The 57,671-nt window shown below is 59.7% G+C and carries 47 protein-coding genes, 3 tRNA genes and 1 pseudogene (2 of these 51 cut by a window edge); 21 read left to right on the forward strand and 30 right to left on the reverse strand.

What is annotated here, in order from left to right; all coding sequences use genetic code 11:
- From G9C89_RS06745 to G9C89_RS25120, 5 genes and pseudogenes are all read left to right on the forward strand, one after another.
- Window positions 1-4,961 carry the 3' portion of a hypothetical protein gene (locus tag G9C89_RS06745; RefSeq protein ID WP_178115480.1) on the forward strand. It extends 289 nt beyond the left edge of the window, so only the last 4,961 of its 5,250 coding nucleotides appear in the window; its start codon lies off the left edge, out of view; it ends in the stop codon at window positions 4,959-4,961.
- A gap of 2 nt (window positions 4,962-4,963) precedes the next feature.
- Window positions 4,964-6,901, forward strand: coding sequence for a DUF262 domain-containing protein (locus G9C89_RS06750; protein ID WP_172146573.1), 1,938 nt, complete (start codon window positions 4,964-4,966; stop codon window positions 6,899-6,901).
- Window positions 6,902-6,995: 94 nt separating this feature from the next.
- On the forward strand, window positions 6,996-13,631 hold the full coding sequence (locus tag G9C89_RS06755) for a DEAD/DEAH box helicase (protein WP_172146575.1): 6,636 nt from the start codon (window positions 6,996-6,998) through the stop codon (window positions 13,629-13,631).
- 2 nt (window positions 13,632-13,633) lie between these two features.
- Window positions 13,634-15,691, forward strand: coding sequence for a UvrD-helicase domain-containing protein (locus G9C89_RS06760; protein WP_172146577.1), 2,058 nt, complete (start codon window positions 13,634-13,636; stop codon window positions 15,689-15,691).
- A 34-nt stretch (window positions 15,692-15,725) separates the two neighbouring features.
- Window positions 15,726-15,982 (forward strand): annotated as a pseudogene (locus G9C89_RS25120) (recombinase family protein); the annotation flags it as partial.
- Between the two features lie 162 nt (window positions 15,983-16,144).
- On the opposite strand, the gene G9C89_RS06765 reads toward G9C89_RS25120, so the two are convergent.
- The 13 genes from G9C89_RS06765 to G9C89_RS06825 form a co-directional block, all read right to left on the reverse strand.
- Complete coding sequence (locus G9C89_RS06765; protein ID WP_172146580.1) at window positions 16,145-16,663, reverse strand: hypothetical protein; 519 nt, start codon at window positions 16,661-16,663, stop codon at window positions 16,145-16,147.
- Window positions 16,660-16,956 carry a hypothetical protein gene (locus G9C89_RS06770; protein WP_172146583.1) on the reverse strand — a complete coding sequence of 99 codons (297 nt, stop codon included), beginning with the start codon at window positions 16,954-16,956 and terminating at the stop codon, window positions 16,660-16,662. Before G9C89_RS06770 ends, G9C89_RS06765 begins: the two co-directional genes overlap by 4 nt.
- Complete coding sequence (locus G9C89_RS06775) at window positions 16,953-17,885, reverse strand: integrase domain-containing protein (protein WP_172146586.1); 933 nt, start codon at window positions 17,883-17,885, stop codon at window positions 16,953-16,955. Before G9C89_RS06775 ends, G9C89_RS06770 begins: the two co-directional genes overlap by 4 nt.
- Window positions 17,886-19,253: 1,368 nt before the next feature.
- Entirely contained in the window at window positions 19,254-20,168 is a 915-nt protein-coding gene (gene trfA / locus G9C89_RS06785) for a plasmid replication initiator TrfA (protein ID WP_172146589.1), read from the reverse strand.
- Window positions 20,165-20,392, reverse strand: coding sequence for a helix-turn-helix transcriptional regulator (locus G9C89_RS06790; protein WP_172146592.1), 228 nt, complete (start codon window positions 20,390-20,392; stop codon window positions 20,165-20,167). Before G9C89_RS06790 ends, trfA begins: the two co-directional genes overlap by 4 nt.
- A 520-nt stretch (window positions 20,393-20,912) precedes the next feature.
- Window positions 20,913-21,587, reverse strand: a complete 675-nt coding sequence (gene msrA / locus G9C89_RS06795) for a peptide-methionine (S)-S-oxide reductase MsrA (protein ID WP_172146595.1) — start codon at window positions 21,585-21,587, stop codon at window positions 20,913-20,915.
- Between the two features lie 2 nt (window positions 21,588-21,589).
- Complete coding sequence (gene msrB / locus G9C89_RS06800) at window positions 21,590-22,096, reverse strand: peptide-methionine (R)-S-oxide reductase MsrB (RefSeq protein WP_172146597.1); 507 nt, start codon at window positions 22,094-22,096, stop codon at window positions 21,590-21,592.
- 209 nt (window positions 22,097-22,305) lie between these two features.
- Window positions 22,306-23,349 carry a GGDEF domain-containing protein gene (locus tag G9C89_RS06805; RefSeq protein ID WP_172146599.1) on the reverse strand — a complete coding sequence of 348 codons (1,044 nt, stop codon included), beginning with the start codon at window positions 23,347-23,349 and terminating at the stop codon, window positions 22,306-22,308.
- Between the two features lie 144 nt (window positions 23,350-23,493).
- Window positions 23,494-23,898, reverse strand: coding sequence for a GNAT family N-acetyltransferase (locus G9C89_RS06810; RefSeq protein WP_172146601.1), 405 nt, complete (start codon window positions 23,896-23,898; stop codon window positions 23,494-23,496).
- Window positions 23,899-23,981: 83 nt separating this feature from the next.
- Window positions 23,982-24,113, reverse strand: coding sequence for a hypothetical protein (locus G9C89_RS25125; RefSeq protein ID WP_256674133.1), 132 nt, complete (start codon window positions 24,111-24,113; stop codon window positions 23,982-23,984).
- A gap of 208 nt (window positions 24,114-24,321) precedes the next feature.
- A complete protein-coding gene (locus G9C89_RS06815) occupies window positions 24,322-24,648 on the reverse strand; it encodes a DUF2025 family protein (protein ID WP_172146603.1) in 327 nt (108 codons plus the stop codon).
- A gap of 155 nt (window positions 24,649-24,803) precedes the next feature.
- A complete protein-coding gene (locus G9C89_RS06820; protein WP_172146605.1) occupies window positions 24,804-25,424 on the reverse strand; it encodes a hypothetical protein in 621 nt (206 codons plus the stop codon).
- A gap of 259 nt (window positions 25,425-25,683) precedes the next feature.
- Window positions 25,684-26,412, reverse strand: a complete 729-nt coding sequence (locus tag G9C89_RS06825; RefSeq protein WP_172146607.1) for an MBL fold metallo-hydrolase — start codon at window positions 26,410-26,412, stop codon at window positions 25,684-25,686.
- A 615-nt stretch (window positions 26,413-27,027) separates the two neighbouring features.
- Between G9C89_RS06825 and nirK the strand changes: the two genes are divergently transcribed.
- From nirK to G9C89_RS06845, 4 genes are all read left to right on the forward strand, one after another.
- On the forward strand, window positions 27,028-28,452 hold the full coding sequence (gene nirK, locus G9C89_RS06830) for a copper-containing nitrite reductase (RefSeq protein WP_172146609.1): 1,425 nt from the start codon (window positions 27,028-27,030) through the stop codon (window positions 28,450-28,452).
- Window positions 28,453-28,460: 8 nt separating this feature from the next.
- Window positions 28,461-29,264: a formylglycine-generating enzyme family protein gene (locus tag G9C89_RS06835; RefSeq protein ID WP_218575915.1), complete on the forward strand. Its 804-nt coding sequence runs from the start codon at window positions 28,461-28,463 to the stop codon at window positions 29,262-29,264.
- Window positions 29,257-29,877 (forward strand): SCO family protein, encoded by a 621-nt coding sequence (locus tag G9C89_RS06840; protein ID WP_172146611.1) that lies wholly within the window; start codon window positions 29,257-29,259, stop codon window positions 29,875-29,877. Before G9C89_RS06835 ends, G9C89_RS06840 begins: the two co-directional genes overlap by 8 nt.
- Window positions 29,878-30,118: 241 nt before the next feature.
- Window positions 30,119-32,350, forward strand: a complete 2,232-nt coding sequence (locus G9C89_RS06845; RefSeq protein WP_172146613.1) for a glycosyltransferase — start codon at window positions 30,119-30,121, stop codon at window positions 32,348-32,350.
- Window positions 32,351-32,377: 27 nt separating this feature from the next.
- Here G9C89_RS06845 and G9C89_RS06850 read toward each other — a convergent pair whose 3' ends face one another.
- From G9C89_RS06850 to G9C89_RS06875, 6 genes are all read right to left on the reverse strand, one after another.
- Complete coding sequence (locus G9C89_RS06850; RefSeq protein ID WP_172146615.1) at window positions 32,378-32,737, reverse strand: thiol-disulfide oxidoreductase DCC family protein; 360 nt, start codon at window positions 32,735-32,737, stop codon at window positions 32,378-32,380.
- Window positions 32,738-32,870: 133 nt separating this feature from the next.
- Window positions 32,871-34,193, reverse strand: a complete 1,323-nt coding sequence (gene rimO / locus G9C89_RS06855; RefSeq protein ID WP_172146617.1) for a 30S ribosomal protein S12 methylthiotransferase RimO — start codon at window positions 34,191-34,193, stop codon at window positions 32,871-32,873.
- Between the two features lie 301 nt (window positions 34,194-34,494).
- Window positions 34,495-35,043 (reverse strand): cytochrome b, encoded by a 549-nt coding sequence (locus G9C89_RS06860; protein WP_172146619.1) that lies wholly within the window; start codon window positions 35,041-35,043, stop codon window positions 34,495-34,497.
- Between the two features lie 151 nt (window positions 35,044-35,194).
- Window positions 35,195-35,271: transfer RNA gene (locus tag G9C89_RS06865), tRNA-Met, on the reverse strand.
- Window positions 35,272-35,395: 124 nt separating this feature from the next.
- A tRNA-Met gene (locus G9C89_RS06870) sits at window positions 35,396-35,472 on the reverse strand.
- Between the two features lie 123 nt (window positions 35,473-35,595).
- A tRNA-Met gene (locus G9C89_RS06875) sits at window positions 35,596-35,672 on the reverse strand.
- Between the two features lie 263 nt (window positions 35,673-35,935).
- On the opposite strand from G9C89_RS06875, the gene G9C89_RS06880 reads away from it, so the two are divergent.
- Both G9C89_RS06880 and dinB read left to right on the forward strand, forming a co-directional pair.
- Window positions 35,936-36,163, forward strand: a complete 228-nt coding sequence (locus G9C89_RS06880; RefSeq protein ID WP_172146621.1) for a zinc ribbon domain-containing protein — start codon at window positions 35,936-35,938, stop codon at window positions 36,161-36,163.
- Between the two features lie 16 nt (window positions 36,164-36,179).
- On the forward strand, window positions 36,180-37,241 hold the full coding sequence (dinB, locus tag G9C89_RS06885; RefSeq protein WP_172146641.1) for a DNA polymerase IV: 1,062 nt from the start codon (window positions 36,180-36,182) through the stop codon (window positions 37,239-37,241).
- Between the two features lie 3 nt (window positions 37,242-37,244).
- Here dinB and G9C89_RS06890 read toward each other — a convergent pair whose 3' ends face one another.
- The 3 genes from G9C89_RS06890 to G9C89_RS06900 form a co-directional block, all read right to left on the reverse strand.
- Window positions 37,245-37,649, reverse strand: a complete 405-nt coding sequence (locus G9C89_RS06890; RefSeq protein WP_172146643.1) for an META domain-containing protein — start codon at window positions 37,647-37,649, stop codon at window positions 37,245-37,247.
- On the reverse strand, window positions 37,646-38,083 hold the full coding sequence (locus tag G9C89_RS06895; protein WP_172146645.1) for a hypothetical protein: 438 nt from the start codon (window positions 38,081-38,083) through the stop codon (window positions 37,646-37,648). The genes G9C89_RS06890 and G9C89_RS06895 overlap by 4 nt, the downstream gene beginning before the upstream one ends.
- Window positions 38,084-38,155: 72 nt before the next feature.
- On the reverse strand, window positions 38,156-40,909 hold the full coding sequence (locus G9C89_RS06900; RefSeq protein WP_172146647.1) for a response regulator: 2,754 nt from the start codon (window positions 40,907-40,909) through the stop codon (window positions 38,156-38,158).
- A 185-nt stretch (window positions 40,910-41,094) separates the two neighbouring features.
- Here G9C89_RS06900 and cysM point away from each other — a divergent pair, with 185 nt between their 5' ends.
- From cysM to G9C89_RS06925, 5 genes are all read left to right on the forward strand, one after another.
- Window positions 41,095-42,000 carry a cysteine synthase CysM gene (cysM, locus tag G9C89_RS06905; protein ID WP_172146649.1) on the forward strand — a complete coding sequence of 302 codons (906 nt, stop codon included), beginning with the start codon at window positions 41,095-41,097 and terminating at the stop codon, window positions 41,998-42,000.
- On the forward strand, window positions 42,000-43,352 hold the full coding sequence (gene rlmD, locus G9C89_RS06910) for a 23S rRNA (uracil(1939)-C(5))-methyltransferase RlmD (protein WP_172146666.1): 1,353 nt from the start codon (window positions 42,000-42,002) through the stop codon (window positions 43,350-43,352). Before cysM ends, rlmD begins: the two co-directional genes overlap by 1 nt.
- A 183-nt stretch (window positions 43,353-43,535) precedes the next feature.
- Window positions 43,536-45,779 (forward strand): GTP diphosphokinase, encoded by a 2,244-nt coding sequence (relA, locus tag G9C89_RS06915; protein WP_172146669.1) that lies wholly within the window; start codon window positions 43,536-43,538, stop codon window positions 45,777-45,779.
- A gap of 183 nt (window positions 45,780-45,962) precedes the next feature.
- Window positions 45,963-46,796: a nucleoside triphosphate pyrophosphohydrolase gene (mazG, locus tag G9C89_RS06920; RefSeq protein ID WP_172146672.1), complete on the forward strand. Its 834-nt coding sequence runs from the start codon at window positions 45,963-45,965 to the stop codon at window positions 46,794-46,796.
- 49 nt (window positions 46,797-46,845) lie between these two features.
- Complete coding sequence (locus G9C89_RS06925) at window positions 46,846-47,385, forward strand: DUF2058 domain-containing protein (protein ID WP_172146675.1); 540 nt, start codon at window positions 46,846-46,848, stop codon at window positions 47,383-47,385.
- A 317-nt stretch (window positions 47,386-47,702) separates the two neighbouring features.
- On the opposite strand, the gene G9C89_RS06930 is transcribed toward G9C89_RS06925, so the two are convergent.
- The 3 genes from G9C89_RS06930 to purM are packed head-to-tail and all read right to left on the reverse strand — an operon-like array spanning window position 47,703 to window position 50,136.
- Window positions 47,703-48,419 (reverse strand): DUF3108 domain-containing protein, encoded by a 717-nt coding sequence (locus tag G9C89_RS06930; protein WP_172146678.1) that lies wholly within the window; start codon window positions 48,417-48,419, stop codon window positions 47,703-47,705.
- Window positions 48,420-48,427: 8 nt separating this feature from the next.
- Complete coding sequence (gene purN / locus G9C89_RS06935; RefSeq protein ID WP_172146681.1) at window positions 48,428-49,078, reverse strand: phosphoribosylglycinamide formyltransferase; 651 nt, start codon at window positions 49,076-49,078, stop codon at window positions 48,428-48,430.
- On the reverse strand, window positions 49,078-50,136 hold the full coding sequence (purM, locus tag G9C89_RS06940) for a phosphoribosylformylglycinamidine cyclo-ligase (RefSeq protein ID WP_172146684.1): 1,059 nt from the start codon (window positions 50,134-50,136) through the stop codon (window positions 49,078-49,080). The genes purN and purM overlap by 1 nt, the downstream gene beginning before the upstream one ends.
- 199 nt (window positions 50,137-50,335) lie before the next feature.
- Between purM and G9C89_RS06945 the strand changes: the two genes are divergently transcribed.
- From G9C89_RS06945 to hda, 3 genes are all read left to right on the forward strand, one after another.
- The gene (locus G9C89_RS06945; protein WP_172146686.1) at window positions 50,336-51,379 is read left to right on the forward strand and encodes a DUF2066 domain-containing protein; all 1,044 of its coding nucleotides are present in this window, start codon (window positions 50,336-50,338) and stop codon (window positions 51,377-51,379) included.
- Window positions 51,380-51,544: 165 nt separating this feature from the next.
- The gene (locus G9C89_RS06950) at window positions 51,545-52,636 is read left to right on the forward strand and encodes an AI-2E family transporter (protein WP_172146688.1); all 1,092 of its coding nucleotides are present in this window, start codon (window positions 51,545-51,547) and stop codon (window positions 52,634-52,636) included.
- On the forward strand, window positions 52,633-53,337 hold the full coding sequence (gene hda / locus G9C89_RS06955) for a DnaA regulatory inactivator Hda (RefSeq protein ID WP_172146690.1): 705 nt from the start codon (window positions 52,633-52,635) through the stop codon (window positions 53,335-53,337). The genes G9C89_RS06950 and hda overlap by 4 nt, the downstream gene beginning before the upstream one ends.
- A 129-nt stretch (window positions 53,338-53,466) precedes the next feature.
- Here hda and G9C89_RS06960 read toward each other — a convergent pair whose 3' ends face one another.
- The 3 genes from G9C89_RS06960 to arsC are packed head-to-tail and all read right to left on the reverse strand — an operon-like array spanning window position 53,467 to window position 54,825.
- Window positions 53,467-53,877: a DUF2069 domain-containing protein gene (locus G9C89_RS06960; RefSeq protein ID WP_172146692.1), complete on the reverse strand. Its 411-nt coding sequence runs from the start codon at window positions 53,875-53,877 to the stop codon at window positions 53,467-53,469.
- On the reverse strand, window positions 53,870-54,475 hold the full coding sequence (wrbA, locus tag G9C89_RS06965) for an NAD(P)H:quinone oxidoreductase (RefSeq protein WP_172146694.1): 606 nt from the start codon (window positions 54,473-54,475) through the stop codon (window positions 53,870-53,872). Before wrbA ends, G9C89_RS06960 begins: the two co-directional genes overlap by 8 nt.
- Window positions 54,472-54,825, reverse strand: a complete 354-nt coding sequence (arsC, locus tag G9C89_RS06970) for an arsenate reductase (glutaredoxin) (RefSeq protein WP_172146696.1) — start codon at window positions 54,823-54,825, stop codon at window positions 54,472-54,474. Before arsC ends, wrbA begins: the two co-directional genes overlap by 4 nt.
- Before the next feature lie 121 nt (window positions 54,826-54,946).
- Here arsC and G9C89_RS06975 point away from each other — a divergent pair, with 121 nt between their 5' ends.
- Window positions 54,947-56,167: a virulence factor BrkB family protein gene (locus tag G9C89_RS06975; RefSeq protein ID WP_172146698.1), complete on the forward strand. Its 1,221-nt coding sequence runs from the start codon at window positions 54,947-54,949 to the stop codon at window positions 56,165-56,167.
- A 181-nt stretch (window positions 56,168-56,348) separates the two neighbouring features.
- Window positions 56,349-56,564 (forward strand): hypothetical protein, encoded by a 216-nt coding sequence (locus tag G9C89_RS06980; RefSeq protein WP_172146701.1) that lies wholly within the window; start codon window positions 56,349-56,351, stop codon window positions 56,562-56,564.
- A 50-nt stretch (window positions 56,565-56,614) separates the two neighbouring features.
- Here G9C89_RS06980 and G9C89_RS06985 read toward each other — a convergent pair whose 3' ends face one another.
- Window positions 56,615-57,007: a hypothetical protein gene (locus G9C89_RS06985; RefSeq protein ID WP_172146704.1), complete on the reverse strand. Its 393-nt coding sequence runs from the start codon at window positions 57,005-57,007 to the stop codon at window positions 56,615-56,617.
- 127 nt (window positions 57,008-57,134) lie between these two features.
- A protein-coding gene (locus tag G9C89_RS06990) for a PilZ domain-containing protein (protein ID WP_172146707.1) crosses the window boundary here: on the reverse strand, window positions 57,135-57,671 show its 3' portion. It continues 873 nt past the right edge of the window; only the last 537 of its 1,410 coding nucleotides appear in the window; the start codon falls outside the window, past its right edge — the gene reads right to left on this strand; it ends in the stop codon at window positions 57,135-57,137.

The raw sequence follows: 57,671 nt of genomic DNA on the forward strand, positions 1-57,671 counted from the left end.
TTGCTTTGGAGCTGTCCAGCGAGCGGCGTCAGCTGCCGGTATTGCATCGCCTCAACCGGCATAACCGGCCCTGGCTGGTAATCGCCCAGGCGCCGTTCTGCCTCTCAGATGGCGAGAATGATGAAGAGCCGCTGGAGCAGGAGGTGCTGCCCACCAGCAAGCTGGTTGACGGCCTGCCCACCCTGCAAGCCAGCTGGGAAAAAGCCATCGCCCTGCTGCTCAAACAGGAGGACGCCCCGCGCTGGGTGATGCTGCTGGCCGGGAGCCGTATCTATCTGTTGGACAGCCATACCTACGTCCAAGGGCGGTACCTGTGGATCGATATGGATGAGGCCTATGGCCGCAACCAGAAGGATACCTTTGACGCCATCTGCGCCTTGGTCTCATGCGAGGCTCTGGTGCCACAGGGTGAATCCGATGAGGTGCTGCACGAACGTCTGCGCGAAGGCAGCCTTAAAAGCACCCACGGCGTATCGGAACAACTCCAGAGCGCGGTTCGCGAGGCCATCCAGGCCATTGCCAATGGCTGGGTAGATGCCAGACGTCAGGCCAATCTGGGTTACCGCCAGCTCAGTGAGCGTGAATCCGCATTGGCCGACGGAAGCCGCGAGATCACGGCCGATCAGTTGCGCCATGATGCACTCATCTATGTCTACCGCTTGCTGTTCTGCCTGTATGCCGAGGCCCGTGGTGGTGATCTGGGTATTCTGCCGATCACCGACGATGTCTACCGGCTGGGTTACAGCCTGGAAGCCTTGCGCGATTTGGTGGATGCCAACGAGCCGGGGACGACCACGGAGCAGGGCACCTATATAGCCGAACACCTGAACCGCTTGTTCCAGCTTATCTATGAGGGCTTTGATCCGGCACACGACGGTCTGGAAGCGGAAGAGCCCGAATTTGCGGAGTTTGGTCGTCTGCCCAAGCAGGACAGCCTGTTTGGCAATCCTGCCGGTGAGCAATTGTCGCTGGCCGGGAGCAGTTCAGGCGGTCGCAGCCGTTATACACCCGGCAAGGTATTTGCCATCCAGCCCCTGACAGCGTCCCTATTCGATCCCCTGGCCACGCCACTGCTCAGCCGAGTCAAACTGCCTAATCGGGTGCTGCACCGGGTCGTGCGCTGCCTCAGCCTGGGTACCTCACAACAGAGCAAGCGCATTGGTCGCATCAACTACGCCGAACTGGGCATTGTTCAGCTGGGTTCGGTGTATGAAGGTTTGCTCTCATACCGCGGTTTTTTTGCGGATGAAAAGTTGATCCAGGTGTACCAGAAGGCCAAAAACGGCAAGCCCATGCTGGACAATGACATCGACGCCAAGGTGCCGACCTGGTTCGTGCCGGCAACCCGGGAAAGCGAGTTCAAACCAGGCGAAATAGTGTTGGAGCATCGGACCAAACAGACACGGTATTACAATCCGGGTTCATTTATCTTGCACCTGAACGGTGTGGACAGGGTCAGCAGCGCTTCCTATTACACCCCGGAAGTGCTTACCCGCACGCTTGTGGAAGAAGCGCTCAAGGAACGGCTCAAGGATTTTGGTGCGGAGCAGGCGGACGAAATCCTCAGGCTCAAAATCTGTGAGCCGGCTATGGGGTCGGCGGCCTTTCTGGTCGAAGCTACTGACCAGTTGTCGCGTCGATACCTGACTCTCAAGCAGAAGCAGCTTGGTCGCAGTATCGACCCCAGTGAGTATGAGGATGAGCTGCGCCGTACCCGCCATTACATCGCTGTGCACAACGTATACGGTGTGGATCTCAATCCAGTCGCTGTGGAACTGGGTGCGCTCTCATTGTGGTTGTCCACCATTCACCGGATCACTCTGAACCCCGGTGACGCGGACAGTCAGCCGCTTTACCGCCCGGCTGCCACACCCTGGTTTGGCCTGCGTCTGCGTGCCGGTAACAGCCTGATCGGCGCCCGTCGCAGTGTTTGGAGCAAACAGCAGCTGCTGCGCGGTCTGTTCTATGGCAAGAACGCCCAGGCACCACGACAGCTCAAGCCTGGCGAGGCTCGCCAGCCCGGTGAGGTCTATCACTTCCTGGTGTGGGACGAAGATATGGCCCCCGCGGCCAATGACAGCCTGATGAAAAGTCATTGGCCCAAGGAATGCGAACAGATCAAGTTGTGGCGGAATAGCCATGTCAAACAGAAGCATTCGCCGGAAGAGGTTGCCCGGCTAGAACATCTGAGTGAGCGCATAGATGCGCTCTGGGCCGACTACGCTGCCGAACGCCATAAGGCACTAGCCAATACCGCCTGTACCGCTAGTGTATGGCCCATCACCCAGAACGACTTGAAAGCCACCAGCCCCAGTCCCAGTCTCAAACGCCAGGAGCAAATCAAGGCCACGTTGGAAGCGGAATCGGGTGCTTTCCAGCGCCTGCGTCTGTTGATGGACAGCTGGTGCAGCTTCTATTTCTGGCCCCTGGACCGGGCTTCAGACCTGCCTAGCAGGCAGGCCTGGCTGGCCGCTGCTGAAGTGCTGCTTGGTCAGGGCACCGACGATCCTGCCACCCGCGCCATGCTGGATATTCAGCTGGGTGTGGCCATCCGCCTAGAAGACTTGTTCCAGGCCAGTCAGCAGCATCTGCCCGATGCGACCCATCTCAGCGAACTGGTGCCTTGGTTTGGTGTCGGGCGCCATACCAGTGCAGATCAGAACTTCCATCATTGGGAGCTTATTTTTACCGAGATCCTCGGGCCAAAGGTGACTGGTAGGCCAGAGCCTGGGGGCTTTGATCTGATGTTTGGCAACCCGCCTTGGCTTAAAGTGACGTGGAGTGATGCGCCTTTACTAAGCGAGTTTGAGCCGCTTTTGGGGGTGCGTGATGCCAGGTCGGCCACTTACAACCGTGAGCGTTCGAATTTGTTGCAGCACTCAGAGCGACTGCAAATTTACAAACGTGCTTTTGAGCAGGGCGAGGGTATCAACGTCTTCCTAAATGATGCCACCTTCTACCCTGCACTAGCCGGTGTGCAGACTAACCTCTACAAGAATTTTATCGAAAGGAGTTGGGACCTGATCGCTGAGGGCGCGATGGTTGGTTTTTACCACGAATACGCGATTTTTGATGATGCAAAAGGCGGAGATTTCAGAGAGGCGCTATACCCGAGACTGCGTGCCACCTATCAATATCAGAACTGGCTTCCATTGTTTGCGGATGTAGGGTCAGCCAAAGTTTTCTGTATGACTTTAACTTCCACTCCGAAGTCAGAAATATCCTTTAAATCGATCAGTAATATTTTTCATCCTCGCGCAATTTTACAGTGCGAAGACCTGGTGAGCGCGGACTATCAAGTACCGGCATTGAAGGATGAATTTGGTAAATGGGAGATGCGGGGGCATCCAAAAAGACAGCTGTTCATAACAAGTCGGGAGCTGGAGCTTTTTGCAAAACTCTTGGATGAAGAAGGAACGCCCTGTAATCGGGCTCGACTTCCACAGGTGCATAGCCAGCAAGTTTTGAAGGTGCTGGAAAAGTTTGCAAATGCTCCAGTTCGGCTAGGTGATCTTCAGGATGAATATCACGCTACTGTGATGATCGATGAAACTTATGGGCAACGGGATGGAATTATTACCCGAATGGAAAGCCCAAGCTTTCAACCTCAGAGTGCCGATGAGTGGGTGATTTCAGGCCCCCATTTTTATGTTGGTAACCCTTTCACCAAGACGGCGCGCTCAGTTTGCAAGGAAAAAAGTGATTACGATGTTGTCGATCTCGGGAACATCCACAGCGACTACTTGCCCCGTGCTGTTTATCGCCCGGGCGATGAGTATGGCGACCTTTCCGCCTTTTTCAATGCGATCCCCGAATGGCCAAAGCCACAAAAACCTGTCAAAAATGACAATTTTTGGAAGCCCGGTTTTTGGCCGGTTGCCGATGATGAGGTGGCAGCATATGAAACCTTACTCGGCGAGCCACTCATTCGCTATGGAGTAGATTGCATCAACCCTGGGGCAAAAACAGCAAGACGGTTTGGTTTTTTCTGCCATTGGGATGGTGACATCGAAGGTGCCGTGTATTGGCTAAAAAATAATGGACTGGAGTGCAATAGCCGAGAGTTCATGGAGCTGTTTTCGGTTTCAAGGCTTGAGCAGATAAAGCCTAGCGAGGACCAGAAAAAACGGCTGCCCAAACCCTTGACTGCTTACCCTCGCTTTATGGTGAGGGATATGTGTCAGCCATCAAATGAACGAACGTTGATGGGGGCACTAATGCCACCTGGCGCTTCTGCTATTAACACAGCAAGAGTGGTGGCTATGTTTGATCAGTATAAGTTACTTGTGTTTGCAGGGTTTTGTTCGTCGGTTGTTTCGGACTTCTATGTAAAAATGAAAGGCCGTGGACATGTCCATAACTCTGATTTGGCAAGCCTTATTTTACCGAGCAGCAGGAAGCTTTCCGATGCAATCGTGGCAAGAACACTCGCACTACAGTGTGTGTCGAGTCAGTTCGATGTTTTTTACAATGATATAAAACTTGATGTCGATGGCTTTGGACTTCTGACTAGTGCTTTTGATGGTACTGATTTCTCGATAGAAAAGCGCGGAACTCTTCGCAATGATATGCAGCGGCATTTAGCCCAGATTGAAATTGATGTGCTCTGCGCGCTTGATCTCGAACTGGCAGAAGAGGAGCTTATCCAGATCTATTCTGTTCAGTTCCCTGTAATGAAGTCCTATGAGGAGGTTGACGAGTACGACAGCCGTGGCCAGCGCTTGCCTAATACAGCGCGGAAGGACTCTGGGGGCACAGATCTGCGTGCGGCTAGAGCAAACCATGATGGTACCTCTCCGCTGAATGTCAGCTGGGAAATCGACAACGGCAACCAAACTGTTACTCGAACTTTCTATCCGCCCTTCACCAGAGTTGACCGGATAGAGGATTACCGTACTGCCTACCGAGTGTTCTCCGAACGGCTGGGACTGGTAAGCAATACTATCGAGAAGAGCGCCTGACCATGGATGCCAAGGCCCGTAACCTGAACCAGATTTTTGACGGCACCATTTCCTTCCAGATCCCGCTGTTCCAGCGGCCCTATGTCTGGAATGTGGAGCGCAACTGGGCTCCACTCTGGGAAGATATTCAGGAGTTGATGGATTACCAGCTACGCACGACGCGCATCCGCACTCACTTCCTTGGCGCGGTCGTGCTGGAGCAGATGAAGAATGTGGCAGGCTCGATCGAGACCCATCAGGTGATTGATGGTCAGCAGCGATTTACCACCCTGCAGCTCTTCATGATTGCCGCCCGGGATGTGTGCCAGCAGCATGACAGTGAAAAGTTTTACGAGCGTTTCAACGATCTCGTAGCGAACAAAGCCAGCAAAGTGGATTTCGAGCACGAGCGCTACAAGGTTTGGCCGACCAATAATGACCGCGAGGCGTTCAAGCTGGTGCATGCCGCAAAAGGGCCCGAGGGCCTTGAGCGGGAATTGGAAAACTTGCCTGATTGGCAGGATCAGAATCATCAGGTGCTGGGCGGCTACCGCTACTTCTATCGCAAGCTGGATGACTGGCTGCAGGGCAAGCTGAGCCAGGAGGAAGCCTCAGCGCCAGCCATGCCGGTCAAGGATCGGCTGGAAGCGCTATGGCAGGTAATTGGTAACGGGCTGCAGGTAGTGGTGATCAATCTGGATGACGAGGACGAATCCCAAGTCATCTTCGAGACGCTAAATGCCCGGGGCACGCAATTGCTCCCGGCTGACCTCATCAAGAATTACCTATTCCGCCGTGCCCAGTCAGCTGGCAAGGATATTGAACCGCTGTATGAGCGACACTGGAAAGCCTTTGATGACAAATTCTGGCGCAAGGAAGTCAAACAGGGGCGGATCAAACGGCCACGCATAGATCTGTACCTGCAGCATTACTTGACGCTGATGCTGCGTGATGATGTGCGCAGTGCCCATTTGTTCGAGGCATTCAAAGAGTATGTGCTGGCGCTTGAGGAGCAGGCCGCTGAGGATGCTGATACTGCCAGTGGTCGGCAGCAGAGGGTGCAGTTGTCGACGCAACCTCTCAGTATCGAAGAGCATTTGCAGTCCATGTCTCGCTATGCCCGATCATTCCGCACCTTTGCCGTACCGCCGGCAGGGTCGCGTCTGGCCGTTTTTCTCTCACGACTGCAGGCAGTAGATACGGCAACGGTGTTCCCGTTGTTGCTGCTGGCATGTGACCAGCTGTTACCCAAGCAGCAGGCCGAGTTCGATCGCTTGCTGGTTGTACTGGAGTCCTTCCTGATTCGCCGAATGCTCTGCGGCATGACCTCTAAGAACTACAACCGCTTGTTTGTTGATGTGATCAAGGCGCTGGACAAGCGCGGTGAAATCACCGCGATGGCCCTACAGGAGGTGCTGCTGTCCAACACCGGCGACAGCGTGCGCTTTCCCACGGACGAAGAGTTTAGACAGAGTATCTTGCATAAGTCTGCTTACCAGAACCTCGCGCAGTACAAGTTGCGTGCCGTGCTTGAAGCGATTGACCAGGCGCAGGGCGTGAAGAAAAGTGAAGTCTTGCCGCTGCCCCCCAGGCTGACCATTGAACACATCATGCCGGTGAAATGGCAGGAAAACTGGCTCATTCCAGAAGCAGTCAGCAGTGATCCGGAGCAACGGCTCAGCTTTATCCTGCAGCGCAATCAGGCTTTGCATACCCTGGGAAATCTGACACTGATTACCAGCAGCCTTAACCCGTCACTTTCCAATGCTGGCTGGAGCAACAAAAGGCCGGAACTCGCGAAGTTCAGCAAGCTCAACCTGAACCGGTATTTCCATGCTCCCGCTGCTGGTAAGGTTGATTCGCTGACGGACTGGAATGAACAGACCATTCTGCAGCGCTCGGAGGATCTGTTTTCCAGTGCCAGTGAAATCTGGCCATACGCATCAGTAACAGCCGGTTGACGGGGTAGGCGTCTGGGATTGTGTTGCCCAGTGCAGGCAGATTCAGGAAGTCAAATAAGACAGCGTCAGGATAGGCGTTAACAAGGAAAAGACTATGCTACCGGCAACGCTAGCGCTGGAAGTGAGAAAGCAGGTACTGCATTACCTGGGAGCTACCTTCAACCTTCGCCTTGCTTCAACAGAGCGGGCATTGGATGCTTTTTTCAACCATCCGGAGGAGGGCTTGTTCAAGGGCCCCTGGGTGCAGTTGCGCCGGCCTTTCAGACAGGAAAGGGGAGATATTTCCGTCCTGTTTGACCTGCACGTACCCTTTACCCCGTTCAAGCATCAAGCTTTGAGCTGGCGGCGCCTGACCACACGTAATGGGCACTTGCCACAGCATACTCTGGTGACCACTGGCACCGGTTCAGGCAAGACCGAGTGTTTTCTTTACCCCTTGCTGGATCATTGCCTGCGCATGCAGCAGGCCGGCAAGCGGGACGGCATCAAGGCTATTGTGCTGTACCCGATGAATGCCCTGGCGGCAGACCAGGCCGGGCGCTTTGCTGAAGAGATTCTCAAGTCTGACCAGCTCAGCTATGCACTCAATGGTCAGCGCAAGGCCCGTATTCGGGTTGGCCTGTATACCGGGCGCATGCGGCAGAACTCCAGCAGAGACGAAGGTGCAGAGCCTGGCACTTACACCGAAGTCACGGTGATTCAGACCGGCGGAGACGGTAAGCAAGCCTACACCTCCATTACTAACCGGGCTGAGATGCAGAAGAATCCGCCGGATATTCTGCTGACCAACTACAAGATGCTCGATTATCTGCTGCTGCGGCCCAAGGATATGAGTATCTGGCAGCACAACCAGGCGGAACCTGGGCTTTTGCAGTATCTGGTGCTAGATGAGCTGCACACCTATGACGGAGCGCAGGGGGCCGATGTTGCCTGTCTTATTCGTCGTCTCAAGGCCCGGTTTGATATTCCCGAGGGCCAGTTGTGCATGGTAGGCACTAGTGCCACCGTGGCTGGCGGGGATGATGAAACCACCTTGGGCCCGATACAGAAGCTCTGTGACTTTGCCAGCACTCTGTTCGAAGAAAAAATTACGGATGATGCGGTAATCCAGGAAGACCGTTACCGGGTGGATGAGGTTGTGCGTACCCCGGTGCTGGAAGCAGATCTTTTACCCAGTGTGGATGAAGCCGAACCACGTCATCTGGAAGATGCGCTGATGTATGCACGGCGCATGGCCCCCTGCTTTGGTGGACCGACTTTCCCCGTTACTGCTGATGATCCGCGCTGGACTGACTGGACGCCGCACTATGCAGCGCTCAAACCGGCACTCGAGGGTCTCAACCAGAATGACCTCTGGGGCGTGGCCTTGGGTGAGTGGTTGCGCCGGCATTTGCTATTTCACCAGTTGCTCAAGGCAACCCAGGAACATGCGGTGCATTGGCTTGAGCTGCTGCGTCAGTTGTCCCGCGATGATTTTGCCCTGCGTTCAGCGGGTGATTTGCAGGGGCGGGGTGAGATTGTTTTGGCTTTCCTGGCGCTGGTAGCGCAGGCCCGTGAGCTTAGGAGTGGCAAACCCTTCCCGCTGGTACCGACCCAGGTGCAGCTGTGGTTGCGTGAACTGCGTCGTATCGGTTCGCTGGTTAACCCTTCGCCGGTGTTTACCTGGTTGGATGACAACTTGCCGGAAGGCAAACATCAGCTCCCGGTAGTGCACTGCACCGAATGTGGTGAGCTGGCCTGGGTCGCTTTGCACGATCCCGACAAGGACAGCGAGATCAACAAACAGGGTGTGCGCGGAAAGCAGCTGAGCACTGAAGCCTCACCCATTTATGATGCCTGGGGTTTTGAGCGCGATCCGGATCAGCGGCTGGTATTGCTAAGCCCCTGGCTGGAGGGGGATGACCCGGTAGAGCAGGGTGGTCAGCAGGGACTGGAAGGCTTGCGCTGGCATTTGGCTCCCAGTTCACTGGTATTGCGAGAGGGGCCAGGCCCCTGTCCTCTGACCAATGAATCCACCTTTATGGTGAAAGTGGTTCACGAACAACGCACCACCGAGAACGGCAATCGTGTAGGCATACGCAAGTGCCCGCACTGCCAAGAGCTGGACAGTCTGATGTTTATTGGTAGTCGGGCTGCAACCATGTCCAGCGTGGCAATAGATGAGGTGTTCGGCTCGGTGCTGAACAATGATCCCAAATTGCTGGCTTTTACCGATAGTGTGCAGGATGCCAGCCATCGCGCCGGTTTTTTCTCGGCGCGCACCTACCATTTCACCTTGCGTACCGCCTTGCAGCATCTGATTGATGATGTCGGTGATGAGGGCGTGCCCCTGTCTGAGGTGGGGGAGCGATTGCTGGCATTCTGGGCTGAAAAGAAGCCCGGGCGTCCGGGTAGCCTGAAAGAGGCCATGGCAACTCTGATTCCGCCGGACCTGCGCGAATACGAACCCTACCAGGAGTATCGCAATGGCAGCCTGCAGGATCCGCCTGCAAAGCTGCGCAGAGAGATTGCAGAGCGTCTGACCTGGGAGGCGACCAGCGAATTCAGTTTGATGTTGACCCATGGTCGGACCATGGAGCTGCATGCCAGCGCGACCCTGGGGTGGGACAGTGCGGTGATTGATGCCGCGCTGGATGAGCTGCGCCAGCGTTTTGCCCGCATCAGCCCGCTGCTTGCAGATCTAGATGAGCAAAGCTTGCGTCTGTGGCTGCTGGGTATTCTGCACCGCCAGCGCGAACGGGGCGGTGTGCGTCATGCTTATTTGCACAGCTATGCCCAGCAAAACTACTGGGGCAAGTTCCCGTTTGGCCGGGTTGTGGCAGGGCGAGAAACCTATCCCCCCCAGGGTAAATACAAGCCCCGGCTGTTGGCGACCCAGCCAGACAAGTATCACGACCATATGCTGGTAGCGCCGCGTGATGGTCAGATGCTGCCATGGCAGCTGCTTTGGGCACGAAGGGTGTTGGGCCTGCCAGGCGTGGATGATGCAACCTTGGTGGATTTGCTTGCTGCATTCCTGTCGGCCGGGGAAAAGTCCGGCCTCTTGGTTAGATTGCATCAAGACGGTGACAAAGCCTGGTACGCCATCAGCGACATAGCCGCCCGACTTTACCCTGCCGGGCAAAAGTTGCAGTGCACGACCAGCGGCTATCACCTCTACAGGCCCGAGCTGGAAGCTGCCCTGTGGCAGGATGCCCCCAGCCTGTCCTATCGGGATAAGCACGGTCGTTATGAGTCGGCTGAACTTAACGAGCGGGAAATTTACTATCGAACGCGCTACCGGAAGGGCGCATTGCGTCGAGTCTTTGCCCATGAGCACACCGGTTTGCTGGATACCCTGGAACGTGAAGCGCTGGAACTGAACTTCAACAGTGGCAGCCACGCGGACGACCCCAACGTGCTTACGGCAACGTCCACGCTGGAGATGGGTATCGATATTGGTGATCTCTCGACCACCATGTTGTGTTCCATTCCGCCTACTACTGCCAGTTATCTGCAGCGTATCGGCCGTGCCGGACGAAAAACCGGTACCGCGTTGGTGCTGAGCATTATCAATCAGCGTCCGCACGATCTTTTCTTCTACGCCAGGCCGGAGGCACTTCTGGCGGGTGAGATCGAGCCACCTGGTTGCTGGCTTGATGCCAGTGCTGTGCTGGTGCGCCAGTATCTGGCTTTTTGTTTTGATCAGGCTGTGCGTCAGGGCGCGCTGACGGATCTGCCGGCCACTGCTAATCAGCTGGTCGACGAGGTGATCAACAACCAAGCCGGGCACATACCCGGTTTGATTGCCTGGATGCTTGAAAACGAAGAGGTTTTGCGCACCGTTTTTCTCAAGCACTTTGAGCACAACGTCAAAGCAGATACCCGCGAGCGCTTTCTGCAGGAATCCACGACCGAGCGCCTGCGTGCGGCCATTGAGATGGCGGCCAGTGAATTTCAGCAACAACGGCTGTTGCTGCAAAACGCACAGAAGCGCTTGCGCAGCCAGAAGGACAAGATTGATAAACAGATCGAATCGGCAGACCTGGCCGAGATCGAGCGTGAGGAAAATATTCTGCGTGCCCGTCAGCGCAAACTGAGTGATATCAGTTCGCTGGAGGTGCTGACCGAGCACGGGCTATTGCCCAACTATGCCTTCCCCGAGCGGGGTGTGCGGTTTTCCGGAGCGGTCTATAACCGCAGGGCCAGAGGTGAAACGGGTGAGGATGAGTTCAAGGTACGTCCACCCTTTGAACTGGTGCGTGCAGGCTCATCGGCTATTCGTGAGTTGGCACCCTGGAACCATTTTTACACCCACAGCCACCGCTTTGATATTCAGCAGCTGGAGCTGGGCTCAAAGAGTCAGCCACTGATTGCCAAGTGGGCGGTGTGCGGGCAGTGTGGCCACATGCGCCAACAAGCTGAGCTGGACCAGCCCGATGCTGTACCCGCTTGCCCGCAGTGTGGCTACGACGGACCACAGGGCCAGATGGACAAGGGGCAACAGGTACAGTTTCTGGAGTTTTCTCGCTCCCAGGCGATTTCCTACATGGAGTATTACGACAGCCTGTCTGCTGATAAGGGAGATGAGCGCGAAAACGAAATGTACCAGCTAGTCACCTCCTTCGATCAAACCGTGGAGCAGGCGAGCGGGGCTGTGGGTAATGATTCAGTGCCTTTTGGTATTGAGTATCGGGCCGCTATGGTGATGCGAGAGGTGAATGCTGGCTTTCAGTTGCAGCACCGAGATCTGGACTTCGGCCAGGACGTTAAGGTGTCATCGGAAGGCTTCCTGATTTGTGCTGATTGCGGCGTTGCGGCTAAATCCGGGCAGAACCGTGACAACGTCAACCACCGCAGGAGCTGTTCTGGTCACAGAGAAACTCAACGGCGTAAACGTGAAGGTCGGCTGGAGGACGCATACCGGTGGGAAAGTGTTTTCCTGTATCGGGAGTTGCGCTCGGAAGCGGTCCGTTTGTTATTACCTGATGTGGAAGCAGAAGACCTCTCAACACTCGAGGCAGCCATATACCTGGGTATGCGCCTGCGCTTTCAGGGCGACCCAGGGCATTTGATGGTTCGCCAGCAGGTTATTCCTAATCTGCGGGAGGGAACGACTCAACATTATCTGGTGCTGATGGATGCGGTGCCTGGTGGTACCGGCTTTCTCAAGGCCTTGTTTCAGGAGCAGGACGATCAAGAGCGCATGGGCGAGGGTGTGATGGATGTGATGCGCCGTGCCCTGGTTGCCCTGGAGAGCTGCAGTTGCCGTGAGTTGCATCAGACCAAGGACGACACCGATGGCTGTTACCGCTGCCTGCGCACCTATCACATGCAATATAGGGCTGCAGACATCAGCCGCGAAAGGGGCATTCGCCTGCTCAGCCGCTTGATTGAGGCGGGACAGACCCGGCAGGCCAAGCAGGGGCTAGATGACATCAAACCAAAAGCGCTGTTTGGCAGTGTGCTGGAAAAACGCTTCGTAAGCACCTTGCAGCATTGGGTAGAAACGCTGGGCAAACCGGGTGACTGGCGGGAAGAGTTGATTGCCGGTAGCCGAGGCTTTCAGTTCACCCTGGGTGATGGGCGAATCTGGTCTTTGCAATTGCAGCCAGTGCTAGGCGGTGTCCAAGGCGTTGCGGTTAAGTGCCAGCCCGATTTTCTGTTGTTTTCCGATGACGAGATTTGTCGTCCGGTGGCAATTTTCCTTGATGGTTTTGAACCGCATGTGAAGCCGAATGAGGCTGAATCAGGGCTGGCTGATGACTGGCTCAAGCGCAGATCCATTTTGGAGAGTCAGCGTTATTGGGTGTGGAGCCTGGGGTGGGATGATCTGGCGGAAGCCAACGGCCAGAGATTCCGTTTTATGGCTCAGCGTATAACCGACGATATCCTGCCCGCGCGTTTAAAGGCGGTAAGTGGGGTGAAAATCCCCGCAGTGAGAACTGCAACGGGTCATGCGTTTGACCAGCTGAAAGCCTTTCTGCTGACCCCATATGCGCCGGGTTGGCAGTACGTCGGCAGGGAAATGCTCGGTTTCTCTCTGATGCTGCTGGCTGGCAATGGTATTGGGCAGGAATCCGGCAAGGTTTCAAGCCAGCTTGCCATGTGGCGCAATGGTTACCCTGTTCCGCCAGTTGGTAGGGATGACCGGGGTGACTGGGTTTGGTTATCGCAAAACTTGGCGCTGACGGAAGATTTTATGGTCTATGGGTTGGGGCAGGAGTTGCTGGTCAATGACTTTACCAACCTCAAGCTTGAGTTGCGTCTGGGGGATTCGGCTGCTGAACGTTCTGCGGTAGAGACTTTCAAGCTCCGTTGGCGCCGCTTTTATGCAATGGCCAACCTGTTTCAGTTCCTTGGCAACACTCTGGTGTTTATCACCTCTGAGTACGAGAACGGAGTAATACCAGAGCCGGACCTGACCCCCCTGAAAAGCCTTGATGAGTCTTGGCAGGAGGTGATCGAAGAGGTACTGCCTGCCCTTGAGCGACTGGTCAAATTGATGGCTGAGGCATGTTGCCTGTTGCCTGAGGTGGAGTACATCAGTGATGACCTAAGCGATGATCTGTTTGCCGAGATGGCCTGGCCTGAGTCAACGCCTCCCGTGAGTATCCTGGTGGGCGATCAGGCAGTATTTGCCAGCAAATGGCAACAGGCGGGATGGCGCGTTATTACTGAAAAAGATATTGAGACGCGCGGCGAGCAGTGGTGCATTGACCAGTTGCCGAAGTCAGATGGAGATAATTGAACATGGCTAAAATGATGCTGCACCGGGATGTGCTCAAAGGCTTCGGCAAGCTCCCGGCGAAAGTACAAAAGAAAGTCGTTGAGCTGACGCAAAAGTTTGAAGAGGACAGTACCCAGGCGAGTATTCACCTAGAGCCAGTGAATGCCACCAAAGACTCTAAGGTGCGCAGTGCCCGGGTTGGTCTGGATTATCGCGCCATTGTTATTGCGCCAGAGCAGGGGGATACCTACCTGCTGATGCATATTGATCACCATGACGAGGCCTACCAGTGGTGCGCCAACAAGCGCTTTGAGACGCACCTGGCACTAGGCACCTTGCAGGTGTTCGACGTTGAGGAAGCCGAGCGCTCGCTGTTGGCTGGGGACAACCGGGTGCAGCCAGTTGCTGAGGCGGTTGTGCCCGATGTTGAGTCCTATGTGCTGCAGAAGCTTTCTGACGATGAGTTGTTTCAGGCTGGTGTGCCGCACGCCTTAATTCCGGCGGTGAGGGCGGTGAAGTCGGATGATGATTTCGAGCGTTTGTCAGAGTATCTGCCTCCTGAGGCCAGCCAGATTCTCTTTGGTGTTGCTGCGGGTATGGCGCTTGATGACGCCTTAAACGAGATGATTGGCGGTTTGGATGATGTTGCCAAGCCTGCTGGGCCGGGTGACTTCAGCCACTTGGCAGATATGTCCAATATGAACCTAGTGCTGGTGCAGGGGGAAGAGCATTTACGTGAGATCCTCAGCGAGGACATCGAAGAGTGGCGTATTTTCCTGCATCCCTACCAACGCAAGCTGGTCGAGTGGTCGACCAAAGGCCCCATGAAGATTTTTGGTGCAGCTGGTACCGGCAAGACGGTAGCGGTTATGCATCGTGCGGCCTGGTTGGCGAAGCAGTGCAAGGATAATGAAAAAGTCCTTATTACCACCTACACCACCAATCTTTCAGTCACCATCAAGGGCTTGATGGAAAAGCTTGCGGCCGGTTTCAGTGATCGCATTGAGGTAACCAACCTGCATCAACTGGCCAGGACTATCTGCTTCCGGGCCCACTGGAAAGGCAAAATTGCAGAGCCTGATGATTTGCAGTCGATTTGGAAGCAGGTCATGACGCTGCCTGCTGCAACGGAACAAGAGTTTACTGCTGATTTTCTGCGTGAGGAGTTCGAGCTGATAATCGAGCCAATGGGGATATCAACTGAAGAGGAGTACCTGACAGCGGTGCGTACTGGTCGGCAGGTCCTGCGCAGAAAGCAGCGCAAAGCGGTGTGGAAAGTATTCGTTGAAGTTCGCAGGCAGCTGACCAAGCGTGAGTTGCTGACCTTTGATGGGCTGATCCATCAGGCTCGCCTGATTGTTGAGCGTGGCGACTTCCCGCAATACCGGCATGTTCTTGTCGATGAGATTCAGGATTTCGGCCTGGAGGCATTGCGATTGGTTGCAGCAATCAGCCCCATGGATAAAGACCTGAACGATCCTCTTTGTGTTGTCGGTGACGGACACCAGCGTATCTATAACGCAACTCCCGTGCCTATGAGTCGAGCGGGCATTGATGTGAGAGGGCGTTCCCGTCGTCTGAAAATCAACTACCGTACCAGCGAAGAAATTCGTGATTGGGCTCACGGAGTACTGGACGGCCTTGACGTAGATGACCTCAATGGCGACGTGGCGGTTACGCAGGGAGATCGCTCAGTATTCCACGGGCCAAAACCACAACTAGTCAAATGTAAAACAGATGATGAAGTGGCTAGCGCTGTTCTGGCGTGGATAAAGGGGCTGACCGAGAGCGGTGAGATCCGTACTCATGAGATCTGTCTGACCCCGGTGAATAGCAAGGTCATCAATGCACTGGAGTCTAACGGCATTGCTACGGTAGAGCTAAAAGCACGCCAGGCTGATCCGGGGCAGGAAGAGAGTGGCGTGCGTTTCGGCAGCAAGAAACGTATCAAAGGCCTAGAGTTCAAAGCCGTTGCTATTCTGGACTTTGGTAACTCCGAGTGCGTTATTAAACGGTTCGAGAATTATGTCGCTGCAACCCGAGCCCGACAGCAGCTATTGGTAGTGAGCGAACCGGGGTGAGGTGTAAGGATTCGTGCCCCGAGCAGCAGCGATATCGGGGAAGCTTATCTTTCATGTTTTCGCTGCCTTAGCTGAGTTTGAGATAAACCTGTTTCTGAGCGCACTCGTGCAGGATTGGCTGCGGCTCGCGCTCGAAAAGGAGGGCGCAAGCCTGCTTTAGGCAAACGGCAGGTACGTGAAATTAATGCACTGAATAAATATTCTGATATCAATGTCATTGATATTGCAAAGCGGTACGGTGTTTCGCTATCCATGCTTTATAATTATGTGGGAACTGTCAAACCAGAATAATTAATTAGTTCTATTATGTTGAAACTGAATGATACGAACTCCTGGTTTTCCCTACCAAGGATTGCGTGCAGATGTTGGCTAGTTCTTCTTAAGTTAGGAGTGGAGCCTAACTAAAGGCTAAAACAGAAGATTTACTAGTATTTTTCGCAGAGTTTTCCTTTCTTAAGTTTTCGCACGTTCAAGGGTTATTTTTTTGAGTATGTCTGAGATTTTTACGCTCCAGCTTGACGTTTCCTTAGATCGTCTCCAGTATTTTGCTAGCTGCTTAAAGTGTTCAGTGATTTCTGCTTCAAGCTCTGCTGGGTAGCCTGCAATTTCCCCTTTTTGCTCTGATAATAATAGGGGTAGAAATTTCATCCAAAAAACCCTTTCTCCAAGAAAGCTTATGGCATAATTTTCGCTGTTTAAAGTGTGGAGATATAAGCTGTTATTGACTCGGCGCAGGTAGAGATTGTTGGCTAATCTAAAATATAATATTTTTCCGCCGGATGTTAGGTAATGCATTATAAAAACTCCGCGCCGGTTATCGCACTTTGAATATTCCAGCAGAATTTCCTCTGCTGTCATTGGCCAGGATTTAGTGACGCAATAGTGGTCTAGGCAAGGAGCAGGATGCAGCTTCATAACATGCTTATGAAACAATTTTTTTGGATGCTCTTTGTGTTCATTTTTTTGGCTCACGTATCTTGACCTTCGCTGTTTGATTCTACTTTTATGTCTTTTTTGGGAGGCTTGCCCTGTCTTCCAAGAGTTTCCCAAAGTAATTTTATCGCGTACCAGTAATCGCGCTCTGTAAGCGGTGCAAAATTCATTTTCTCAAAAAAGGCGTGAACATGTTTTTTGCCGATCTGGTGAGGGGAACATTTGCACCAAGAGACAAATTCTTCCACTCTTTTTACTGTTCTACGCCGGCTCTGCTTTCCCCCTTTGGCTTTATATAAATTGAGCTTGTGTCTAATTTCTCTCGGAATCATTGTCGGCTCCCGAGGTATGCGTTAGTTACATCAATGCGTCCGTGACCCAGTTCTAGTGCAATTTGATTGCGTGCTAATTGGTCTGTTTGTCTGTCTACAGAACCACCAAGAACCGGGGCCTGCTGTCCAGTTATTGCCTCATAGCGTTCACACGCATATGCGCTGCGCAAGTCATGAAGACGACTAATGCCATGATGTTGCAGTGCTTCACGTGTCTGCCGTATTTCACCTTCGCGAAACTGTGCCCATGTCATCTCGGTCGGAATCAAGCTGCGCTTACTTGCCTGAGTTGATGACGCTATTTTTAGTGCGGATATTTGGGATTCTGATGTTATTTGGATGGTTCTGGGTCGCCCGCCTTTGGTGCCTTCTGTGATGTTGATTACACCGTGCGCCAAGGCTTCGTGAAGGGCTTTGTGGCAATTGATTAAGGCAGATTCTTTTGTGCGAAGCCCAAGCTCTCTCGCAAGTACAGCTATAGCTTTTCCATGGTCCAGACTCTGCCCTGATAGCTCATCAATAGCGCTATAGAACTTATTTCGGTTGATTCCGGTCGGTGGGATTGTGCGCGCGTATGATCGCTCTGGAATGTCGCAGTCCTTGGTCGGGCTTACAGAATCCCATTTCCCTAGTATGACCATTGTCATTACCGTATTTACAGCGCTGACAAGATTTTGTGCATACGCAGGGGAGCACTCTCCAATGTCGACTAGCTCGGCCAGATATTTTCCGTATTTGATTACCAGTTTTTGATCCACTTGCTCCATCGTCTGGAGGCCTCGTTTGTTCATGAATGATGCAAATTTCTTCCAGCGCTCAGTGATGGTTGCTGTTGAGCCGAACGATAGATTCGTCTCTTTGAGTGCAAAATTTCCGGCCTTTTTTATGTCACGCGAACCAATACCGAAATTCCTGGTTCTGTTTGTCATGTGAGATCTCCGAACGTAGTAAGAAATAATTTTCCCGCCGATGCCCAATTCATCTGTTGAGTGTTTCGCAAGCAAAAAACAGCGCTCGCCGACTGGGCGGGGGCCACTGATCATGCGGGTGGTACCGCGATTTGGAGGTGTATTTGGTTCTGAGTCGTGATTGGGAGCTATGGCGGGGCGTTCGCATTCCACTGCAATTGCAGCAGTCCGGCATCGGCCGTTAGTCGACCTATCCGCTCTACCTCGGAGCGGATCCCATATGTCTTGGCTCAGGGCCATTTCTGGCATTTTCGTCGGGTTTCGTCCGAGGACGTATAGGCTGAAACCCGCTCTGCGCTTGGGCTGGGCTCGAAAAAATCAAGACCGTCTCTGCGGAGAGTATTTTTTGAAGAGCTGGTTACGGTGCCAGGTAGAACGCAAGGCGATAAGTTGCCGGTGAGGATTGCAGTTGCAATCGGACACAGCAAACCAGGTCAGGTGATTTCAGATCGTTATGAGCTGATCTTCGACCGTAAGGGCGAAGTGATTTTTGGGGGGGCTTTCTATGGGCGTACCTTGAGTACGACCACGAGTGACATGCTAGAACGCTGTCACTTTTTATTTAGGCGTGGGGCCTATTCCTTGGATACAGAAAACCGCTAGGGCACTGTATTGTAACTTTTGATCGCATAGCGATAGGTCTGACAGCATGGCTGTCAAAATGCAACTCAAACATACTGCGTACAGTAGGGATGTGTCTAGTCGTCCCTGATGATTTTCCGTCAATGGGGAAAGTGCCCAGCTGAAAACGCTAAGGCGCTGTCGCGCATCGAGTCAATCCACCCCCAGCGCCTTGGACACTGCTTCCACCGGCTCGCCATAGAAGCTGGTCTGGAACTTGGTGAACAGTTCGGCAGGAGTGGTAGGAATAACCATCGCACGACTCATTGGCAGCGCTACACGTTTAAAGGATTTTCAGGCTGGTGGCATTGCGGCAGGCCTTGATTACCTCGCGCACCACCTGGGGCCGTACTACGCGTTTGGCAGTCGAACCGTTGCCACTCCTGGATGGGACTCCATTACCTGAGCCATAGGCTGGCTGCTTTGGCCGCCGAGTAGCTCCATGTACTCGTTGATATGTCCAGAGGTGAGTACTGGCTGGAAATCGGGGGCTGGGAGTGGATTAGAATTAGATTAAAAAAGATTAGGGAAGGGCGCCTCCCGCCGATAGTCTGAGGCGTTGCTGGGGTTTCGAGGTAGACAGTCTGAAGACAGGCTACTCGCTACAACGGTAAAACCTACCTGCTGTGACGTCGATACCTACCTGCAGTAACGGTATCCCATACCTGCTGCGACGGTATTTTCCTACCCGCAGTAACGGCATTTTTCTCATCTGCGCTTGGTCAGGTGACGGCGTTGCGCTTTGCTCGGGGTTTTCTCGATCTTCACCAAATTGCCCTCAATGAAATAACTGAAAGGTTGCCCATGATCGGCGCTCGCCCGGCTCAGTGCATTCAGTGCTTTGCGCAGTAGCTGGCGAAATTTGGACTGATCGGCGGTTTTGCTGCCGGACAACTGATGAAGAGTTTCAATTTTCAGTGGGAACGGGGCAGCATGGCTTGAGTAGAAACCATGCAGCCACTGGGCCAAATAATGACCGTTCAGTGCTTGCCTTACCTTCCAATGAATCCGGGTGAACTGGTCTGCACCGAACATTGTGCTGAGGCCCGGATTCAGGCGAATGACGAATTGGCCGTTGTGTTCATCGCGGACAATTTCGTTGATCAGGCTGCCCTCATAATGGACTCGTGGTCCGACCTGAACGTCGAGCGCGCAGGCATTCAGTCGGCTGAGGCGGCGTTTAAGCGTTTTACGATTTGCCCCGGTGTCCGTTAATTCCAGTAGCTGCAACAACCTGTAGGCGGTGATGCTGCATTCCTGGCCGATGGGCTGAGCTCGCGCCAGGTGTAGTACGGTCTCCCATACATCCAGGTCACCCTGATCGAGTTGTGCGCCGGTGTAGATAATCGTGATGCCTGTCTGAGCGAAAATCTTTTCCCGCTCCAGGTAGCGCCGTGAGCCCTTCCCAATCGCGCCGAACAGCGCCGAGCGCAATGCGATGTTAGGTACTCCTCGGGCGGTATCAGGCCAAGGGGGTAGCTGACAGCGTTTCGCGTCTGTCACAAGCGCAGTGGCTAGTATTGCGGCTCGACCCTTAGCCACGGCTCTTGCAGCAATCGCCTCAACTCGAGCAGTTAGGCAGCCTACTGACTGCTGCTCTGAGGTGTGGTCGATGGTCCTCATTGGATAGACGCGTCGCGTTGGGCGATGCGATTGGCTATCCAGGTCTCAATCTCCGCTACTACGTAGTAGGTAGCTGCTTGTCGGGTGGCCCCGTCTTTGATGGGCTTTGGAAAGGTCTCGTCCTTTTTGCGCAGCTTGTCCAGGCCGGAGCGCGATAGGTCGAGTCGTTTGCACAGGCTCGTTTGACGAATGAGGTACTGGCTTTCGAAGGCGTCTGTCGGCATTTAGGAGTCTCCTCGGTTATCGGTTGCCGACACCTATTGGATATCCTGGGAAGAGCGTTTTGGCACGTAATCAGGCGAAATATCGCCTGAAAGCGGAATGGATACTGCAGACGGGCTACATGACGGCTCATGAAGCACCGCGCGAAAGAAAATTGCCCCGAGGCGACCCCGCCGCGACACGGAGAATTGACCCTTCCGTGCGGTGGGGCTAAGGCTTCAAGATTGTAGGAATGACTCTTTTTCGCTCAACACGGACGACCAAAAGAGATGATCGAAAATGGATCGATCCACACCCAGCAGCCTGTGCCTTGTATGCCTATATGTATGCCTGAACTTTTGATTGACTTGTGTGCCACGTAAATACGGTTCTCTTCGATTCCTCTCAACGCACCACCGAATTAAAGGCCTGCAGCGATGCAGGCCTTTTTCGTTTGGGGCGCGCGCGATCGGCGCTGAAAGATTACGGTGATGTCAGCAGTTCCAGCATTCTGCTCGGCTGCCATTGCTGAGGGCAGCACCGTCAGTCGTGTTTACCCCATAGCTGTTCCAGGCGCTTGTCGCGGCCGCAGCCGTTGCGGTAGTAGGCATAGCGCAGCGGGTTCTTCTGGTAATAGTCCTGGTGATAGTCCTCGGCCGGATAAAAGGTGCTGGCGGGCAGGATTTCCGTGACGATCGGTTGCTGGAAGCGTCCCGAGGCTTGCAGAGCGGCTTTCGAGGCTTCGGCCAGGGCCTTCTCCTCGGGCGTGGCGTAGAAGATTGCGCTGCGGTATTGCGCGCCGTGGTCGCAGAACTGGGCATTCGGGGTCAGTGGGTCGATGGTCGGCCAGTAGGCTTCCAGCAACTTGGCGTAGCTGGTCTTGCCCGGATCGAAGCGCACCTGCACCGCTTCGATATGACCGCTGCTACCCGCCGAAACCTGTTCGTAGCTGGGATTCTTCAGGTGCCCACCGATGTAGCCGGAGGTGGTGGACAGTACGCCGGGCACCTTGTCGAAATCCGACTCGGTGCACCAGAAGCAGCCCCCGGCGAATACCGCAACAGCTGCATCCTGTGAGCTGGAGTCGCTCGGCATCGTTGCCGGGGTCTGGCTTGTTCCGGCCGAACTCGGTCCGCAGGCGCTGAGCAACCCGGCCAGGACCAGGGTGGCAGCGGTCAGCGGTCCGCGGGAGAGCCTGAAGGGGGCTTTAGCGGTCATGTTCAGCTCCTGAGTGCGGGCAAGGCTTCACCCTGGGGAATGAAACGCAACGCGACGCCGTTGTTGCACCAGCGTTCGCCGCGCGGCGGCGGGCCGTCATTGAACAGGTGGCCCTGGTGCCCCTGGCAACGGGCGCAATGGTATTCGGTGCGCGGGAAGATCAGCTTGAAGTCGCGCTTGAAGCCGGTGTGGCCGGCGATCGCCTGGGTGAAACTGGGCCAGCCGGTGCCGCTTTCATATTTGTGCTGGCTGTCGAACAGCGGCAAATAACAGGCAGCGCAGATGTAGGTGCCGGCGCGTTTTTCTTGGTTGAGTGCGCTGCTGCCTGCTCGTTCGGTGTCCTCTTCGAATAGCACCGCATAGGCTTCTGGCGACAACAATTCGCGCCACTCGCTGTGCGCTTTGTCCAGCGGCACGACAGTCGCGGCCTGGCTGAGGGGGGCATGGCTGGCGAGTAGGGGCAGGGTGGGCAAGAAGGCCATGCCCTGGAGGAATGAACGACGTTTCATGGCTGCTCTCTGCACGGTGATGTGCTCAATAGACTGGCTGATGCCCGGCTTGTTACAGCCGCTGGCCGGTCTTTTGCGCATGCTTGCGCGCGTGCCATGCCGGCACATCGTCTTCTTCATGATCAAGTCGATATGCATCAACAGAGTCAGCGTACTCGGGAGTGCAAGTGCTTCGCCAGAGGTGCTGTGTCCGGTGCAGGGCCTGCTCGCTATTGCGCGGACAGTTGCTCCGGGATGGGCGGTGTGCCATCGATGATGGTGCGGTTGCGCCCGGCGCTTTTGGCTTGATACAGGCATTGGTCGGCGCGCTCCAGCCAGGATTCCCAAGCCTCGTCGTTGCGCAGGATGGCGCCGCCGATCGAGACGGTTACCGGGCCGCCGGGGCCTGGCAGGTTCTGGGCGATCTGCTGGTGCAGGTGGGTTGACGCGGCGCGCAGGCCGCGCTCGTCGGTGTTGGGTAGCAGCAGGAGGAACTCTTCGCCGCCGAAGCGAAACAGGCGATCCTCCTGGCGTGAGCAGCACCTGATCAGGTCGACGAAGGCCACCAGCACCTGATCGCCAGCCGGGTGGCCGAACCTGTCGTTGATCTGTTTGAAGTGATCCAGGTCCATCACCAGTATGCCGTAGCTGTTGCCGTGCCGGCGATGGATGGAGACGGCGATCTTCAGTTCCTCATTCATCGCCCGGCGATTGCGCGCGCCGGTCAGCGGATCCTGGCTCGCCAGGATCTGCAACTGGTCGCGCTGGCTGCGGGTGCGGTAGGCGAAGATGAAGGCCATGGCGCTGGCCAGCAGGCCGGTGACCAGGAACGACACCATCTGGTAGCTGCTCTCGAATACCGTGCCCGGTACCAGCAGTGCATAGCCGGCCAGGGTCGACAGCACCAGTACGGTAGCCGCCGTGGCTTTCCCCGGGGAGACCATGAAGAAGTTGAACAGGATCAGCGGGTAGATCCAGAACAGCCCGTTGACCCCCAGGTTGATGGCAATCAGCGTCGAACCCAGCGAGAAAATGATTGCCAGGTAGATGCCGGGCTTGACCGTGTCGCCGGTACGCCAGGCATAGAGCACGGCGCAGACGGTAGAGAACACGATGGTGGTGTCGGCGGCGCTGACCAGGTAATTGCCTTCCGCCAGTCGATACACGGCATAGGGCGAGATGCCCATGATGCCGAACAGGCTCATCAGGGTAATGATGGACAGCTGGAAGTCGTTGCGCAGCCGCTTGAGCAGTCGCTGGGTCAGTCTGGCCATGAAAGGCTCTTGTCGTTGTTATGCCTGAAGGATGCAGAGCTTTGCCTGAACCGGCAAGGGCAGAAGCTGAACAAAGTGCCAGCATTTGCGCCAAGCCGGCGAAGAGTGCGGCATCCGTCTGCCGTTGCTGGGCCAGTGTGCCTGCTAACGGCACAGGGCGATCAGGTTTTTCTTGCGTTGATAGCGTGACAGCCGCTCGGCGAGTGCCGTGGGCAGGCTGGTGCAGGGCAGAAAACCCAGGTTTTCATAGAAGCTGTGCAGTTCGGGATCACAGAACAGCCAGACCGGTTCACTGGCCGGTGCCAGGGCCTGTTCGATCAATTGGCGCGCCAGCCCTTGGCGGCGTTGACTCGGTGCGACGAATAGGCCGCTAAGCCAATACCCCTGTGCCAGCGGGCGCAGGCACAGGGCGGCGACAATTTCCGCGTGTTGCACGACCCATACCCGAGCCTGGCGGTCGACGCGCATGGGCGAGCGGTGCGCACGATAGAACTCATCCACCAGCGGTAGCAGTGGGGCAGGTAGGGCGCGACAGTGTAGATCGGGCATGCAGGACAAGAGGTTCATCGAGAGCGGCGGGTTCGCGGCTTATCTGCCCAGCACAGGCCATTGGCCGGTGCTGGGCGAATGGTTCAGGCGTTGGAGGAGTGACTGCCGAGCAGGGTTTTGTCGGCTTGTTTGCCCTTTTTCGTCATGCGTTTTTCTTGCGCTGTTTTCAGCGGTTTCTTTTTTGCCTGTTTCTTTGAGTCCATGCCTTTGCTCATGATCTTTACCTCGGTCTAGATAGTGGTTGAGTGATGCACGGAGCGTAAGCGCTTTTCAGTCATTGCCACCTCCCAACTGCATGAGCCTGTTTGATCGAAGTTTACGCCCATGACGGAACAATAGCCGACCAGTTACGCGGCGAGGCCGCGCGCTGGATATTGCAGTGCATTTGTTGCGCCTGGCTGACCGTTGGCCGCCGGCATCGCGTCAGGCCTGGCGAAGCAGGCGCTCGGCAGTGATCTCCGGCAGATCCTGGCGGTGCATATACACCCGCAACGGTTCGCCGATATTCAGGCGCTCGTCGATGCGCAGGTCGAGGAGCAGTTGAATGCGCTCGCGCTTGAGGGTCATCAGTTGCTCTGGCCCTGCGCTCCAGACGAACTCGCAGCTCGGGGTGATGCTGTCCTGCGGCACATCCAGGCCGAACGAATCCTCGCTGAAACGCACGATATGTTGGCCGGTCCTGGCATTGAAGCCGACAAAACCCTGCAGTTGGTCGGCGGCCTCGCAGATGCTGGCGGACGTGATACTCATATGAACCTCGCGCGTTACGACTGTTTGGACCCGTGGGGGTGGCCGCTACAGGCTAAGGCGTTGCGCGCAACGTGCATTGCTTCTGATCAATAGGCCGACGGTTAGGCCCGAATCCGTGCTGGCGAGATGCGTCTTGGCGCTGCCGGGCGCTAGCGCTACTCGCCCGTGGAGGTGGAAAAGGCGTTGATCTGGCCGAAGGGGGCACTGTGCATGCCGACCTTTACCGCCATCAACGGCGAGTTGTTGATCCAGATGTCGTCGATCACGATGGTTTTGCCGATGTCTTCATTGTCCGCAGCCACCAGCAGGTAATAAGTACCGTCTTCCGGCGCCTCGCCATCCCAGCCCAGGCTGACTTGGCCGACGATGGCCGAGGCACGCGAGGGTTGATTGGCGATCACCGTGCCGTAGGCATCGAGCAACAGCGCTCGCGGTTTGAGGGCGAACTTGTTGAAGCCCAGGCAGGCATTGTGGCATAGCGAATTGACGCTGAGCGCATAGCGCTCGCCCTTCTTCAGTTGCAGGGAGAACACCCGGTAATTGGAGATCGAGCTGCCGAAGTCCAGGCGCGGCTGATCCGCGCCAATCTGCCAGGTTGGCGGCAACAGCCCGGGATTCACCGGCAGGGGAATCGCCTGGACATTATGGATGGCTTCGAGATTGCTCTTGGCGATCGGGCCCTTTGCCGAGCGTACGGCGTGTTCGTAGGTCGACTGCGGGTTACCGGCGCAGGCACCGAGCAACAGGCAGGTGGCCAGGGTGATTAGTAGGCGCAAGATAAAACTCCTCGGTGACAGCGTCCTTGTGTACCCATAACGCGCTCCCAGCGCGACGGGCGCGCATTCTACCCGCTTCGACCAAGCCTGGGTGTGATCGATACCCGGTGTTCGTCTGCTGGCGCGCATTATAGGCCAGCTCAGTCGACCTCGCGTACTCGCCATGCCCTTGCTGGACGCCCGGTTAAAGCCCCGGGCGGCAACGCGGTAACCAGGGCATGCGGGGGCAGAGGGCGCCGATCGCGCCGATCCAGCGGGATCACTCTGCGCCGAGAATCTCCTTCAGGACTGCGGCGAGGTCGCGGATGGCCTGTGCGCCATTGCCGGTAAAGGTCGAGCCATGCATGGTCGCGAGCGTCCTGGGCTTGAGCTGCGCCAGACGCTCGAGCGTCGGCGCGGTCTGCCGGGTGTAAGGCATGTAGGAGGCGAGCGGGCTGTGTTCATAGTCCAGCAGTGTTTGCCTGGCCCTGCCGATCACATCCGCGGAGGTCAGCGGTTCGACATCGCCGTTCTGATGGAAGAGGTCGGAACAGAGCAGGGTGCCCTGGGTTTCCTCGAAAAACAGCCCGGCCTCCCAGCAGTGGGGGACGTGCGGCGTGCGCAGGAAGCGCAAGCGGTATTTGCCGGTGCTGATCAGTTCCCCGTCGTCGAGCGCCTGCGCCGGCCTGGCGGCTACCACATCGTCGACACTCACCACCTTGCCCACCAGACTGCACAGGGCGCCGGCCTTTGGTGCCAGGGTCTGCCATTCGCGCAGCGAGCCGCACTCATCGGCCTCGAAGTGACTGAACGCAATCCAGCGAAGCGTCGCCGGGTCGATCAGGCGCGCCACGGCCTCCTTGACGGACGGGAAGAGGCCGCGCATGCCGGTATGCACTAACAAGGGCTGCTCGTCACGCAGGAGAAACTGGTTGAACTGCAGGTTGGCCTCGGGGACATAGGTCGATAGGCGATACAGGTCGGGTGCGATTTCGCTGACTGAAGTCATGGTGAGCCTCCGTTAGCCCGACTGCCGCGCTGGGCGGTAACTGTCCGCACGCATCAGGAGTTGATGCGGCGAAGCACTAGCAGGCTGTTGAAAAACTACCTACGTTGCCGATACGGCGTTAAAAACGGGCTCGGAATGCTCATTTACAGCTCGTAAACTCGCGTGCGAGCCCAGTCCGCTTCCTCGCCTGTTTTTGCCTTGTCTCGGCTGCCTCGCCTACGTTTTTCAACGGCCTGCTAAACAAATGTCCGCCCCGCGGCTGCTTGTCTGGCAGCCGGCTGGTAGGACGATGCCATCAGCAACTATAGCCCTTGCCTTCTGCAGGCCACGCGCCGCCGGATTGACTTGATCCGTGTTTGCGCTTGGAAGGCGGCGAGCATGCTCGCGGCCTCTTGTTTGGGGGCTGGAAGTCGGCGTCGGCAAAGACTGCCCCGCCTGAATGCCGGGGCGAATAGCGTTCGGCAAAACTATCCGCTTCATGCTCCATTCCCTCTGCAATCAGTATTTCAGCCCATTTTCAGGACGTTGATTATGGTCAATCAATGATTCGTTAGGTATGCAACTATTTTGCCTGGATTTACCAATACTTCTGCCAGTAAGGATGAGGACAGGCATATGAAAGAACGTAATTTCAAGCGTGCAATAACGAAACTCGCCCTGCTGTCTTGTACGTTGGCGCTGGCCTCGACAGCCGCAGTCGCCGCGACCGAAGCGAAGCTGCCGGTGATCGTTCAGGAACTGGTCGCGCCCCCGGCGCTGCCGGCACCTATTACGCGCAAGAGCCCGGCGCGGGTGGTGGTCAATCTGACCGTGGAAGAGGTCGAGCGGGAAATAGCCCCCGGTACGCGCTACATGTTCTGGACGTTTGGCGGCACCGTGCCGGGCAAGATGATTCGGGTGCGTGAAGGCGATACCGTTGAATTACATCTGCAGAATCTGGCCGGCAACAAACTGCCGCACAACATCGATTTGCATGCCGTCAGCGGCCCGGGTGGCGGCGCCGAGCAAACCCTGATCGCACCGGGTAACGAAGCGGTCTTCACCTTCAAGGCATTGGCCTCGGGATTGTATGTCTATCACTGCGCCACGGCGCCAGTGGGCATGCATGTGGCCAATGGCATGTACGGCATGATTCTGGTCGAACCCAAAGAGGGCATGTCCAAGGTTGACCGCGAATACTATGTAATGCAGGGCGATTTCTATACCAACGGCGCCTACCGTGCCGACGGCCTGCAGAACTTCGATATGCAGAAAGCAGTCGATGAAGAACCCACCTATGTCTTGTTTAACGGTGCCGATGGCGCCTTGATCGGCAAGGGTTCGCTGACCGCCAACACCGGCGAAAAAGTGCGGATGTTTTTCGGCGTCGGCGGCCCCAACCTGACCTCCAGTTTCCATGTGATCGGCGCGATCTTCGACCGCGTCTATGGCGATGGTGGCACCCGCTATCAGGAAAATGTGCAGACCACCCTGGTACCGCCTGGAGGCTCGACGATTGTCGAATTCGTGCCCAAGGTGCCGGGTAACCTGACCCTCGTCGACCACTCGCTGACCCGCGCCTTCAACAAGGGGGCGGTCGGTTTGCTGGCGGTCAGCGGTGCTGCACCGCCGGAGATTTTCGGTGTGGGCGTGAAGCAGCCCTTGCCTGCCGTGGCGGGCCAAGCAGTCGCGGTCAAGGCGCCGCTGCCGGAGATACCGAATGGCGATGTCGCTATGGCGCGTGGCAAGGCGGTTTACGAGCGGGTTTGCGCGGCCTGTCACTTGCCCGATGGCACAGGGGTGGCGGGGGTATTCCCGCCATTGGCCAACTCCGACTTCTTCCAGGAGCGGCCGTATGAGATGGCCTATATCGTCCTGCACGGTCGCAGTGGCAAGTTGGTGGTCAACGGCGAGCCCTACAACGGTGTGATGCCGCCGCAGGATCTGAATGACAACGATGTGGCGGCGGTGATCAATTACATCAATGTGGCCATGAACCAGGGCAAGCCGGTACTGACCCCGGAGCAGGTCAGTGAAATGCGTCAGATCAAGAAGTTGTGAACCTGGGGTTGAGGTGCGTCTGGCTGGCCCGTGCGGTGCTGTTCTGCTGCGCGGGCATCGCCGGCAGTGCCGGGGCTGCTGACTACCGGTTGTTGGCGGGTGGTGAGTTTCGCAGCGTGTTGCCGGCCGATGGTGAACGTTCCGCGGCCCGCATCCAGCCGTTCTGGCTGCGCAGCACGCCGGTGAGCAATGCCGAGTACCTGGCGTTTCTCCAGGCCCATCCGCAGTGGCGGCGTGGTGCGGTGCCGGGAGTGCTGGCTGGCGCGGACTATCTGGCGTTGTGGGCCGGGCCGCTGAGGTTTGCGCCGCTGCAGGCCGATGCGCCGGTGACCCAGGTCAGCTGGCATGCCGCCCAGGCCTTCTGCGTCAGTGAGCAGGCGCGTTTGCCAACCTGGTACGAGTGGGAGTTTGCCGCCGCGGCCGATGAACTGCGCGCCGATGCGCGGGAGGATCCGGTTTGGCTGGCGCGCATTCTCGCCTGGTATTCGCGTCCGGCCAATCAGCCGCCCCAGGCCATAGGTCTACAGCCAGCCAATTACTACGGCATCCATGATCTGCACGAACTGACGTGGGAGTGGGTAGAGGACTTCAATGGTCTGTTCGTCAGCGCAGACAGCCGGACCCAGGGCGAGCAGAAACAGTTGGCCTTCTGTGGTGGCGCGGCCCTGTCGCTGAGCGACAAGAACAACTACGCGGTGCTGATTCGTTTGTCCCTGCTGGCGGCCATGGAGGCCAATCAGGGCGGCAACTATCTGGGCTTTCGCTGCGCGCGCGACCCCGTCCCTCATTTATCAGGAGTCCCCAATGAATAGAGTCAAACGTCTGCGTCTGGCGCTGCACGGCGCCGTGTTGTCCACGGTCCTGCTGCTGACCCCCGGGGTGTTGCCGGAGGCACAGGCGGCACCGGTGAATGCCGCGCTCGCCAGCTTGCCCGCCGACTCGCTGTATGGCTTGGCGATGCCCCTCACCGATGCGCAGGGTACGCGCTTCGATTGGCGTGAGATGGCTGGCAAGCCATTGCTGGTCACCATGTTCTATGGCGACTGTGCATCGGCCTGTCCAGTACTCATGCAGAGCCTGCAGCGGACCATCGCCGAACTCCAGCCCGAGGCGGGTGCGCTTCGGGTACTGATGGTCAGCCTGAATCCGCAGCACGATACGCCTGCCTCGTTGGCGCATCTGAGCCATATGCACCAGCTCGACCAGCGCTTTTTCCGCCTGGCGGTGGCGGCTGACGAGGGGCAAACCCGAGCCATGGCGGCGGCGTTGCAGATCAAGTATCGGGCTCTGGACAATGGCGAAATAAGCCACAACACCAGGGTCACCCTGTTGAATGCCGATGGTCAGGTCACCGCCAGCAGCACACTGCTCAAGCCCGTCGCGGATCAGGCCCTGCTGTTGGCGGTTCGTCAGGCTTTGCAGTGATACCTGAGGTGCGAGCACTGATGTTTGCCGGTCCGCGTCGCCGCTTCCCAAACTGCATGGTATGCGCCACGGCTGTCTATGCTTAGCGCATCGAAGGCGGCTCGAGCCTCGGGGGTTATTGAAGCCCGTTGGAATGTTTGCGGGTGAGGGCGAGCCGGCCTGTTGTCGTCCACGCTCGTGGCAGAGTCATCCGCTTGGCGGTGTAGCAGTGCGTCCAGGCCCGTAGCCGGATCAGTCCTCAATGACAGTGCGCCGTCCGCTCAAGCTCCTTTTCTATTGCAATGTGCTGATTGTCTGCCTGCTGCTGGGCTACAAGGTCTATCTGAATGTTGTGCTGTCCGACTTCGAGGGCGAGCACACCGGCCAGATCGAGGCGATCCAGGCACGGCTGGAGAATCGGGATGGCTTCAGCTTCGCGGTGGTGGGCAATATCAATAATTCCGTCGGCATCTTCGAACGGCGCATTATTCCGATGCTCAATGCGTCCGGCGTCGATTTCATCATCTCCGCCGGCAATGCGGTCAGCGGCGGCGGCGAGGACAAGTACCGGGCGCTACACGGCACCCTGAGCCATTTGCAGATACCCTATGTGTTGACCTTTGGCGCCCATGAATACGAAGAGTTCGGCAGCTATCGATTCTACGAGCACTTCGGCCCGCATTTTTTCAGCTTCCGGGCCGCTCACAGTCGCTTCATCTTTCTCGACAGCACCGGCAAAACGCCTTGGCGCTGGCAGGTTCTCTGGTTCAGGGAGCTCTTGCGTCAGGGCGATGCGCGGCACACCTTTGTCTTTACCGGCAAGCCGCTGCTGCACGGTGAGGCGCCTGCCGGTTTTACCGGTGAACGGGATTACCTGCAGCCTGCGGCGTTCCGTGAAGCGCTGCTGGGGCTGATCGCGCAATACCCGGTCGATGCGGTATTTGCCGCCAACCTGCCGTTGTTTTCCGAACAGCGGCGCGGCGATACCCGCTTCATTACCAGCGGCGGGGCGGGTGGCCTGCTCCTGAGTGATCGGGCCAGTTTTCATCATTATGTGCAGGTGGCGGTATCCGCGCAGGGTATCGACACTCGGGTGCAGCACCTCGACGTCGACCAGCACCCACTCTTCAAGCAACTCGAGAGCATCTGGTTCTTCATCTATTCGCTGTTCTACGTCGGCTATCTGAACTTCATCCTGCTGGTCTGCGGCCTGACCATCGCCGCGATCAAGCTCTACACCTTGGCTTTCGCCGAGCGCGACTATTATCCGAACTTCGATCTGGATCCCTCGCCCTGGCTGGAGAAACCGCTGCGGATCGCGATGTTCACCAACAACTACCTGCCCTTTATCGGCGGTGTGCCCATCTCGATCGAGCGGCTGTGGCGGGGGCTGGCGGCCATGGGCAACGCGGTGCTGCTCATTGCGCCGCGTTATCGGGATCAGCCGCAGGTGGAGGCGCACGTGCTCAGGGTGCCGTCGATCCTGGCCATGGGTGAGAAGCGCGAGTTTCGCTTGGCCAATATTTTCCTACGGCGTATCGGTCAGGCGGTCAGGGACTTTCGCCCCGACCTGATTCACCTGCACCATCCGTTCTGGCTCGGTTCGCTGGGCCTGCTGCTGGCGCATCGGCTGCGGGTGCCGGCGGTTTTTACCTACCACACCCGGCTGGAACACTATGCCCACTTCGTGCCTCTGCCTGGCACGCTCTTTCGCAATCTGATCTCCCATGCGCTGATCAAGCGCTTTGCCAATAAATGCGATGCGGTGATCGTGCCCACTTACTCTGCAGAAGAGTATTTGCGCATGATCGGCGTGAAGACGCCCGTCTTCGTGCAACCCACGGGTATCGACTACCAGCGCTTTCGAGAGGTGACGGCGGAGCAGGTCGCCCGTCTCAGGTCTGCGCTGGGCATTGGCGACGAGCAAGTCCTGATCAGTGTTTCGCGGCTTTCCAATGAAAAGAACATCGATTTCCTGATCGATGCGATCGCTAGTCTGCGCGGGCAGACCGAGCGGCCCTTTCTCGTCCTGATGATCGGTGACGGCCATCAGCGCGAGCGGCTGCTCAGGCGTATCGACGAGCTGAAACTCGCTGGCCATTTCAGGCTGCTCGGCGCCGTGCCGCCAGAGGAGATGGCGATTTACTACCGACTGGGCGAGCTGTTTCTTTTCGCCTCCAAATCGGAGACCCAGGGCATGGTCATTCTGGAGGCCATGGCCGCAGGCTTGCCAGTGGTGGCGGTACGTTCGAGTGGTATCGATGATGTGGTCAGGCAGGGCTATAACGGCTTCAAGACACCGGAAAACATTGGCCAATGGTGCGCGCGGGTGATCCTGCTGCTCGAGGACGATCGGCTGCGCGAAGAGATGTCCGGTCACGCCCTGCTGGTGGCGGCGGAGCATTCCATCGAACAGTTCGCTGCGGGGGTCAAGGAGGTCTACGGCACAGTCTTGGCCGCTTCGCGTGCCCAGCAAGGCGGTCGCTGGCGCTGATGGACTGCTGCGCTGCTCGGTGCACTTCTATAGCCGGCCTTCACGGCGCAGGCGACGTAGCACCCAGTGGCGGTAGCCCCAGGAAAACAGGGGTTTGAGACCGGGCAGGCCGAGCAGCCAGGCCAGCGGACGCAGGGTCGGGGTGCGCGACATCAGCAGGATGTAGGCATCCAGTTCGCGGTGGATGCGGCCTTGAGCATCTTCGACATGCAGTTCGGTCAGTGCCAGGTACGGGTCGATGCCGGCGGCACGCAACTGCTCTTCCTTGCCGCTGATGTCCACCCACTCCACGCTGTCGTCGCTGCGCGTGCGCAGTTTTTCATAACGGCGCCGGTCAGCCACGCAGCGCGGACAGGCGCCGTCGTAATAGACCTTGAGTCTGGCCATGGGGCTGGCTTGGTTGCGGGGTTTATTAGCAGTTTAGAACAGCGGCGCGCACCCCTCGGGTGAGGGGCGCGGCGGTTCAGAGGTTGTGAAAATATCGAGCGTCTGGAGGCGGCCGCAGTATTTTCACAGCCTCTTAGACCAGCTCGGCCCACAGGTCGTATTCGTCGGCGTCGACGATGCGCACCCGTACCTTGTCGCCGGGTTTGACCTCGGTGCTGGCGATAAACACGCTGCCGTCGATTTCCGGGGCGTCGGCGTAGCAGCGCGCCACGGCGCCCTGGTCGTCGACTTCGTCGATCAGCACTTCCAGTTCCTTGCCGACCTTCAGCTGCAGGCGGGCGGCGCTGATCGCCTGCTGATGGGCCATGAAGCGGTCCCAGCGATCCTGCTTGATCTCATCTGGCACATGATTATCCAGCAGGTTGGCCGATGCGCCTTCTACTGGTGAGTACTGGAAGCAACCGACGCGGTCGAGCTGGGCTTCGCTCAGCCAGTCGATCAGGTACTGGAAGTCTTCTTCGGTTTCGCCGGGGAAGCCGACGATGAAGGTCGAGCGGATGGTCAGTTCCGGGCAGATTTCGCGCCAGTTCTTGATCCGCGCCAGGGTCTTGTCTTCGAAGGCTGGGCGCTTCATGGCCTTGAGCACTTTCGGGCTGGCATGCTGGAAGGGGATGTCCAGGTACGGCAGCAGTTTGCCGGCGGCCATCAGCGGAATCAGCTCGTCGACGTGCGGGTAGGGGTAGACGTAGTGCAGGCGCACCCAGATGCCCATGCTCGACAGTGCTTCGCACAGCTCGGTCATGCGGGTTTTCACCGGCTGGCCGTTCCAGAAGTCGGTCTTGTACTTCAGGTCGACGCCGTAGGCGCTGGTGTCCTGGCTGATCACCAGCAGTTCCTTGACCCCGGCCTTGACCAGGCGCTCGGCTTCGTTGAGCACTTCGCCGACCGGGCGGCTGACCAGCTTGCCGCGCATCGAGGGGATGATGCAGAAGCTGCAGCTGTGGTTGCAGCCTTCGGAAATCTTCAGGTAGGCGTAGTGGCGCGGGGTCAGTTTGATGCCCTGTGGCGGCACCAGGTCGATCAGGGGGTTGTGTTCCTTGTTCGGCGGCACCACCTCATGCACGGCGTTGAGCACCTGCTCGTACTGCTGCGGGCCGGTAACCGACAGCACGCTGGGGTGCACGTTGCGGATCGCACCCTCTTCCACGCCCATGCAGCCGGTGACGATGACCTTGCCGTTTTCGGCCAGGGCCTCGCCGATTACTTCGAGGGATTCGGCCTTGGCGCTGTCAATAAAGCCACAGGTGTTGACCACCACCACGTCGGCGTCCTGGTAAGTCGATACGACTTCGTAACCTTCCATGCGCAGTTGCGTGAGGATGCGTTCGGAATCGACCAGGGCCTTCGGGCAACCGAGGCTTACGAATCCGACTTTCGGCGTGGCGGGGGTGGACATGCGGCGAACCTCAGGCTTTGAAGGATGGGCGCTGGAGGCGCCTCTGATCAAAAAGTGCGCAATTCTAGCGGTGGATTGCCGGATTGACCAGCACTTGAGGGGCTGTGAAACGACTCTCGCCTGTAGGCACCCTTCGCGCCGACCAAATTACCTCGAGCAATCCGCGACCCGTAGGCTGGCACTCGCCGCAGGCAGTGCACCGTGGTTCATCGGTTGAGCGCAAAACTGGCGGGCTGTCGCTACGCTCCGAACGGCTCGCCGCCCGGACCGCCCGCCGTTCTTCGGCCCTGCGTGTCGGCGATCAGGCCCGACGCGGCAGAATGCGCAGCAAGGTATTGTCGCGGCTTATGAAGTGGTGGAGCAGGCCGGCGACGGCGTGCAGGCCAATCAGCCAGTAGCCGGCGACCCCGGCCCATTCGTGCCATTCCTTTATGCTGGCAGCGAGCTCGGGAGTTTTCTCGACCAGCGCCGGCAGTTCGAGACCGAAAAACGGGATGGGCTTGCCGGCCGCGCTGAGGATCAACCATCCGGCCAGTGGTGCGCCGATCATCAGGGCGTAGAGCGCCAGATGCATTATCTGCGCGGGCAAGGTTTGCCAGGCGGGCAGGGCGGGCTTGATCTTCGGTGTCGGGGCAACGAAGCGAGCCAGCAGGCGCAGCCAGACCAGCGCGAATACCGCCATGCCGAGCATGAAGTGCCACTGTTTGAGCAGGTCGCGAGTTTCACTGCCTTTGGGGAAGTTGCCCTTGAGTTCGATGCAGGCGTACACGCCTGCGATCAGCGCCAGCATCAGCCAGTGCAGGGTGATCGATAGATTGCCATAACGCGTGTCGGTATTTTTCCAGGACATGGTGATGCGGCTCCGCTGCCGTTTGGTTTGAACAGCGCAAGCATAGGCATATGAAGCTTAAGCTTTGCTGAGCGGGAACGATGTTCGCGCCTGGAAAGCCGAACGGCGGAAAGCAAAAAGGCCACTCGATTGAGTGGCCTTTTTGAGTATCTGGTTGCGGGAGCAGGATTTGAACCTACGACCTTCGGGTTATGAGCCCGACGAGCTACCAGACTGCTCCATCCCGCGCCGGCAATTCTATCCGAACGGGTGTTCTTGTCAATCGATTTCTGTTTTTCAATCAATTGCGTTAATGATCGTTGCGGGCGCGCAAACGAAAAAGGCCACTCGATTGAGTGGCCTTTCCGGAAACTGGTTGCGGGAGCAGGATTTGAACCTACGACCTTCGGGTTATGAGCCCGACGAGCTACCAGACTGCTCCATCCCGCGCCGCCAATTCTATCCGCATGGGCGTGCTTGTCAACTGATTTCTGCTTTTCAATCAATTGCTTAAGTAGGTTTGGAAGGCGCAAACGAAAAAGGCCACTCGATTGAGTGGCCTTTTCGGAAAACTGGTTGCGGGAGCAGGATTTGAACCTACGACCTTCGGGTTATGAGCCCGACGAGCTACCAGACTGCTCCATCCCGCGGCGCCAATTCTATCGCCAAAAAACCGTCTGTCAACTCTTGTCTAGGGAAAAACTGTTGTTGGTTCAGGTGCTTAGCGTTGTGTCGGGAGCTTGAGTCAGGCGTCAGGCCCGGCTGGCTTGGGTTTGGCGAGGGACAAGGCTGGGCGAGCGGGGTGTCGGGGCAGGCCTGTTAGGTGGCGTTCTGCGCCGGCCGATCATCGCTGGCATAGCCCAGCAACCCGCTGTTGGGCTAGAGTCGGCGGCTATTCAGTTGGAGAATGATGATGGGACTTGAATGCAAAGCCTGCGGTGCGCCGCTACCGAGTCAGGCAACGAGCTGCCCGGCCTGCGGCGCCGAAGTGCCGCCGCTTGCGCCGAAGAAGACCAAGCTGCTGCCGCTGGCGGCCTTCATGCTGATCGTGATCCTGGTGATTCAGGCGTATATGAACAAGCCTGACTCCGAGTCCGAGGCGGTCGAGCCTGCGCCAGCGGCCGAGACGGCGGCGCCGTAGTTAACGACAGCGGAATATGAGCCTCAGAAAAATCATCCACGTCGATTGCGACTGCTTCTATGCCGCCATCGAGATGCGTGACGATCCGAGCCTGGCCGGCAAGCCGCTGGCGGTGGGGGGCGCGGCGGACCGGCGCGGGGTGATCGCTACCTGCAATTACGAGGCCCGTGCCTACGGAGTGCGCTCGGCGATGGCCTCCGGGCATGCGCTGAAGCTGTGCCCGGACCTGTTGATCGTCAAGCCGCGGATGGATGCCTACAAGGCGGTGTCGCGCGAGATCCAGGCGATCTTCCGTGAGTACACCGAGTTGATCGAGCCGTTGTCGCTGGATGAGGCCTATCTGGATGTGTCGGACAGCCCGCACTTTGCCGGCAGCGCCACGCGGATCGCCCAGGACATTCGGCGGCGGGTCTCGCAGGAGCTGCATATCACCGTCTCGGCGGGGGTGGCGCCGAACAAGTTCCTGGCCAAGATCGCCAGCGACTGGAAGAAGCCCAACGGCTTGTTCGTGATCACTCCGGATCAGGTCGAGGCGTTTGTCGCGGTCTTGCCGGTGAGTAAGTTGCACGGGGTCGGCAAGGTGACCGCCGACAAGCTGGCGCGGCGCGGCATCCGCACCTGCGCTGACCTGCGCGAATGGCAAAAGCTGAACCTGGCGAAAGAGTTCGGCAGCTTCGGCGAGCGCCTCTGGGGGCTGGCCCGCGGTATCGACGAGCGGCCGGTACAGACCGACAGCAGGCGCCAGTCGGTCAGCGTGGAAACCACCTACGACCAGGATCTGCCGGATCTGCCGGCCTGTCTGGCGCAACTGCCGCAGTTGCTCGACGAGCTGGCGCGGCGCATGACGCGGCTGGATGCGAGTTATCGGCCGGACAAGCCCTTCGTCAAGATCAAGTTCCACGACTTCACCCAGACCACCCTGGAGCAGGCCGGTGCGGGTCGTGATCTGGACAGTTACAAGCTGCTGCTCAGTGCCGCCTTCACCCGCGGCAACAAGCCGGTGCGTTTATTGGGCGTCGGCGTGCGCCTGCACGACTTGCGCGGGCGGCATGAGCAGTTGGAGTTGTTTGCGCGGTAATTCTCAGCCTTGTTCCGGCCACACGCGCAGCGGCTTGCCTTTTGCCGGCCACAGGCGCAGCTGCTCGATCGGCGAGACATCCCAGCGTTGCACCTTGCCCAGGCTGTCGAGGAAACGTGCTTCCTGCTCCATCAGCGCCGGCGCGCACATTTTCCGGGTGCTGCCGGCGGCGCCGAAGCTGAGTTGTTCGCCCGCCAGGGTGTAACTGGCGAACCAGTGATTGCAACCGGCATTGCCGTAGGCGCGACCGTCCGCGCCGAGGGTGATGGTCAGGTGGCTGCGGTCGATCAGCGGGCGTTCGCCAATCCATTCCACCTGATAGCTGCGTTCGGTCTCGAGTTGCAATGGTGCGCTGGCGCAGCCGAGCAGGCTGGCGCTCAGCAGGCCGACGCCGAGGGTGCGCTTCATGCGGCTTCCTTTCGGCACTTCGGGCACAGGTGCTGGCCGTTCTGGCTGCGCCAGCCCAGTTGGTTGATCCGGGCTTCGGCGGCAGGCGCCTGGGCTTTCTTGCCCAGCGCGGCATCGACGGCAAACTCGAAGTCGAGTTGGGCGGCGCAGCCGTCGCATTTGACCTGCCAATTGAAGATCGCCAATTCGCCAAAGATCGGGCCTTTGGCGACTGCAACCCATTGCCCTGGAGGGTTGATCAGGTGGCGCACCTTCTCGACCTCAAGGCGCATGCTCAGCTCGCGGCTGCCTTTGAGGGTCACCAGCAGGCTGTCCCCGCTGCGCATCGAGCCGCCGTTGCCGGTCACCTGGTAGCGGCCCGGTGCCAGGGCGCGGCATTCGATCAGGGTGTGTTCGGGGTTGAGCAGGTTGTAGCGGAAATCGTGTTCGGCCATGGTTCCTCCAAGTCAGCGCAAATGCTATCACGCGACAGCCCGCCGGATGTGTGTCGCCCCTGTGCACTGGCGCTAGGCGTTGATCTGCGCCTCTTTGGCCAGTCGTTCGATCGCCGCGTCGAGCAGGTCCAGCGCGGCTGGCGCGGCGGGGTCATTCTGTTTCAGCAGGGTTTCGCTGCGCTGACAGGCGGCCCGCAGTTGCGGCACGCCACAATAGCGGGTGGCGCCGTGCAGGCGGTGCACACGTTCGATCAGGGCGTTGCGCTCGCCCGCCTCGCGGGCCTGGCGGATGGCCTGGCGATCGGCGGGCAGGCCGGCCAGCAACATGCTCAGCATGTCGGCGGCCAGGTCGGCTTTGCCGGCGGCCAGGCGCAGGCCTTCTTCGCTGTCCAGGACGTGCAGGCCGCGGCCTGCGCTGGCGCTTTCGCCGGGTTGCTCGGGGCCTTGATTGCGCAGCGCCAGGCCGGTCCATTTGAGTACCACCTGGGCCAGTTGTCGTTCGCTGATGGGCTTGGTCAGGTAATCATCCAGGCCGCTTTGCAGCAGGGCGCGTTTCTCGTTGGCCAGGGCGTGGGCAGTCAGCGCGACTATGGGGGTGGGGGGCTGGCCGTGTTCGCTCTCATGCTGGCGAATCGCTTCGGTGGTCTGGCGGCCGTCCATGCCGGGCATCTGTACGTCCATGAGGATCAGGTCGAAGCATTCCTGCTGGGCTTTTTCCAGGGCTTCGTAGCCGCTGCTGGCCGTGCTGACCTGAGCGCCCATGTCGTCCAGCAGGGTTTGCACCAGCAGCAGATTGGCCGGATTGTCATCGACGCAGAGCACGCGCGGCGGCCGGCTCGGCGCGGGCGGGCTGGCTTCCGTGCGCGCTTGCCGTGGGCTGACCAGTTCGGCCAGCGCGCGTTGCAGTTTGCGTGTGCAGGCCGGTTTGGCCTGCAGTTGGTTGTGCGCGTCGGGCAGGACTTCGTGATAGAGCGCCTGTTCGGTGGTCGGGCAGAGCACCACGGTCTTGCAGGCGAGGCGCTCGAGATCCCAGATACGCTGGCCAAGGCGTTCCGGCGGCAGGTACTGGGCGCTGACGCCGAGCACGGCGATGCCCAGCGGTTGGCTGCTGTGGTGTGCGCTGGCGACCGCTTCGAGCAGGTTGTCGAGATTGTCGAAGGTGCTGACCAGCAAGCCGCAGTCTTCCAGTTGATGTTGCAAGGCCTGGCGTGACAGCTCATGACTTTCCAGGATGGCCGCACGGCGCCCGAGTAGAGGTGGGCGGGGCAGGTCTTCGGCGTCATCCCGGGCTTTCGGCAGGCTCAGGCTGATCCAGAATTCGGAACCCTCGCCAGGCGTGCTGTCGACGCCGATCTCGCCACCCATTTGCTCGATCAGGCGCTTGGAGATCACCAGGCCCAGGCCGGTGCCGCCGGCCTGGCGCGACAGCGAGTTATCGGCCTGGCTGAAGGCCTGGAACAGTGCGCGCAGGTCTTCGTTGGACAGGCCGATACCGGTGTCGCGCACGCTGATGCGCAGTTGGGCGCGGTCGGCGCTCTCATCCTCGAGCATGGCGCGCATGACGATGCTGCCTTCACGGGTGAACTTGATCGCGTTGCTGACCAGGTTGGTCAGTATCTGCTTGAGCCGCAGCGGATCGCCCACCAGGGTCAGCGGCGTGTCGCGGTAGACCAGGCTGAGCAGCTCCAGGCGCTTTTCATGGGCGACCGGGGCGAGGATGGTCAGGGTGTCTTGCAGCAGGTCGCGCAGGTTGAAGGGAATGCTTTCCAGGATCAGCTTGCCGGCCTCGATCTTGGAGAAGTCGAGCACCTCGTTGATGATCCCCAGCAGGCTGTCGGCGGATTTCTCGATGGTGCCCAGGTAATCCTGCTGGCGTGGGGTCAGCTCGCTTTTCTGCAGCAGGTTGGTGAAGCCGAGAATGCCGTTGAGCGGGGTGCGGATTTCGTGGCTCATGTTGGCGAGGAATTCGGATTTGATCCGGCTGGCCTCCAGGGCTTCCCGGCGGGCGAAGTCCAGTTCGATATTCTGGATCTCGATGGTCTCCAGATTCTGCCGTACGTCTTCGGTGGCCTGGTCAACGCTGTGTTGCAACTCCTCCTGGGCGTTGAGCAGGGATTCGGCCATGCGGTTGATGCCCGAGGCCAGCTCGTCCAGTTCATGGCTGCCGAGCGGCGGCAGGCGGGTATGCAGGTGGCCATCCTTGAGCTGGGCGACGCTGTATTTGATCTGCCGCAGGGGCCCGTTGATGCTGCGGCTCATGCGCAGGGCGAGCAGGGCGGTGACGATCAGGCCGGTGCCGATCAGCAGCAGGCTGGCCAGCAGGCTGCGGTAGCCCTTGAGCAGGGTGCCCTGGTGGGACAGCTCGAGTTCGACCCAGCCGAGCAGGTTGCTGTCGGGCTGGGTCAGCGGCTCGCCGGTGAGGCTCAGCTGTTGTGCCAGCACCGGCAGGAGAAAGCGCGTGGCATCCTGGCTGCTGCGTCGTCCCGCCTGGCTCGGGTCATCGCTGGGTGGCTGATCGAGCATGCCCGGGCCGGCATGGGCCAGACGCTCGCGTTCGGCACCGAGGAAGCTGACGGCTCTTACGTCGGGCTGCTCGAGCGTCTGCGTGGCAATGCGTTGCAGCAGGGCCGCGTCATGGCGCTGCAGGGCGGGGGCAGCCAGCGGCGCCAGTTGTTCGGCGATCATCTGCCCGCGTTGCAGCAGTTGTGCCTGCAGGTCGGACAGTTGCGCCCAGATGAAGTAGCCACCCAGCACCAGCGCCAACAGGCTGGTGGGCAGCAGGGTGAGCATGAGCACGCGGCCTTTTATGCCTAGATCCTTGAACACGGACGTCCTTCCTCGTTGCCTGTTGGCTGAACTCAAGCTGGCAGTGTAGCGGCTGGGCTTGACGGAACAACAGTGGCGTCGCCCTGGCAGCATGCTGCAACAAGGCGCGCCATCGCCGGTTATGGCCGCTGCCCGTTTGCCGCTATCATAGGGACCCTTCCGGCCATCTGGACCCGATCGACGCCATGACCTTGCACTACCCTACTATCGCCGATTGCGTCGGCAACACGCCGCTGGTGCGTTTGCAGCGCCTGCCCGGCAATACCTCCAATACCCTGCTGTTGAAGCTGGAAGGTAACAATCCGGCTGGCTCGGTGAAGGACCGGCCGGCGCTGTCGATGATTACCCGTGCCGAGTTGCGCGGCGATATCCGCCCCGGCGATACCCTGATCGAGGCCACCTCCGGCAACACCGGTATTGCCCTGGCGATGGCCGCCGCGATCAAGGGTTACAAGATGATCCTGATCATGCCGGACAACTCCACCGCCGAGCGCAAGGCGGCGATGACCGCCTACGGTGCCGAGCTGGTGCTGGTGTCGCGCGAGGAGGGCATGGAAGGTGCCCGCGACCTGGCCGACAGCCTGGAGCGCGGTGGCCGCGGCAAGGTGCTCGATCAGTTCGCCAATGGCGACAACCCCGAGGCCCACTACCTGGGCACCGGCCCGGAAATCTGGCGCCAGACCCAGGGCCAGATCACCCACTTCATCAGTTCCATGGGCACCACCGGGACTATCATGGGGGTCTCGCGCTACCTCAAGGAACAGAACCCGCAGGTGCAGATCGTCGGCTTGCAGCCGATGGAAGGCGCGACCATTCCCGGTATCCGCCGCTGGCCCGAGGAGTATCTGCCGAAGATCTACCAGGCCAGTCGCGTCGACCGGATTATCGACATGGCCCAGCGCGAAGCCGAGGATGTGATGCGGCGTCTGGCGCGTGAAGAGGGCATCTTCTGCGGGGTGTCCTCCGGCGGGGCGGTGGCGGCGATGCTGCGGCTGTCGGCTGAAGTGGAAAATGCGGTGATGGTGGCGATCATCTGCGATCGCGGCGACCGTTACCTGTCGACGGGCGTGTACGACACGCCGGAGCTCTGATGGCCAAGAAAGCCAGCGGTTTGCGCTTCCAGCCCAGTGGCGGCGTGCGCGCGACGCAAATTCCGCTGGGCAAGAAGCAGCAGCTCAGCATCGAACGCCTGGCCAACGATGGTCGCGGCATTGCCTTTGCCCTGGGGCGCACCTGGTTCGTCAGCGGCGCCTTGCCCGGCGAGCAGGTCGAAGCCCGGGTGCTGGGTGCGCGCAGTCAGGTGGTCGAGGCCCGCAGCGAGCGGATTATCACTGCCAGCCCCGCGCGCCGGCTGGAGCCCTGCGCCCATGCGCGTACCTGCGGCGGCTGCAGCGTCCAGCACATGAGCCATGCCGATCAGTTGGCCCTCAAGCAGCGCATGCTCGGCGAGCAGTTCAGCCGCCTGGCCAACGTGCAACCGGATGAGTGGGCGCAACCGTTGGTCGGACCGGAGTTCGGCTACCGGCGCCGCGCACGCATCGCCGTGCGCTGGGACGTCAAACACAAGCGCCTGGACGTCGGCTTTCGCGCCGCGGCCAGCCAGGACATCGTCGCCATCGTCGATTGCCCGGTTCTGGTACAGCCCTTGCAGCCGATCCTGCGCGAATTGCCGGCGGTCTTGCGGGCGCTGGAAAACCCCCAGGCCATCGGTCATGTCGAACTGTTTCATGGCAGCGCCAGCGCTGTATTGGTGCGTCACACCTCGGCCTTGGGCGAGGCCGATCTGGCTCGCTTGCAGGCGTTCTGCCTGGCCCATGACGGGCAACTCTGGCTGCATGGCATCGGCGCGCCGCAGCCGTTCGAGCCCGAGCAGAGCCTGGGTTACCGCCTGCAGCGCTGGGATCTGCAACTGGCCTATCGGCCGGGCGATTTTGTCCAGGTCAATGCCCTGGTGAACGAGGCGATGGTCGCCCAGGCGCTGGACTGGCTGGCGCCGCAGGCGGATGAGCGGGTCTTGGATCTGTTCTGCGGTCTGGGTAATTTCGCCTTGCCGCTGGCGCGTCTGACCCGTGAAGTGGTGGCGGTCGAAGGGGTGCAGGCGATGGTCGAGCGGGCGGCGCAGAATGCGGCGAGCAACGGCATCGACAACCTGCACTTTTTCCAGGCCGACCTGTCGAATCCGCTGGTCGAGAGCGGCTGGGCGCAAGGCGGTTTTGCCGCCGTGCTGCTCGACCCGCCGCGTGACGGCGCGTTGCAGGTGGTCAGGCAGGTCGGCGGTCTCGGCGCCAAGCGGCTGGTCTACGTGTCGTGCAACCCGACCACGTTGGCGCGTGACACTGCCGAGTTGCTGGCGCAAGGTTATCGGCTGGAAAAGGCCGGCATCCTCGATATGTTTCCGCAAACGGCGCATGTCGAGGCCATGGCGTTGTTTGTCAGGCCATAGATTGAAAACGTGTAGCTAGAGGCGAACGGTGAACCAAGTCGCTTGGTTTTGTTGCCAGCAGCCCTTATCTACGCTGTGCAGGGGTGCACAAGGAGTGTGCCTTAAGTGGTTAAACCGACCGGGCCGAAGAAGTCCGGCGACTGTCCGGTGTGCGTGGCGCGCACCCTAGGGAAGGTAAGCAAGATGGTTCAGGTTAGAGCGCACCAGCCGATCAACGATGACGGCAGCATCAACCTAGAGGCCTGGTTGGCCCATGTACTCAGCGTCGACCCGGCGCTGGAGCACGATGCCTTGCTCGACGCCTGCGAGTTCGCCCGCGAGGCCGAGCAGCAGGCCAACGCAGCGCAGAATCTGTGGTCGGAAGGGGCTTCCAGCTTCCGCGCCGGCCTGGAGATCGCCGAGATTCTCGCCGACCTCAAACTCGACCAGGACTCGCTGGTCGCCGCGGTCATCTACCGTGGCGTACGCGAGGGCAAGGTGACCCTGGCTGCGGTGGAGCAACGCTTTGGCCCGGTGGTAACCAAGCTGGTCGATGGCGTGCTGCGCATGGCGGCGATCAGCGCCAGCCTCAATCCGCGCGACTCCCTGGTGCTCGGCTCCCAGGCCCAGGTGGAAAACCTGCGCAAGATGCTGGTGGCCATGGTCGATGACGTGCGCGTCGCCTTGATCAAGCTGGCCGAGCGCACCTGTGCGATCCGCGCGGTCAAGCATGCCGACGACGCAAAACGGCAGCGGGTGGCCCGCGAGGTCTTCGACATCTATGCCCCCCTGGCGCACCGTCTGGGTATCGGCCATATCAAGTGGGAGCTGGAGGACCTGTCCTTCCGCTACTTGGAGCCCGAGCAGTACAAGCAGATCGCCAAGCTGCTGCACGAGCGCCGGCTGGATCGCGAGCAGTACATCAATGATGTGATGAGCCACCTGCGCCTGGAGCTGGAAGCCACCGGGGTCAAGGCCGATATCAGCGGGCGGGCCAAGCACATCTATTCGATCTGGCGCAAGATGCAGAAAAAGGGCCTGCAGTTCAGCCAGATCTATGACGTGCGTGCGGTGCGCGTGCTGGTGCCGGAGGTGCGCGACTGCTACACCGCCCTCGGCATCGTGCACACCCTGTGGCGGCACATTCCCAAGGAGTTCGACGACTACATCGCCAACCCCAAGGAAAACGGCTACCGCTCGCTGCACACCGCGGTGCTCGGCCCGGAAGGCAAGGTGCTGGAGGTGCAGATCCGCACCCAGACCATGCACGAGGAGGCCGAACTGGGCGTCTGCGCGCACTGGCGCTATAAGGGTACCGACGTCAAGTCCGGCTCCAACCATTACGAAGAGAAGATTTCCTGGCTGCGTCAGGTGCTCGAATGGCACGAGGAACTGGGCGATATCGGTGGGCTGGCCGAGCAGTTGCGCGTCGATATCGAACCGGACCGGGTCTATGTGTTCACCCCGGACGGTCATGCCATCGACCTGCCGAAAGGCGCCACGCCGCTGGACTTTGCCTACCGGGTGCACACCGAGATCGGCCACAACTGCCGTGGCGCCAAGATCAACGGGCGCATCGTGCCGCTCAGCTACAGCCTGCAAACCGGTGAGCAGGTGGAAATCATCACCAGCAAGCACGGCACGCCAAGCCGTGACTGGCTGAATTCCAACCTGGGTTATGTCACCACCTCGCGGGCGCGGGCGAAGATCGTCCACTGGTTCAAGTTGCAGGACCGCGACCAGAACGTCGCCGCCGGCAAGGCGCTGCTCGAGCGCGAGTTGGCGCGTCTGGCGCTGCCCCATGTGGATTTCGAGAAGCTGGCCGAGAAGGCCAACCTGAAAAATGCCGAAGACCTGTTCGCCAGCCTCGGTGCCGGCGACCTGCGTCTGGCCCACTTGGTCAACCTGGCGCAGCAGCTGGTCGAGCCGGAGCGTGGCAACGAGCAGCTCGAACTGATCCCGCGCAAGGCCTCGGGCTTCAAGCCGGGCAAGCGCGGCGATATCCAGATCCAGGGGGTCGGCAACCTGCTGACGCAGATGGCCGGGTGCTGCAAACCGCTGCCGGGTGATCCGATCGTTGGCTACATCACCCTGGGGCGCGGCGTCAGTATCCACCGCCAGGATTGCGCCTCGGTGCTGCAACTCGGTGGCCGCGAGCCGGAGCGGATCATCCAGGTCAATTGGGGGCCGGTGCCGGTGCAGACCTACCCGGTCGACATCATCATCCGCGCCTACGACCGTTCCGGCCTGCTGCGTGACGTGACCCAGGTGCTGCTCAACGAAAAACTCAACGTGCTGGCGGTCAATACCCACTCGAACAAGGAAGACAACACCGCGTCGATGTCGATCACCGTCGAGATCCCCGGGCTGGATGCCCTGGGGCGCTTGCTCGGGCGCATCTCGCAGTTGCCCAATATTATCGAGGCCCGCCGCCACCGCGCCTCCTGAGCTGCTGCGCTCGGTGATACTGCGTTGAAGGGGAAGTGAAAAATGCTCATTGGCAAAAGCCAACTCCGCTTTTTCGCTTCCCCTTCGCCTTGTCTGACCTTCGCTCGCGACGCTCAGGATCGATTGCTATAGCCGCGCAGGTTGGACGAAACGTCATCCCCTGCGACTGAATCGGAACTTGCCATGTACCAACTCGACGACCTGCTGCACCTGATGGCCCGTCTGCGCGACCCGCAGCATGGCTGCCCGTGGGACTTGAAGCAGTCCTACGCGAGCATCGTGCCCTACACCATCGAAGAGGCCTACGAGGTGGCCGACGCCATCGAGCGCGGCGACTTCGAGCACCTGCCGGGGGAGTTGGGCGACCTGCTGTTCCAGGTGGTGTATTACAGCCAGCTGGCCAAGGAGGAGGGGCGCTTCGAGTTTGTCGAGGTGGTCGACGGCATCACCCGCAAGCTGCTGCGCCGCCATCCTCACGTGTTCGTCGACGGCGACCTGTATGGCACGCCGGACGTGGCCAGGCTCGAAGAGGCGGCAGTCAGGCAGCGTTGGGAAGAGCTCAAGGCCGAGGAACGCGCCGAGAAGGCCGCCACGCCTGAGCAGTTGTCGTTGCTAGAGGATGTGCCCAATGCCTTGCCGGCCCTGAGTCGCGCGGTCAAATTGCAGAAGCGCGCCGCCCAGGTCGGTTTCGACTGGCCCGCGGCCTTGCCAGTGGTGGACAAGGTGCGCGAGGAGCTGGATGAAGTGCTCGAGGCCATGAGCGAGAATGATCCGCAGGCGATCGCCGAGGAGGTCGGTGACCTGCTGTTCGTGGTGACCAATCTCGCCCGCCACCTCAAGGTCGACCCGGAGTCGGCACTGCGTGCCGCCAATGGCAAGTTCGAGCAGCGCTTTCGTTTTATCGAACAGGCATTGCGCGAAGCCGGGCGGGCCATGGAAGATTGCGACCTGGAAGAATTGGATGTGCTCTGGGGCGAAGCCAAGAAGCTGGAACAGCAGCAAACACCGGATTGCTGATTTCGCGGGACTGGTTTCATCCACTATTTATTGTTCGGAAAGGTAGGTTATGGCGATCTCACTACGCGATCAGTTGCTCAAAGCCGGGCTGGTCAACGAAAAGCAGGCCAAGCAGGTCAGCAAGGAAAAACAGAAGCAGCAGCGCCTGGAGCACAAGGGCCAGGTCGAGAAGGACCAGTCGCAAAAGCTCGCCGCCCAGCAGGCCATGGCCGAGAAGGCCGCGCGCGATCAGGAGCTGAACCGGCAGCAGCAGGAAAAGATCGAGCAGAAGGCCCGTGCCGCGCAGATCAAGCAACTGATCGAAGTGTCCCGGTTGCCCAAGCTGACCACCGAGGATTATTACAATTTCGTCGACGACAAGAAGGTCAAGCGCCTGTCGGTGAACAAGCTGATGCGCGACAAGCTCAGCAGCGGCTCGCTGGCCATCGTGCGCAGTGGCGGCGGTTATGAAGTGATCCCGCGCGAAGCGGCGCTGAAGATTCAGGAGCGCGACCCGCAGCGCGTGGTCATGCTCAATACCCCGACCGAAGCCCCGGATGCCGACGATCCGTACGCCGCCTACCAGGTGCCGGATGATCTGATGTGGTAAGGGCCATGCTGCCATAGGGTGCGCGGGGCCGCCTAGGCCGTGCGCACCCTAAGCGTCTTCTACCGGCAGTGCGCACGGCACACCCTCCTTGCGTCGAGTCGATGCCCGGATGCGATTCGGGAGCTTCCTGTGCAACCGCTATTGCCCCGGATTGCATCCGGGCTACGGTCCTCGGGTGTTTGGTAGGAGGGCGGGGCGTCCAGTTGCATGGCTGCACGCAATAGAGCATGCCTGCCAAAAGCATCGCGGGCATGGCCCGCTCCTACTCATGAAAAAGCCGGGCATCGCCCGGCCTCTCTGTTTCCAGTGTCTGGAAATCAGTCGCGGCGGCCTTCGACCGGCTTGCCGTCGACCGTGCCGTCCTTGAGCATGATCTGGTATTCCTTGCCGTCCTTTTCCACCTGATGCAGGCGAACCAGCAAATAGCTCCAGTCCTTGGCGAACCAGAGCACGGTTTTACGGCTGCTTTGCGTCGGGTCGCGCACGCGCTCGACCTTGATCGCGTCGATCTGGCCGGCTTTGGTGCGCACGACTTCTTCGCCGAGGACGCGGAAATCGTAGGTTTCGATTTCGTCGCCGTCGATCACCTGGTAGCTCATGCTTTTCTTGCCAGCGGCAACGTCGTATTGCAGCACCAGTTGATAGGTCGATTTGTCCTGCAAACCACGATTGAGCGGAAAGCTCACCGGGTCGCCACGGTCGTTGCCGGTCACTTGCTTGCCGGCCCAATCGAAGTCGTGCTCGATTTTCTTGCCTTTGCCCAGGCCGCTGCGTTCGAAGCGATAGGTCAGGGGCAGAAAGGTGTTGCTGTCGAGGCGGAAGGTGCTCTGTTCGCTAAGGCTGGCGACCAGCATGGAGGCTTCGAAGTTGAGCTGCCAGCGCTCGTTGTCCAGGGCCTGCAGGCTGCGTTCTGCGGTGCCGCTGACCGGCAGTTGCTTCCAGTCGGCGGTATAGCTGGCGGAGAACGGCTTCAGCTCGCTGGCCAGGGCCGGCAAGCTGAATAAGGCGAGGGCGAACAGTAAGGCGCGACGCATGGTATCTCCTAGGTGCGGATCAGGTGGCCGGTGCTCGGCAGTGGCTGGCCATCCAGCATTGCGCCTTGCGCATCCAGACGCAAGCGACCTTCGGCGAACCAGCGCACGGCCAACGGGTAGATCAGGTGTTCCTGTTCGTGCACCCGTTGCGCCAGGCTGTCCAGCGAGTCGTGCGACTGTACCGGGATCACTGCCTGTACGACCAGGGGGCCGCCGTCGAGTTCCTCGGTGACGAAGTGCACGCTGCAGCCATGCTCGCCGTCGCCCGCCTCGAGTGCCCGCTGGTGGGTATGCAGGCCCTTGTATTTGGGCAGCAACGAGGGGTGGATGTTGAGCAGGCGTCCGGCGTAGTGGCGGACGAAGTCGCTGCTGAGGATGCGCATGAAGCCGGCCAGTACCACCAGTTGCGGTTCGAAGGCGTCGATAGCCTCGATCAGCGCCGCATCGAAGGCTTCACGGCCGGCAAAGGCTTTGTGGTCGAGCACGCAGGTGTCGATGCCGGCAGCCTTGGCGCGCTCCAGGCCATAGGCATCGGCGCGGTTGGAGAGCACCGCGCGGATGCGCACCGGGTTATCGCCCGCCTGGCTGCTGTCGATCAGCGCCTGCAGGTTGCTGCCGGAGCCGGAGATCAGCACCACTACATTGCAGGCGGTCGGCATCAATGGCGCTTCAGGTTGTTCAGGATGACGCGCTCGGCGCCTGCGGCGGCGGTGGCGATCTGGCCGATCAGCCACGGCTGCTCGCCGGCATCACGCAGGGTCTTGAGGGTGAGTTCGACCTGGTCCTGGGCCACGCAGATGACCATGCCGACGCCGCAGTTGAGCACGCGGTGCATTTCGGTTTCGTCGACGTTGCCTTGTTCTTGCAGCCAGTCGAATACCGCCGGGCGAGTCCAGCTGGCCACGTCGACCACGGCCTGGGCGCCATCCGGCAGCACGCGCGGGATGTTGTCGAGCAGGCCGCCGCCGGTGATGTGGGCCATGGCCTTGACTGCGCCGGTGTCCTTGATCAGCTTGAGCAGCGGTTTGACGTAGATGCGCGTCGGGGCCATCAGCAGGTCGGTCAGCGGCGTGCCGTCGAGCTGGATGGTTTCGATATCGGCGCCCGCGACTTCGATGATCTTGCGGATCAGCGAGTAGCCGTTGGAGTGCGGGCCGGAGGACGGCAGGGCGATCAGGGCGTCGCCGCTGGCGACCCTGGAGCCGTCGATGATCTCGGCTTTTTCCACTACACCGACGCAGAAGCCGGCCAGGTCGTAGTCCTCGCCCTCGTACATGCCGGGCATTTCGGCGGTTTCGCCACCGACCAGCGAGCAGCCGGCCAGTTCGCAGCCGGCACCGATGCCGGTGACCACGGTGGCGGCCACGTCGACGTTGAGCTTGCCGGTGGCATAGTAGTCGAGGAAGAACAGCGGCTCGGCGCCACATACCACCAGGTCGTTGACGCACATGGCGACCAGATCCTGGCCGATGCTGTCGTGCCGGTTCAGGTTCAGCGCCAGGCGCAGTTTGGTGCCGACGCCGTCGGTGCCGGACACCAGCACCGGTTGCTTGTAGCCGGCCGGGATCTCGCAAAGGGCGCCGAAGCCGCCCAGGCCACCCATGACTTCCGGACGCGCAGTGCGTTTGGCCACGCTTTTGATGCGCTCGACCAGGGCTTCGCCTGCGTCGATGTCTACACCTGCGTCCTTGTAGCTGATGGAGGGTTGCTTGCTCATAGATCCAGGCCTTTAAGGGGGAGTTCGGATGTGCACCGGCGCTGCGGCGGTCGGTCTGCGAAGGCGCGCGATTTTATCAGGCTTGCCGGGCAGCGGCCACCCGCGCCGTGTGGTGGTTGCCGGGGCGCGGGCGGCTGTTTAAGGTATAAGCCGTGTACCATGGCTTGTACGCCGCCTTCCGTCTGTCGAGAACCTATTCATGCGCCTGATCGCCCGTCTGTTGATTTGCTGCCTGCCACTGTTCAGCCTGTCCAGCGAGGCGGCGACGGTGAGCGATCTGTATCAGGTCCGCGAGCCGGTCGCCAGCCAGCAGCCGGAGGAGCGTGACGCGGCCCTGGGCCGCGCCCTGCAGACCCTGGTGCTGCGTTTGACCGGCGACCGCGAGGCGGTAAACAACCCGGCGCTGGCCGAACTGCGCCAGGATCCGCAGCAGATCATCAGCCAGTATGGTTACGAAGAAGACAGCTTGCTGGTTGATTTCGATTCTGTCAGCACCGACCGCAGCCTGCGTCAGGCCGGGTTGTCGCTGTGGGGTGCCAATCGTCCGGCGATTCTGGCCTGGTGGCTGAATGATGCCAGCGATGGTTCGAACCTGGTCGGCGATGGTCAGAGCAGCGCCGTACCCTTGCATCAGGCGGCGCAGCACCGTGGTTTGCCGCTGCGCTTGCCGATTGCCGACTTGAACGAGCAGTTGCTGGCGACGCCCGAGAACCTCGGGGCGGTCGAACCGGAGGCGCTGCGGACTGCCTCCGAGCGCTATGCCGCCGATGCCCTGCTGGCCGTGCAGGCGCGTGAAGATAACGGTGAGTGGCAGGCCCAATGGCGTCTGTGGTTGGGTGATACGCGCGAGCAAGGCAAGGCCCAGGGCGCCGATCAAGCGGCACTGGCCGATGCCGTGCTGTTGCTGGTGAGCGAGCGGCTGGCACAACGCTACGTGGTGGCCCCAGGCGCGGCGACCAGCCTGACCCTGGAAGTGCAGGGTGCCGATCTGGCACGCTATGCCGAGCTGCAACGCATTCTTGAGCCGCTGGCGGCGCAATTGCACAAGGTCGAGGGTGACCGCCTGATCTATCGCGTCAATGCCAATGCCGAGCAGTTGCGCGCGCAGCTGGCGCTGGTGCATTTGCAGGAAGTGGCGGTCGAAGCGCTGCCGGTCGATGCCAGCCAGTCGCCGCAGTCGCCGCCCGGCGAGCCTCCACCTCAGGTGCTACGGCGTGACGATGTGCTGCGTTTTCGCTGGTAGACTGCCGCGGGTCGCCGAACGCGGACCGCCGAAACGCGGGTTGTCGCATCGGTGGTTTGAAAACTGCCGCTCAATACGGCGCGGCACTCCAGTTTGTGCGTTGCTCTGTCAGGCTTTCATTCATGGGCCTGCAGATTGTCTGGTTGCACCAATCGAGGGTTGAGCATGATTGATTCACGTCGCTGGCTATGGATAGCTGGGCTGCTCCTGCTCGGTTGGCTGCTGTACCTGCTGCAACCGATTCTCTCGCCGTTCCTGATCGGCGTGCTGCTGGCTTACCTGGGTGATCCGCTGGTCGATCGGCTCGAGCGCTGGAAGCTTTCGCGCACCTGGGGCGTGATCGTGGTCTTCGCCCTGTTCAGCCTGATCCTGGCGATTTTGCTGCTGGTGCTGGTGCCGATGCTCGGCAAGCAGCTGATGCGCCTCTACGAACTGGCGCCGCAAATGCTCGACTGGACGCAGAATCAAGCGCTGCCTTGGGTGCAGGCCAAACTGGGGCTGAGTGACGGTTTCTGGCGCTTCGATCAGCTCAAGGCGGCATTCTCCAAACACCTGGGCGAAACCACCGACATTCTCGGCATGCTCCTGTCAAAAGCCACGGCCTCGGGCCTGGCCCTGCTGGCCTGGCTGGTCAATCTGCTGCTGATCCCGGTGGTCAGCTTCTACCTGATGCGCGATTGGGACCTGATGGTCGCGAGGTTGCGTGGCTTGTTGCCCCGCAACCAAGAAGGGCTGGTGGTGAAACTGGTCGGCGAATGTCACGAGGTGCTCGGTGCCTTCTTGCGCGGGCAGCTGTTGGTGATGCTGGCGCTGGGGGTGATGTACGCCGTCGGCCTGATGCTGATCGGTCTGGAGCTGGGGCTGTTGATCGGTTTGCTGGCCGGCCTGGCCAGCATCGTGCCTTACCTGGGCGTGGTGGTGGGGATCGGCGCGGCGCTGACTGCCGGCCTGTTTCAGTTCGGCGGCGATTTCTACCCGCTGCTGGCCATTGCCGCCGTCTTCACCGTCGGCCAGATGCTCGAAGGCATGCTGCTGACCCCCTGGCTGGTCGGTGATCGGATCGGCCTGCATCCGGTGGCGGTGATCTTCGCGATCATGGCCGGCGGCCAGCTATTCGGTTTCACGGGTGTGCTGCTGGCGTTGCCGGTGGCGGCAGTGATCATGGTTCTAGTGCGCCATGCGCATGATTTATATAAACTTTCGGATCTTTATGGGGAGCCCCCCAGTGCTTCCGACGAGCCGATCAGCCCTGCATGAGACCCATTCAACTGCCCTTGGGCGTGCGTCTGCGTGATGACGCCACTTTTGCCAACTACTATCCCGGCGCCAATGCTGCGGCGCTTGGCTATGTCGAGCGCCTGTGTGAGGCGGAGGCTGGCTGGGCGGAAAGCCTGATCTACCTCTGGGGCGGCGCGGGGGTGGGTCGTAGTCATCTGCTGCAGGCGGCCTGTCTGCGTTTCGAGCAGCGCGGCGAGCCGGCGGTGTATCTGCCGCTGGCCGAGCTGGTCGAGTACGGCCCGGCCATGCTGGATAACCTGGAGCAGTGCGAGCTGGTCTGTCTCGATGACCTGGATGCCGTGGCCGGGCGCAACGATTGGGAAGAAGCATTGTTCCACCTGTTCAACCGCTTGCGCGATAGCGGTCGACGTTTGCTCCTGGCGGCCAGCAGTTCGCCGCGCGAGCTGCCAGTCAAACTGGCCGACCTGCAGTCGCGCCTGACCCTGGCGCTGGTTTTCCAGTTGCAGTCGCTGTCCGATGAAGACAAGTTGCGTGCCTTGCAGCTGCGCGCTTCGCGCCGTGGCCTGCACCTCAGCGATGAGGTCGGCCGCTTTATCCTGACCCGCGGCGAGCGCAGCATGAGTGCGCTGTTCGAGTTGCTCGAGCGCCTGGATCAGGCCTCCCTGCAGGCCCAGCGCAAGCTGACCATTCCCTTTCTCAAAGAGACGTTGGGTTGGTAATAATCGATTGCCTGGTCGCTGCCGCTAACCCATCGGACTGATATCGCCGGTACATCCGTGACAGGCGCCACCCCGCTCCAAGAGCGTGGCCCGGTGAGTCGGGCAGCACCTGTTGCAGCCGTTGCTAACTCAATTTTCCCCAGCCAGTTTGCGGTCGTACTGGAAGCACCAGCGGGTGTACATCAGGGCGGCGCAGAACAGGCTGACGCTGAGCAGGGCTTGCACCCAGCCAAACAGCGCCTTGGACGGATCGAAGGCGGCCAGTACTCCCTGGATGAAGTACAGGTTGACCACGAAGCAGGTCCAGGCGTGGGCGCGGGCGTTGCCGATGATCAGGCCGGGGGCGAGCAGCAGCAAAGGGGCCAACTGGAAGGCCAGGATCACCCAGAGCAGTTTGCTCGGTATGTCGGCGAACATCAGGTTCCACACCAGCAGCAACACCGTCAGGGCCAGGAAGCTTGCCAGGCTGACGGCACGGCTGACGGCCATGCGCGGCTTCAGCCAGCCGAGCGACGGCAGGGGTTTGGGGAGTTTAGCCACGGATGCTCTCCAGTTTAAGTGCGGTGTGCGCCAGGCGCTGGCCGAGTACGCGGCAGAGGGTGATTTCATGTTCGTCGAGGGCGCGCTTGCCGTCGGCGCCAGCATGATGGCTGGGGCCGTAAGGCGTACCGCCGCCGCGGGTTTCCAGCAGCGCGGACTCGCTGTAGGGCAGGCCGGTGATCAGCATGCCGTGGTGCAGCAGTGGCAGCATCATCGACAGCAGGGTGGTTTCCTGGCCACCATGCAGGCTGGCGGTGGAGGTGAATACGCCAGCCGGTTTGCCGACCAGACCGCCGCTCAGCCATAGGCTGCTGGTGCCGTCGAGGAAGTACTTCAGCGGCGCCGCCATATTGCCGAAGCGGGTCGGGCTGCCCAGGGCCAGGCCCGCGCAGTTCTTCAGGTCGTCGAGGCTGACGTACAGCGCGCCTTCGGCGGGAATCTGCGGGGCTACCGCTTCGCACTCGCTGGAGATGGCCGGTACCGTGCGTAGGCGCGCCTCCAGGCCGGCCATTTCCACGCCGCGGGCGATCTGGCGGGCCATGTCGGCAGTGGCGCCGTGGCGGCTGTAATACAGCACCAGAATATAAGGGGCGCTCACGGCAGGAGCTCCAGGACTTTCTCCGGTGGCCGGCCAATCACCGCTTTGCTGCCGACGATCAGGATCGGCCGCTCGATCAGTTTCGGATGGGCAACCATGGCCTCGATCAGTTGCGCCTCGCTCAGGGCGGGGTCGGCCAGGTTCAGCGTGCGGTATTCGTCTTCGCCGCTGCGCAGCAGTTGCCGGGCGCCGATCCCCAGTTTGCCGAGCAGGTCGCTCAATTGGGCGGCGCTGGGCGGGGTTTCCAGGTAACGCACGATGGTCGGCGCGAGGCCGCGCGCTTCGAGCAGTTGCAGGGCGCCACGGGATTTCGAGCAGCGGGGATTGTGATAGAGCGTCAGATCGGTCATATGCAGGTCGCATCTTGCGTCAGGTGGCGGCTATTCTAACCGCGTCGACGCCCTAGTCTGAACAGGGCGGCGTATTTGTGGTCTGCAATGGGGCCAGTTGGCTAATCGCTAAGGAGAGGGCATGCGTCAGCGCGTGAATGATTGGTTGGAATTCTGGCGCTTTCTGCTGCAGCGCTTTCTCGCCGATCGCGGCGCCAACAATGCCGCTGCGCTGACCTACACCACGCTGTTCGCGGTGGTGCCGATGATGACCGTGACCTTCGCCATGCTCTCTGCCGTGCCGGCATTTCAGGGCACGGGAGAGCAAATCCAGGCGTTTATTTTTCGTAACTTCGTGCCATCGACCGGCGAAATGGTCCAGGAATACCTGCGCAATTTCACGGTCCAGGCCCGCCAGTTGACCTGGATCGGCGTGGTGGTGCTGGCGGTTACCGCCTTCCTGATGCTGGTAACCATCGAAAAAGCCTTCAATACCATCTGGCGAGTGCGTCAGCCGCGCCGGGGCGTCTCGAGCTTTCTGCTGTACTGGGCCATTCTGAGCCTGGGGCCGATCCTGCTCGGCACCGGCTTCGCGGTCAGTACCTATATCGCTTCGCTGTCGCTGCTCTCCGGGCCCGATGCGCTGATGGGCGCAAAAACCCTGTTGGGTTTCGCGCCGCTGCTGTTCAGCGTGGCGGCCTTTACCCTGCTCTATGCCTCGGTGCCCAATGCGCGTGTGCCCTTGCAGCATGCGCTGTTGGGCGGGTTGTTCACCGCTGTGCTGTTCGAGGTGGCTAAAGCGCTGTTCGGGCTTTATGTGCAGCGTTTCCCGGGCTATCAGTTGATTTACGGTGCCTTTGCCACGGTGCCGTTGTTCCTCCTGTGGATCTACCTGTCCTGGTTGATCGTGTTGTTTGGCGCCGAATTGGTCTGCAACCTGAGCTCGTCGCATCAGTGGCGCAAGCGCGCCATGCCGAAGTTGTTGGTGGTGATGGGGGTCTTGCGGGTGTTTTATGCGCGCCAGCAGTCGGGTCTGAAAGTGCGCCATCGCGATGTGCAGCGCCAGGGCTGGCTGTTGCCGGAGCATGAGTGGGAGGAGGTGCTCGAGTTTCTCGAGCAGCAGCTGTTGGTGGCGCCGACCAGTGCGGGAGCCTGGGTGCTGAGCCGTGATCTCGATCACTACAGCCTGCAGCAGTTGCTGAGTCGCAGTCCCTGGCCGTTGCCACAGCTCAACCAGTTGCCGGAACAGCTCGATGAGCCCTGGTATCCAGCGCTGCGCCAGGCGCTGGAGCGGCTGTACGAGGAGCAGGCAGTGCTGTTCGATGGCAGCCTGGCGGACTGGCTGAATCCGGTGACCGAGTGACAAAAAGCGTCAGTTTACGGCGTGGAGGCGGCCGCAATAGGCGAGAGTTTTTTCACAAGCTCTCATAGCTATTGGCACGGGCAGGCCATCGGTGGGGCCAAAGCAGGCTGGCACGCTTCTGGCAATCGTTATGGCAGATTGCAATCAGGTTGTCGGCATTGATGGGGATTGAAGGCGTTTCATGACAATTGAACATTTTAGCGAAGCCACTCATGGCAAGGTGATCCACGTGCATCAACGCGATCCGCAAGAAGCGCTGGAGCGGCTGAACCGGATTACCGGGCTGCATTTTGCACGCTGGCCCGAGTCGCTGGTGCCTCATCCCGCAGAATCCGCAGAACCCGTAACAGAACCGCTAGCCGAGCACGGCGGCTGCGCAGTGCGAGTCGGTGCCTGAGCACAGTAAAACCCCGCGGTTCTCGCGGGGTTGGTCGACGCGCTGCAGGCTCAGGCCGAAACTTGGCGGCTGTGTTGGCGGGTCGCTTCGACCGCTTGTATGAACAACTCTTCGACCACCAGCGTTGCCGCTGGCACCGCAGAGCGCAGGCGTATCTGCATATCTTCGATCTTGTGTTTGACCGGGAGTCTGGCGACCCCGGACAGCAGGATCTTGTTGTGCAGGCTGACTTTGCCGTGATCCACGCTGACTTCGCGGCGCTTGTCGCCATCACGATAGCTGACCAGCAAAGATACCGGCAGATTGGCCAGCCCCGGCAGTTGTAGCCAGGTGGCGATGTTGTATTCGGCTACACGCCCCTCGTAGGGCGTGACCAGCAGATGGGCAGCATCGACGATGCGCGATGGCGCAGGGCCGATCAACTTGTCGTGGGCGTTGGTCATTGTGCTGTTCCCGGGCTTATAGCGGAGCGTATCGATACGATGGGCAACAAATTATAAGCAGGGCTGTGCCGAGCAAACTGTGCACTCGACCGTCGTCGGCTGTGATTCGTCTCGCAGTTTCTGGTGTTCAGGCCAGTTGCAACGGGTGGCGCGTGACCGAGACGGTGCTGAGGTCGGCCGGGGGTAGCGGCATGATCACCTGGTTATGCACGTTGGCCTGCTGCAGCCAGAGGTTTTCCCCTTCGCCGAATTGCCCATTGGGCAGCCACAGTCCGTGATGCCAGCCATTGCCGGGTGCCGGTGTGCTCTGCAAAACGCCTTGGTGAGTTTGTGCGCTGGGGGTGCGGCGCAGCCAGACCGGTTTCACCAGGCCTTTCAGGTAGTGCAGACCCAGGTGCAACCCCTCGATATTGAGATGACGCCAGCGCACCAGCGCCAGAAGCGGTGCCGGGCTGCTGGTCAGCAAGAGCACCAGTTGCCCCACTGCTATGTGCGCCGTTTGATCGGGGTGACACAGCAGGCGCGCGCCACCTGCACTGGCATCGAGCATCTGGGCGGCCGAGGGGGAAGGCCGCGTCTCCAGCAGTTGGGCGTGGATAGCGGGCAAGCCCACCAGCAGGTTGCAGGCCAGATCGAGCTCTTCGCGAGGGTAACGACGTTGCTG

Source organism: Pseudomonas tumuqii (assembly GCF_013184545.1).
Classification (GTDB): Bacteria; Pseudomonadota; Gammaproteobacteria; order Pseudomonadales; family Pseudomonadaceae; genus Aquipseudomonas; species Aquipseudomonas tumuqii.

What these genes read in the sequence shown, in the direction of transcription:
- G9C89_RS06750 (WP_172146573.1), top strand. Translation starts at nt 4,964, where the DNA reads ATGGATGCCAAGGCCCGTAACCTGAACCAGATTTTTGACGGCACCATT.
- G9C89_RS06755 (WP_172146575.1), top strand. Translation starts at nt 6,996, where the DNA reads ATGCTACCGGCAACGCTAGCGCTGGAAGTGAGAAAGCAGGTACTGCAT.
- G9C89_RS06760 (WP_172146577.1), top strand. Translation starts at nt 13,634, where the DNA reads ATGGCTAAAATGATGCTGCACCGGGATGTGCTCAAAGGCTTCGGCAAG.
- G9C89_RS06770 (WP_172146583.1), bottom strand. Translation starts at nt 16,956, where the DNA reads ATGATTCCGAGAGAAATTAGACACAAGCTCAATTTATATAAAGCCAAA.
- G9C89_RS06775 (WP_172146586.1), bottom strand. Translation starts at nt 17,885, where the DNA reads ATGACAAACAGAACCAGGAATTTCGGTATTGGTTCGCGTGACATAAAA.
- trfA (WP_172146589.1), bottom strand. Translation starts at nt 20,168, where the DNA reads ATGAGGACCATCGACCACACCTCAGAGCAGCAGTCAGTAGGCTGCCTA.
- G9C89_RS06790 (WP_172146592.1), bottom strand. Translation starts at nt 20,392, where the DNA reads ATGCCGACAGACGCCTTCGAAAGCCAGTACCTCATTCGTCAAACGAGC.
- msrA (WP_172146595.1), bottom strand. Translation starts at nt 21,587, where the DNA reads ATGACCGCTAAAGCCCCCTTCAGGCTCTCCCGCGGACCGCTGACCGCT.
- msrB (WP_172146597.1), bottom strand. Translation starts at nt 22,096, where the DNA reads ATGAAACGTCGTTCATTCCTCCAGGGCATGGCCTTCTTGCCCACCCTG.
- G9C89_RS06805 (WP_172146599.1), bottom strand. Translation starts at nt 23,349, where the DNA reads ATGGCCAGACTGACCCAGCGACTGCTCAAGCGGCTGCGCAACGACTTC.
- G9C89_RS06810 (WP_172146601.1), bottom strand. Translation starts at nt 23,898, where the DNA reads ATGCCCGATCTACACTGTCGCGCCCTACCTGCCCCACTGCTACCGCTG.
- G9C89_RS25125 (WP_256674133.1), bottom strand. Translation starts at nt 24,113, where the DNA reads ATGAGCAAAGGCATGGACTCAAAGAAACAGGCAAAAAAGAAACCGCTG.
- G9C89_RS06815 (WP_172146603.1), bottom strand. Translation starts at nt 24,648, where the DNA reads ATGAGTATCACGTCCGCCAGCATCTGCGAGGCCGCCGACCAACTGCAG.
- G9C89_RS06825 (WP_172146607.1), bottom strand. Translation starts at nt 26,412, where the DNA reads ATGACTTCAGTCAGCGAAATCGCACCCGACCTGTATCGCCTATCGACC.
- nirK (WP_172146609.1), top strand. Translation starts at nt 27,028, where the DNA reads ATGAAAGAACGTAATTTCAAGCGTGCAATAACGAAACTCGCCCTGCTG.
- G9C89_RS06840 (WP_172146611.1), top strand. Translation starts at nt 29,257, where the DNA reads ATGAATAGAGTCAAACGTCTGCGTCTGGCGCTGCACGGCGCCGTGTTG.
- G9C89_RS06845 (WP_172146613.1), top strand. Translation starts at nt 30,119, where the DNA reads ATGACAGTGCGCCGTCCGCTCAAGCTCCTTTTCTATTGCAATGTGCTG.
- G9C89_RS06850 (WP_172146615.1), bottom strand. Translation starts at nt 32,737, where the DNA reads ATGGCCAGACTCAAGGTCTATTACGACGGCGCCTGTCCGCGCTGCGTG.
- rimO (WP_172146617.1), bottom strand. Translation starts at nt 34,193, where the DNA reads ATGTCCACCCCCGCCACGCCGAAAGTCGGATTCGTAAGCCTCGGTTGC.
- G9C89_RS06860 (WP_172146619.1), bottom strand. Translation starts at nt 35,043, where the DNA reads ATGTCCTGGAAAAATACCGACACGCGTTATGGCAATCTATCGATCACC.
- G9C89_RS06880 (WP_172146621.1), top strand. Translation starts at nt 35,936, where the DNA reads ATGGGACTTGAATGCAAAGCCTGCGGTGCGCCGCTACCGAGTCAGGCA.
- dinB (WP_172146641.1), top strand. Translation starts at nt 36,180, where the DNA reads ATGAGCCTCAGAAAAATCATCCACGTCGATTGCGACTGCTTCTATGCC.
- G9C89_RS06890 (WP_172146643.1), bottom strand. Translation starts at nt 37,649, where the DNA reads ATGAAGCGCACCCTCGGCGTCGGCCTGCTGAGCGCCAGCCTGCTCGGC.
- G9C89_RS06895 (WP_172146645.1), bottom strand. Translation starts at nt 38,083, where the DNA reads ATGGCCGAACACGATTTCCGCTACAACCTGCTCAACCCCGAACACACC.
- cysM (WP_172146649.1), top strand. Translation starts at nt 41,095, where the DNA reads ATGACCTTGCACTACCCTACTATCGCCGATTGCGTCGGCAACACGCCG.
- rlmD (WP_172146666.1), top strand. Translation starts at nt 42,000, where the DNA reads ATGGCCAAGAAAGCCAGCGGTTTGCGCTTCCAGCCCAGTGGCGGCGTG.
- relA (WP_172146669.1), top strand. Translation starts at nt 43,536, where the DNA reads ATGGTTCAGGTTAGAGCGCACCAGCCGATCAACGATGACGGCAGCATC.
- mazG (WP_172146672.1), top strand. Translation starts at nt 45,963, where the DNA reads ATGTACCAACTCGACGACCTGCTGCACCTGATGGCCCGTCTGCGCGAC.
- G9C89_RS06925 (WP_172146675.1), top strand. Translation starts at nt 46,846, where the DNA reads ATGGCGATCTCACTACGCGATCAGTTGCTCAAAGCCGGGCTGGTCAAC.
- G9C89_RS06930 (WP_172146678.1), bottom strand. Translation starts at nt 48,419, where the DNA reads ATGCGTCGCGCCTTACTGTTCGCCCTCGCCTTATTCAGCTTGCCGGCC.
- purN (WP_172146681.1), bottom strand. Translation starts at nt 49,078, where the DNA reads ATGCCGACCGCCTGCAATGTAGTGGTGCTGATCTCCGGCTCCGGCAGC.
- purM (WP_172146684.1), bottom strand. Translation starts at nt 50,136, where the DNA reads ATGAGCAAGCAACCCTCCATCAGCTACAAGGACGCAGGTGTAGACATC.
- G9C89_RS06945 (WP_172146686.1), top strand. Translation starts at nt 50,336, where the DNA reads ATGCGCCTGATCGCCCGTCTGTTGATTTGCTGCCTGCCACTGTTCAGC.
- G9C89_RS06950 (WP_172146688.1), top strand. Translation starts at nt 51,545, where the DNA reads ATGATTGATTCACGTCGCTGGCTATGGATAGCTGGGCTGCTCCTGCTC.
- hda (WP_172146690.1), top strand. Translation starts at nt 52,633, where the DNA reads ATGAGACCCATTCAACTGCCCTTGGGCGTGCGTCTGCGTGATGACGCC.
- arsC (WP_172146696.1), bottom strand. Translation starts at nt 54,825, where the DNA reads ATGACCGATCTGACGCTCTATCACAATCCCCGCTGCTCGAAATCCCGT.
- G9C89_RS06975 (WP_172146698.1), top strand. Translation starts at nt 54,947, where the DNA reads ATGCGTCAGCGCGTGAATGATTGGTTGGAATTCTGGCGCTTTCTGCTG.
- G9C89_RS06980 (WP_172146701.1), top strand. Translation starts at nt 56,349, where the DNA reads ATGACAATTGAACATTTTAGCGAAGCCACTCATGGCAAGGTGATCCAC.
- G9C89_RS06985 (WP_172146704.1), bottom strand. Translation starts at nt 57,007, where the DNA reads ATGACCAACGCCCACGACAAGTTGATCGGCCCTGCGCCATCGCGCATC.